This window comes from uncultured Acetobacterium sp., from assembly GCF_927416815.1.
In the GTDB taxonomy this organism is placed as follows: Bacteria; Bacillota; Clostridia; order Eubacteriales; family Eubacteriaceae; genus Acetobacterium.
Map to the genome: position 1 here is coordinate 1 of NZ_CAKMJU010000122.1, position 45,434 is coordinate 45,434.

A 45,434-nucleotide genomic window follows, 5' to 3' on the forward strand; every position below is an offset into this window, starting at 1 on the left:
TTGCTGACATCAACTAAATACTTTTTTCTTTTACCTGTTTTTTTCTTGAAAACACCAGGGTTTATTAAAGTTACCCCTTTCTCAATCTTTTGTTTCTGTCATTAAAAAATAACCGCTTGACATATTACCAGATTGCTTTATAACGATTTGCTTTGAGCTATACTATATCAAGCATTCAATAAAAAATCAAATTCTATGATAGATTTGTTAAAAAATAATATTTTACAAAAATAGTTGACAAATGCGTCAAATAGAATTAACATGTACATGTACAGGGTAGTCGCGATACCAGATTTTATTTTATTAATTGGAGGTACAAAATGAGTGATCAAAATATTTATGAAGATCGCATTAAATTGTTCAAAGACACCATTGAATTAAAGAAAACCGAAAGGGTTCCCAATCTATCAAATTTCTTTACATGGAAAATACTGGATTCACCTTACAAACTGAGTGAAGCGATGAATGATTACAATAAAATGGAAAAAGTTGTCTGTGATTTTCATGAACGGTATCACTTTGATGCTTATATGGATTTGGGCACACGAAATCCCATTCGTGTCACCGATGCACTAGGTGGAGGCGATCACGAGGTCAACGACAAAACGGAGTCAATTAATTATTATGATCACGTATTGATGAAATCGGATGAATATCAGGAATTATTAGATAATGAGGTGAAGTTTTTATGGACAAAAGTATTTGCCAGAAAATTTCCAGATACAACACCTGAAAAACTCATTGATGCTGTTCAGGAATTGATGGCTTATGGCCAATTCAATGATAAGATGACGAATAAGTTTGTTCAGGAATATCATTGTCCATCCGTTTTTAATATGAATGCAGTGTTAATGCATCCCTTTGAGTATTTACATAATAATTATCGCGGGATAAAAGAAGTATCAATTGATTTACGAAAACGACGAACGGAATTGAAAGGCGTCATTGACAAAAAATTCGAAACCCAAATGCTTCCGGCTCTGGATGCAGCTTTGGATCTGGATACAAGCGCCTATGTGTGTGACACTTATTTTCCAATGTTGGCTCATGCCATCCTTAGTCCAAAACAGTTTGAAGATATTTATTGGCCCCAATTAAAACGAATTATCGACAAGGTCGTGGAAAAAAATAAGACAGTGTACATTTTTTGTGAAAGCACAATGCTCCGTTTTAAAGATTTTTTTCAGGATATTCCCAAAGGACATGTTATTCTTCATTTAGAACAAGATGACATCTTTGAAATTCATAAAGAACTGCCTAACATCTGTCTTGCCGGGGGGATGACAACCGATTTACTCGGTAATGGAACACCGCGTCAATGTATCGATTACTCAAAAAAATTAATTGATGAACTGGGAAACGGATTTATTTTTAGTCAGAATAAAATGGTCTCATTCAGAAATGATTGTACCCGGGAAAATCTACTGGCGGTAAATGAATTTATTAGAAATTATTAAGAAGGAGGTCAAAATGATGTTCGAAGAAAAAGATTCAGCAATAGAAAACCCGTTTTTAACTTATCCGGAGGGATGGAATCAGGCGGTTGATAGTTTGGAGTTTCTGCCGGAAGAAATACGGGAAGGCTTCCTGATTCAATTTATAACAACTGTTACCAGTATGTAAACGATATTTAAAAACCTGAAATACGTTATAACTACAAAGCTGTAGAACTCTCTGCAGCTTTTCAAATTCTGATTGAAGAGGGGGTTGCTATTGATAAAAAAAAGTATTAAACCATCAATGAATCGATGGATAATCTGTGGCGGGTGTTTTTTGATTTGTTTTATGGGGTATGGATTAGCCTATTCATCAATCAGTCTATATTCGGTGAGCATTTGCGAGGCTTTTGGATTCAGTCGCGGACAGTTTTCTGTTGTCATGAGTCTGCTAAGCTTATCCATGAGTATTGGCGCATTTTCCTATGGCAAATTATCCCAAAAATTCAGTCTGAAGTTCTTAATGATAAACGGCGTAATGATGATTGCTGCAGGGGTGCTGTTTATGAGTTTTTCAACGACGCTCCCGATGTTTTATTTTGCTGGTATCCTGATCGGATGGGGACTCTCAATAGCTACAGTAATTCCTGCAAGTATCCTTATGCTGAACTGGTTTGGAGATAAAAGAGGTGGGGCTCTCGGAATTATTCTCGCATCAACCGGAATTGGAGCGATGGTTTTTAGCCCATTTGTCATTTATTTTATTGACCTTAAATCATTTGAATACACTCTGGCATTTTCAGGAATAATTCTGGCCGTCTTACTGGTACCCATTGCTGTTTTTGTCATTAGAGAAAAACCAACTATTCAAAATAAAGAAAAAAGCCAAGCCGAAACAACTTATGAAGAACAGAAACAAGGTCAAAAAAGCGGTCTGTCACTTAAAGAAGCCAGAAAAACACTGACATTTTATTTTTGTACGATAACTGTTGCGATGTATTCGATTGTGTTTGTCGGGGTGACCTATTTTATTCCTTCTTATCTATTGGATATTGGTTTGTCGCCAATGGTCGTGGGTGTTATGATTTCACTTTTGAGCGGAGCTAATGCCATTGGAAAAATAATAATGGGGAAAATAAATGATGTTTTTAACGTCAGTATTTGCGTAACTTATGGGACAGTTTTATTTATCATTGCTATGGTTATTGCATTACTGATTCAATCACCAGTCATGGCGGGGGTCTTTGCCATTATTTATGGATTGTCCGTGTCAACAGCTTCATTTCCGCTAACCATTATCGTTTCTGACTTTTTCGGGGAAATGGCTTATGGGGAAATTCTGTCTTTTATTCAAGGTATCGCAGGCCTCGTTGCAGCACTTGCCATTCCTGTTGCAGGATTAATATATGATCAAACTGGCAGTTATAATCTGATTTTTATGGTTTATATTGGTCTCAGCATCATTCCATTTGCCACATATTTTATTGCACTAAAGAAAAAGCCGGTAATTGAAGTTTAAATGAAGAAGGGATACATGAATGTTTTTTATCTTCAAGAATAGAAGATAAGTATGAAAAAATTTAACTTTTTATAATGAGGATCGCGAGTCAAAATACGGATATCCTCTTAAAAAAGACGATAAATGACAAATTAAAAAGGAGAAAAATATGTTAAACTTAAAAATTTTAACGCAAGCATTGGGAGATCTTGAAGAAGATCAGGTTATAGAAATGTTGAAGGAATTTGCAGATACAAGTCCTTCAGAAACGGAAGCGCTGGAAGCAGTAGCTGCTTGTCAGGCAGGGATGGCGATTGTTGGGGAGCTATTTGAACAAGGCGAATATTTTGTCGGTGATCTGATTTATGCCGGGGAGCTGTTAACCGATGCCATCAATGTTTTGAAACCGGCTTTAGGCGGTGGTGCTTCTGTTGCAATCGGAACGATTCTTCTAGGCACCGTCCATGGCGACTTACATGATATCGGTAAAAATATTTTCAAAAGCATGTCAGAGGCAGCGGGATTTGAAGTGGTTGATTTGGGGATTGATGTGGAAGTGGATACCTTTGTTAGAAAAGCTCAGGAGATCAAACCACAGATTATCGGCATGAGCGGTGTTTTAACTCTAGCAATTGATTCTATGAAAGATACCGTAGTAGCTCTTAAAGCAGCTGGCGTGGACGCTAAAGTCATCATTGGCGGAAACCCCGTAACCAAAGAATCCGCTGTATTTGTCGGTGCTGATGCCTTTACCACCAATGCCGCTGAAGGTGTTAAAATCTGTCAGGGACTTGTCTAAAATTCAGGAATCAAAACACTATAAGGAGCGATTATGATTATTATAGGAGAAAAAATTAATGGCACCATCCCAGTGGTCAAGGAAGCCATTGAAAAACGAAACACCAGCTTTATTGCTGATCGGGCGGTCAAACAGACAGAAGCTGGCGCTAGCTTCATCGATGTCTGCGCCAGCACCGCCCCGGAATATGAAATTGAAACCTTGAAATGGCTGATGGAAGTGGTTCAGGACGCAACCGATACCCCACTGTGTATCGACAGTCCCAACCCCAGGGTCATTGAAGCAGTTTTCAAATATGCCAATAAACCGGGGATGATTAATTCTATTTCCGAAGAAGGGGACAAATGTGAAGTTTTGCTGCCACTGATGGAAGGTAATACCTGGGAAGTCGTGGGCTTGACCTGCGATGATCGGGGCATACCTAGCGATGTTCAGACTAAGGTGGATATAACCAAAATTATGGTGGAAAAAGCGGCCAAATATGGTATCACCCCAGACCGGATTCACATCGATCCTTGCGTCATGGCATTATCCACAGAAAATAATACGATGTTAAATTTTACTTCGGAAATTAAAGCTATCAGGGAATTATATCCCACTATCCATGTCACCGGTGCCATCAGTAATATTTCCTTTGGCTTGCCCGTACGCGCTTTGCTGAACAAAACCGCCATGGCCTTTGCCATCCAGGCGGGCATGGACTCGGCAGTTATGGATCCCATGAACCGGGACATGATGGAAACCATTTTTGCCACCTATGCATTAATGGGTAAAGACAGACATTGCCGGAAATACAGCAAGGCATTTCGGGCAGGGCAGATTGGGCTGGTTCTTAAATAGATAATTAAATCAAATGTTTAAAACGTCATTTAAAAATTGAATGACGTTTTATTATTTATTCAACTTTGCCATTTCGTTTGTCACAGGATCAAGCTGGCAATAATAGTTCAGCCCGGTCAAGAAGTCATCTGGTCATAAAAAGCAACAGACCGAGTGTAGATATTGAAGAAATGATTGGACCAAGAAGCATCATCAGGAAAATTTTGAAATTCCGCTTGACTCTCACACTATGTTATACTTCATAATAAAGATGAGCTCAAAAAACACATGTGTGAGGAAATAAAAATGTTAAGAATAGGTGATTTTTCAAAACTATCAAGAATCAGTATCCGAATGTTGCGGCACTATGATGAGATTGGTCTGCTGGTGCCCAGAAGCACGGACAGCCAGACAAATTATCGCTATTACTGTGAGGAGCAGTTGCCGGTGGCTGGGCGGATTACCGCGCTGAAGGATATGGGTTTCGGCCTGGCCGCCATCATCGAAATTCTGAAAAACTATGAAGATCCTCAGGCACTGGCGGAATTTTTGTCAGTGAAACGAGCCGAACTTCAGGTCCAGTCAGAAGAAACCCAGCTTCGTTTGCGACTTCTTGATACAGCCATTAAACGGTTGAGAAAGGATGATACAGCAATGAATTATAATGTAAATATAAAAACGTTGGACGAACGCCATGTGGCTAGCGTCAGACAGGTGATCCCGGCTTATGATCGTGAGGGGATTCTGTGGGGGCTTTTAATGGAAGAAACTGGGGCTAAAAACCTGCAAATGGATGAGCCCTGCTACAGCATGGCGATCTTTCACGATGAGGGCTACAAAGAAAGTGATGTGGATGTAGAGATCCAGATTTCGGTAAAAGGGTCTTATGAAAATACCGAGCATGTTGTGTTTAAAACCGAGCCAGCTATTACCGTTGCTTCGGCAGTGATCAAAGGCAGCTATAACCAGCTAGCCCCGGCTAACAATGCGGTTGCTCAGTGGGTTAAGGACAACGGCTATGAGTTTAACGGCGCCGTATTCTGGATTTATCATGTCAGCCCTGCTCAAACCCAGAACCCTGATGAACTGGTGACTGAAATCTGCTACCCGGTAAAAAAGAAATAAAGAGATAATCGGCAAAGAACCGGTCCAGGAGTTACCTGAATCGGTTCTTTGTCAGTTTAATTATCTGCAATGGGTTTCGTTCCGATCTTCATACCAGAAGCTGACACTTTCTGCTACGGCTGCTTCAATGGCATCATAGTCTTTGTTTTTAAGACAGTTGTACAAATCCAGATGAAAGCGCTCAGCGTTGTTAAAGCGTTCATCGGTATCAATGGTATCCTCAATGGATAGGGCAAAAACTTCATAAATCCCGTTGACGATATTGGAGATATAGGGATTATCACAAATATTGGCAATCGCCACATGATATTGATAGTCCAGATAGGCGGCTCTTTCTTTGTCACCGGATTCATAAGCCACACGGATTTCTTTAATGCGGCTTTTTAAATTTACCAGATCTTTGTCAGTAACCTTGGTCATGGCGGTACGCAGTACCGTTTCGTCCATCATTCGCCGAAATTCCACCATGGCATTATCACTGCGGGACTGGAAAATAATGCTGTAGATAATGGGGTTAAAGATGGTTGGAGCGATGTGGTCGCAGACGTAGGTGCCGTCCCCTCGTTTGATGGTAACAACACCTAAGGTTGCTAATATTTTCATGGCTTCCCGCAGGGAATTGCGGCCTACCTTCAATTCTTCCATCAAAATAAATTCACTGGGCAGTTTTTCACCCACCTTAAATTGTCCGGCGGCAATGGCCTTCACGATCCGGTCAATGATTTTATCAACGATGCTACCGTTGTCAATAGGGGTAAGAGCAGATGCCTGACTGTTATTCTTTAGAAAAGTTTTCATCAAAACCTCTTTGGTAATCATAGGATGTTTAAACGTTCTATGATATTATAACAGCTTGTTTGGAAAATATCAATCTTGCTTTGATAACGTTGAGTATTTCATTCAACTTTGTGTTCGACAGTAGTTCTCAATAAACGTAAGTGCCGTTTCAGTTCCATTTTCCTGATCGATGATGGCTTTCAGTTCATGAGCTTTTGATTTAACGGCTTCTTCATCAAATTGAATGAAGCGTTGGATCAGCGCTTGTGTCGTGACCTGGGTTTCCTTCAGCGGTTTTAGTGCATACCCCTGTTGATAGAGGCGGTTGGCCCAGAAGGGTTGATCCACCGAAAAGGGGATAATCAACTGTGGTTTGCCGCTCTTGATGGCCGCCGCCATGGTTCCTACGCCGCCATGATGGACGATCCCTTTGCCATGGGGAAACAACAATGAATGGGGCGCGCCATTGATGGTCAGCAGATGCTCATTCTCATCAAAGTGAAAACCGCTGTTGCCAGATAAAAGGATGCCCCGCTGATGGGTGGCATGAAGGGCTTCCTGTAGACGGTTCTTAAATTGTTCCGGAGTTTTAAGGGGCGTACTGCTAAATGAGATGATAATCGGTGCTGGTCCCGAGTTTAAAAAGGCAGTTAATGTCGAATCGAGGTGCTCTGTTTGGGAATCAAGATAAAAAAAGCCAGGTGTCAGAACCCGACCCTCCCAGCTTGTGACTTCTGGAAATAAGGCCTTGCTGATCGGATAAATGATCGGGATGACGTGACCATTCAGGGAAAAGGTGTAGAGTCCGCTTTTACGTTTGGGCAGATGCAAGGTTTTTTGTCTGAAATCATTGACCTCTTTGATGCTTGATCGCTCGGCTTGGGCAATCACCGAGTAGGTCCAGAGATTCAATCGCTTTCCGAGATTTTTGGTTGGCGAGATGGCCAGGTTGGGAAATTCATCAATCGGAAAGGTAATCGGCACCGGGGGAATGCTGATACAGGGAATGTCGAGAGCTTCGGCAATATCCGGAGCACCGAAAGCCTTGGGATGATAGAGGATCACATCAGATCCCTGGGCAGCATCATAGAATTGATCGAGGGTTTGTCGAAAGGCCGGATTGACCACTTCATCCAGATATTTTTTGGTGCGAAATGGGTGGTGCAGAGCATGTTTGAAAACCATTTGTCCTTCCTCGGTTTCCAGCATCGCCATCAGATCACTGGCAGCTTCTTTAAATTCGATGCCGGCTTCTTCAATAAATGGCTTGAATGTTTTTCCGGTACAGATCACGGCCTGATGCCCTTTTTCCAACGCTTTTTGGGCCAGGGCGACAAAAGGTTGAACATCGCCACGGGTTCCCAAGGTTAAGATTGAAATTTTCATTAATGACTCATCTCCTCTTTTCAGTTTGCAATTAAATCCATTTAGTTATGATACTTTTTTTACCCTGATTTTTCAAGATTAATAAGGCGATCGGTAATAAATGAATTAAAGAACGAAAAAGAATATCAAATCTTCTTTATTTTATCTACATATGTTATAATAATCAATTGCATAGAAGTTACGTGAAACATCGATTAATAAGAACATGAGGTAAGAATGAATAAAAAACCAGAACTGTTGGCACCGGCCGGAACAATGGAAGCGGTCATTGCGGCCATCAACGGTGGGGCGGATGCAGTCTATTTTGGTGGCAAATCTTTTAATGCTCGTCGTAATGCTGAAAATATGACGGATGAAGAAATAAAAGCGGCGGTCACCCTTTGTCATCAACATGGGGTGAAAGTCTACGTCACCTTAAATATCTTAATAAAAAACTGTGAAATGAGTGAATTAGTCAGCACCCTTAATTTTCTGAAAAACCTTAATCTGGATGGTCTGATTGTTCAGGATATGGGATTAATCTATTTGATCCGCCATTATTTTCCCGAATTCAAACTCCAGACCAGCACCCAGGCTTCTGTTTATGGTGTGGAAGGAGTGTTGTTTTTTCAGGAACTTGGTTTTTCCCGGGTGGTTCTGCCCCGGGAAATGCCATTAACTCAGGTAGCTGAAATCAAGAAAAAAACCAAGGTTGAATTAAAAATATTCACCCACGGAGCCTTGTGCTACGCCTATTCTGGCCAGTGTCTGATGAGCAGTATGATTGGTGGCCGCAGTGGCAACCGGGGTCTTTGTGCTCAACCCTGCCGTAAGAATTACCGGCTGTTTGATGAGAACAATCGGCTGGTTCAGGAAGGCTATCTCCTTAGTCCCAAGGACCTAAATACGTTGGACGACCTGGAGACAATCATCGCTTCTGGTGTGGACTCCCTTAAAATTGAAGGCCGAATGAAAACACCGGAATATGTCTATGGGATCACCCGGGCTTATCGGGAAGGCATCGATGCCGCAGTTGGGGATAAGACAACCAAAACGGTCGATAATCAGGCCGTCATGCAGGTGTTTAACCGGGATTTTACCAGGGGTCACCTTTTTAATGAAGCGGATCTCCTCAATGCCCAGGTGGGCAAGAACCGGGGCGTTTTAATTGGCCAGGTTGTCAGCCTTGTTAAAACCGCTAAAAACCAGAATCATAAAAGTGCCTATCAGCCTCTGGGGATTCGCCTCAATGAGGATGCTCAGCTTCATGTCGGGGATGGCTTATCCTTTGGTGAGGACGGGAAAATGGGGACCAAGGTGGATGCGATTTTCACCCCGGCCGGCCGCCGGCTGGAACAAGGCCTTGGTGGCGATACCGTGGCCATTCCCTGTCGCTATGGGGTTTCGCCAGGAACACCACTTTATAAAAATCTTGATAAGAACTTAATGGATAGCCTTAAACAACTGGGTTCCCAATCCCTTGATCAACCAGGCACCGCAGTGAATTTTAATCTGCTCCTCAAGCTGGGCAAACCGGCCGAAATAACAGCTTTCACCCAGGGGTATGCGGTCACTTATATAGCCGCTTTCGGTCCCGAAGTACCACTGAAAAACCCCATTGATGAAGCGATGGTCCGGGAGCAGCTTTCCCGAATCGGCGGCACCGGTTATGAACTGGGGACTATTTCCATGGCGTTGGATAATCAGGTGTTTCTCTCTCGTAGCCAGTTAAACACGCTACGCAAAGAAGTGTTGCTTAAACTGGCAGAGGCTCTGGCAGACGCTGAAAAAAATGCCAGCAATACCGGTGAGTTAAATCAGGCGATGACGATTGTGCCGCTGGAGAAAGAACTGGCGGGTCAATCAGATCGATTTAAGAAGCTGCAATTAGCAGACGCGAAAAAACGGGTTTCATTGGCATTCGAAAAAATGCCGGATCATCAATTTTTAGTGCTTTTGGATGGAATGGGTCTGGATCAGGTTGTGTTGCCATTGCTTGGGGAGGGTGTCGCGGAAAAGACCGCCCTCTTAAAGGATCTGGGCATCGCAGTTTTACTGAAGACCCCTAAAATAATAAATGACGAATTAACTAAAAAAGTACGTCGCTTAATGACCCAGGAGATGAATCAGGATGGCTTTTTAATTGGCAATTATGAAGCCCTGCATCTGTTAAATAAAAGATCATCTTATTTAGAGGCTGATCAGTCGTTTAACCTGTTTAATACCCTGGCAACTAGGGCATTGAAAGAGTGGGGCGTCAGTGGTGGCGTGTTATCGCCAGAACTTACTGAAACCGAGCTGAAAGAAATAAGCGAGCATTCTGAGATTGCCATGGTTTTACCAGTTTACGGTTCGCAGGAGCTGATGGTCAGTAAAAAATGTCTGTTTGGTTGTAAAAGCTGTCTGGAAAAGAAAAAAGGAACAACCGGTTTGTGCCATCAGGAAATGTCCGGTAAGCTGGTCGATGAGCGCGGATTTGGTTTCCCGGTAGAACGGGATGCCCAGGGACTGATTCATGTCTATAACGGCGATACCTTATTTCTCAGGGAAGAAATCCTGGAATTAAAAGGTGTGGACACCTGGCGAATCCAGCACCGTAACGAAAGTATGGAAAAGTTAAGGATCATCATCGGCTATTACAGTCAGGGAATTTATGACAAACATTGGGGTCTTCCGGAAGGGCTTGGGACCGAGGGAACCACCCGGGGAAGTTTTAAACGAGGAGTGAAATAAATACATGGATCAAAGAAGTTTGAAGGTCTTAGAATATCATAAAATATTAAAAAGTCTGGGTGAGCATTGTGTCACCCAGGGTGGGAAGGATCAGGCCAAAAATCTATTGCCGCTGGAAAGCCTGACGGCAGTCAATCGGGGCCTTGATTTAACCAATGAAAGCCTCGGGATGATCCTCCGCAATGGCCGCCCGCCCCTGGCAGATGTACCGAATACCAGTGATTATGTCAAGTGGGCGGCGATTGGCTCAATGCTGTCGATGAAAGAACTGTTGTCGATTGCCACTCTGTTACGGATCGCCCGGGATATGGATAACTATTACCACAGCGATACGCAGATGGATACCCTGGTATTACTGAGGGATCTGTTTACTTCGCTGGAAACCTGTGAAGAACTGGAAAAAGAAATCAGCCGAAAAATACTGGGACCGGAAGAAATGGCCGACAACGCCTCCCGGGAACTGTCCCGAATTCGGCGGGAGATGCAGTTTAAGTATAAACGGATCAGCGAAAAACTCAATCATATGATCAGTTCCACTGCCTATGATAAAATTCTTCAGGAAAAAATCATCACGATCCGGAACAATCGCTATGTTATTCCAGTCAAGCAGGAATACCGCAGCCAGGTGCCTGGAATTGTTCTCGATAAGTCGGCCAGTGGCGCGACCCTTTTTATTGAACCGATGGCGGTGGTGGAACTGAACAACGATATCAAAATTTTGGTCACCGAAGAAGAACAGGAAATCGTCCGGATTCTCAAAGATCTCACCGAAAAGGTAGCGGATCAGCGGGATGAAATTATCTGCAATTATGATGTGCTGGTGGATCTGGATTTTCAGTTTGGCAAAGGCAAGTACGGTCTGACCATCAATGGCGTCCGCACCAGTGTCACCGAAACCGGCGTGATTGAGCTGTTACGGGCCAAGCATCCGCTGATTCCTGAAGATCAGGTTGTCGCCTCGGATATTTATTTTGAAGAAGGCATTGACACCATGGTCATCACCGGGCCAAATACCGGGGGGAAAACGGTCTCCTTAAAAACTATCGGCCTATTGAACCTGATGGTTCAGTCCGGGCTGTTTGTCCCGGTTCGGGAAGGCAGTAAAACCCGGATTTTTGCCGACATTTTTGCGGATATCGGGGATGAACAAAGCATTGAGCAAAGCCTCAGTACCTTTTCTTCCCATATGACCAATATTGTTGAGATTATGAACAAAGCGGATCATAATTCACTGGTATTATTTGACGAACTGGGCGCCGGTACGGACCCCACCGAAGGGGCCGCTCTGGCCATTTCGATTCTTAATGCCCTGCATTTGCGTAAGGTAACCAGTGTATCCACCACTCATTATAGCGAGCTTAAGGAATACGCCCTGGTTACTCCGGGGGTGGTCAATGCCAGTGTCGAATTTGATGTCAAAACCCTAAGACCAACTTATCGCCTGTTAATTGGGGTGCCGGGAAAATCCAATGCCTTTGAAATCGCGATGCGATTGGGGCTTGGTGAGGATGTCATTGAAAATGCCCGCGACCTGATCAAGAATGAAGCCATCCGCTTTGAAGAAACGCTGATAAAAATTGATGAAAAGCGTCGTCGCACCGAAGCTGAACATGATGCTATTATTCGCCTGAAGCAGGAAACCGAAGCCCTGAAACGGCAAATGGATCAGGAAAAGCAGAAGTTTGCCGATCAACAAAAAGCGCTGCTCCAAAAAGCTCAGGAAGAAGCCATGGAAATTGTTAAGAAAACCCGGGCCGAAACTGAGGAAATTTACCGGGAAATCCGAACTATTCAGGAAACCACGACCAACGCGGTTAAAGATAATAAAGAATTGGAAGCGATTCGCAAGCGGATTAAAGAAAAAGAGAAGAATCTTTATCAGTTTGGCAGCCGACCCAAGGATTATCAGGGGGCGGCTCTGGAAATGGATGACCTCAGTGTTGGCATGAAGGTATATATTAACAGCCTGCGTCGGGAAGGGGAGGTTTTAAACCTGCTGCCCAATGAGAACAAAGCCATGGTTCAGGCGGAAATGATTAAGCTGAAGGTTGACGTCGGTGACCTGAGTGTCTCAACGGCGCTGGCCAGGCCGGAAGAGAAAAAGGTAACCTATAAAAAGGTCGATCGTCACGTGATGGATACCAAACTCGATCTCCGCGGGAAAAATGGCGAAGAGTCGCTATATCTGGTCGATAAGATGATCGGTGACGCGATGCTTTCAGGCAACAAGCAGATTGTGATTGTCCACGGCAAGGGCACCGGCAGGCTCCGGGAGATCATTCATGAATACCTCAAAGGAAACCCCTTGATCGAAGATTTCCGTCTGGGCGCCATGAACGAAGGCGGCTCCGGGGTGACCATCGTGACGTTATAAAAAAGCGTCATCAGCTTTCGAAGGGAGCAGGAATCACCGGATCGATGAGGAGATAGATAAGCGGACACGGAGATTAAAAAATAATCTTGTCATTTTACAGCACCCATAATACAATTAATGGGAAAATTTCACAAGTACCTAGAATTTCGAAACTTTGGAGGAAACATGATTTTATCGGATAAAACCATTTATAAATATCTGGAAAGCGGTGAGCTGATCATCGACCCACTGGAAAAGGGCCAGGTGCAACCAGCCTCGGTGGATATTCGCTTGGGAAGCAGTTTTTTAAAGCTGGATGAAAATAATTTTGAGATGATGACGCTGACGGATGAAATTAAGTATATTTCGATGGAAGCGGATGAGATCATTATTCCATCCAACTCTTTCCTTTTGGCAACCACCATGGAATATATCAAGCTGCCCTGCAATCTGACCGCCTTTGTCGAAGGCCGAAGCTCCATCGGTCGGATGGGGTTATTTATTCAGAATGCCGGCTGGGTGGACCCGGGTTTTGAAGGGGAGATTACCCTGGAGCTTTACAATGCCAACCGCCTGCCAATTAAACTGGAAAAAGGCCGGCGGATCTGCCAGCTGGTCTTTGCCCAAATGGATGATATGGCCTTAAACCCCTATCAGGGAAAATATCAGGGACAGCGTTCAGCCGTCGGGAGTCGCGTTTTTCTGGATGAGGAATGCTGATCCGAAGTGTTAAAGCGGGCCGCTGAGAGAAGGAACAAAATAATGAAAGAAATTTACTTAGATAACGCAGCAACCACCAGGGTTCATCCCCAGGTTGCTGAAAAAATGATGGATGCCCTGGTGAACAACTACGGGAATCCTTCATCCCTCCACCGCCTGGGGATTCGGGGTGAACAAGCGATCAAGGAAGTCCGGGAATTAATCGCCAAAAATTTGAACTGTCAAACCCCGGAAATCTATTTCACCTCCGGCGGAACCGAAGGCAATAATATGATTATCCAGGGGGTGGTGGAGAATAAAAAACGTAACCGGATGCGGATTATCACCTCGGCCATTGAACACCCATCGGTGCTGGATGTGTTTACCTTTTATGAAAACCACCAGATTGAGGTAATTGTTATAGGGGTGGATACCCAGGGGCATATTCATTTGGATGAGCTGGAAGCGGCGATGAACGAGGATACCATTCTGGTCAGCATTATTGGGGTGAACAATGAGCTGGGAACGATTCAGGATCTGAAGGCGATTGGCAAAATCGTCAAGGCAGTTAACCCCAAATGTATTTTCCATGCTGATTTTGTTCAGGGCTTTATGAAAATCCCCATCGATGTGCAGGCCAGCCTGCTCGATGCCGTAACCCTGTCCGGACATAAGATTTTTGGGCCAAAAGGTGTGGGCGCCGTTTATATTAAAAAAGGGATCGACATTAAACCGCTGCTTCGGGGCGGTGGCCAGGAAAACAACATGCGCTCGGGGACGGAAAACGTCCCGGGGATCGTTGGTTTTGGTGAAGCCATTCGTTTACGGAAAGACGCGTTTAGTGACGAGTTTGAAGCGATCCGCAGCTTGCGAACCGCCTTTATCAATGAATTAGAAGCAAAAATCGATGACATCAAAATAAATGGCGATCCCAATGGCAGCCCCTATGTGCTGAATGTTTCCTTTAATCGGGTGCGGGGCGAGGTGCTGCTACATAGTCTCGAAGCCAAGGGGATATTTGTGTCCACTGGTTCAGCCTGTTCGTCCCATAAAAAGGAGAAGCAGTATGTCCTCAAAGCGATCGGCCTGGCCGAAGAATATAAAGAAGGAACCATCCGGATCAGCTTTTCACAAGAGATCACTAAAGACGATGTAAAAACCGCGGTGGAAGCGATTGCCCAGGCAGTTAACAGCTTGCGGCTTTTGATTAAACCGAGAAAAAATAGATGACAGGAGCAAAAAAATAATGGAACATGTTATTCTGGTTCGATACGGGGAAATTGCCCTGAAAGGGTTGAACCGTAATTATTTTATCGAATTACTGGCAAAAAACATCAGAAATACCCTGCGCAGTGTACCGTCGGCAAAGGTTAAAAAAATACAGGGGCGCTTGATTGTCAATGTCAGCGATGAAGATCTAAGCCGGGCCATGGAGCGAGTGCAAAAAGTATTCGGGATTGTCTCGATCAGTCCGGCCATTGTTATTGACAGTGAGATTACGGCGATTGAAGAAAATGCCATCGAGCAGGTGCGATCGGCTGAGGACGTCAAAACCTTTAAGATCACCGCCAAGCGGGGCGATAAAACCTTCCCGATCAAATCCCCCGATCTATGCTGCCGTCTCGGCGAAGTGGTGCTCGATAACGTCCCAGGTATCACCGTCGATATCCACAAGCCGGATCTGAATCTGTGGGTGGAAGTTCGCGAACAAACCTATATGTATCACGAATTTATTGCCTGTAACGGTGGTTTGCCGGTCGGCTGCAGCGGTAAAGGGGCGCTTCTATTATCCGGCGGTATCGATAGTCCGGTGGCTGGTTATCTGATGGCCAAGCGGGGCGTCGAAGTGATTGGGGTCTATTTCCACAGCTTTCCCTTTACCAGTGATCGGACCAAGGAAAAGGTCATTGATCTGGCCAAGATCATGAGTCAGTATTGCGGCAAAATCAAACTGTTTGTGGTTCCCTTTACCGAGATCCAGACCAAGATTGTGGAAATGTGTCCAGACCGGCAGACGACCATTATCATGCGTCGCTACATGATGCGGATTGCCGAGATGATTGCCAACAATGAAGGGGCCAAGGCGATGATTACCGGGGAAAGCCTCGGTCAGGTTGCCAGCCAGACCATGGAAGGGCTGGCGGCTACCAATGCGGTCGCCGGAATGCCAGTCTTTAGGCCGCTGATCGGCTTTGATAAAACCGAAATTGTCAAGATTGCCGAAACCATCGGCACCTTTGAAACCTCGATCCTGCCCTACGAAGATTGCTGCACCATTTTTGTGCCCAAGCATCCGGAAACCAAACCAAAGGTTTCGGAGATGCTGCGTTCCGAAGAAAAAATTGCCGAAATGATGGTGCAAATGATGGCCACCGCCGTGGCAGAATCCGAAGTGGTTACACTCTAGGGGGAAACTAAAACTCCCGTACCGACCAATTGTTAATCTGTTGTTTGCTGCACCATGCGAAATCCGCTACGCTCCTTTCGCATTGGTCGCGGGCAGTCGCCAACTACAAACAAGCTTGTGATTGGCTCGTTGCCTGCGCGCAGAATCGGACAGGCTACGCCGTGTCCGCTCTGATGCAAACAACATGATGTAACAATTGTCGGTACTACGTTAGCCCTTTGTCTATAACATAAAACCAGGCAATCATTTTGCCTGGTTTTTGTGTTATAATAAGGTACTCTATTAATCATTTTATAAAAATAAAAGGAAAAAATAATGGCAGATAATAATAAAAGTGGCATTCGCCAAAGCTATATTAAAGAACTCGATGACCTGATAGGTTATGAAATGGAAAACCAGGCGCTTCTGGATGACTATGTGTTAGAAATCATGAAACGGTTAACCCTGCTGACCAAGCGGGAGGTGCTCATTTGTACCAATGACAAAAACCGCGTTCAGTGGGTCAATATTGGGGACGCAGCCACCGTTAATATTGGTAATGCTGAGATGTTATATCACGTGAAGTCGCTCAATAAATACCGGGTGATTCATACCCATCCCGGCGGCAATCCGCAGTTGTCTGCTGAGGATTTTTCAGCAGCAAAAAAACAGAACCTCCAATGCATCATTGCCATTGGTGTCGATGAAAAAATACCGGTAAGCTTTAGTATCGGCGTGCCAGTGGTCGAAGAAGCGACGATGGAATATGGTCAGGCACGCTTTAAAACCTTGAAGGAACTCAATAAGTTCCCACTTGAGCATTATATTCTTTTGGCGGATCGGTTTATTAAAGATGATCCCAATAATCGCTTTGATGCCGAAGACGAAGAGGAACGGGCACTACTGATCGGTCTGGATCTGCCTGGCAATAAGGGTGTCGAGCTGGTCGACTCGATGGAAGAATTGCAACAACTGGTAAAAACCGCCGGGGGAACTGTCCTAGAACAGGTTTGCCAGGCCAGAAGCCAGATTGATACCACCTTTTATGTCGGTAAGGGAAAGCTCCAGGAGTTAATCAAGGTGATTCAGAACAACGACATCAACCTGATTGTCGCCAATGACGAATTGAATTCCCGGCAGATCGCCAACATCGAAGCGGCCACCGGAACCAAAACGGTTGATCGAACCACGATTATTCTGGATATCTTTGCTCGCCATGCCAAAACCAAAGAAGGCAAGCTGCAGGTGGAACTAGCCCAGCAGAAATACCGGATGAGTCATTTAAAAGGGCTGGGGATTGTGATGTCCCGAACCGGTGGCGGCATCGGTACCCGTGGACCCGGTGAAAAGAAGTTAGAAACTGATCGGCGCCATATCCGCAAACAATTAGAAGAGCTGGAAGCCCGGATCGAACGGATCAATAAGAGCAATCAGCTCAATGCCGTGCAGCGGGAAAAAAATAAGATTAAAACTGTCGGCTTAATTGGCTATACCAACTCCGGCAAAAGTACCCTGTTTAACCAGCTGACCCAAAGCGAGGTGGTGACCAAAGATGGTCTCTTTATCACCTTGGATTCGACCCTGAGAAAGGTCGATCCGGAACAGGGCGACTATCTGGTCTCGGACACGGTTGGTTTTATTGATAAGCTACCCCATGATTTAATTAAGGCCTTCAAAACCACTCTGATGGAAGTCGAAACAGCGGATCTGCTGCTCCATGTGGTCGATGTCTCCAACCATAATTACCAAGCCCAAATTGCGGTGGTCAATCAGGTACTGGCAGATATCGGGGCGGGCAACAAAAAAGTGATCATGATTTATAATAAAATCGATAAGCTGACCCCAGAAGACCGGCAAGACTATGTGCTTAAAAACCAGCAGGCTGTCGAAGCCTTGACCCTGTATCTTTCGGCCAAAGAGGGATTGGGAATTGAGCTTCTCTTTGAAACCATCAGTCGCGTGCTGATTGGCGAAAAACGACAAATTAATCTGCTAATTCCCTACGATGACAATAAGGCACTAGCGCAATTGCATGAAATGAAGGTGGTTGTGGAGATTGATTACCAGGCCGAAGGCAATTTGGTGACGATTGAGATGACCGATGATTTTCCAATCCACCTTTTTGCTAAGTATCAGGTGACCGAGGTATAAGCAGTGGAAGATTATAAAACGGTTCTGTCTCCGGATCAAACTGAAATTGAAATCAAGAAGTCCCGCTTTATCAATATGGTATTTCATATTGAAGCCGAGGAAGAAGCGGAAGCGATTCTCGCCGAAATTCGCAAAAAGCATTATAAAGCCACTCATGTCTGCTGGGCCTATGTGCTCAATAGCAATCCCCGGCGTCAAAAAGCCAGCGATGACGGCGAACCCGCTGGTACCGCTGGCAAACCGATTCTTGAGGTCATCGATCATCGTGACCTCAAGGATGTGCTGGTGGTCGTGATTCGCTATTTTGGCGGCATCAAGCTGGGTACTGGTGGCCTGATAAGAGCCTATGGCGGTGGTGCCACCGATGTTCTTAATCATTGTAGCGTGATTAAGAAACAATTTTCCGACCAATTGCAGGTTGTGGTCAGTTATTCCAGTTATGGCGGCCTGAGTAATGGTTTGTTGGAACGGGAGGTAATTCCGGTAAAGGAAGATTTTGGCGAGAATGTGACCCTTTCCTTTGAGATCCCGGTGGCCGGGACAGCCGCATTTTTAGCCTGGATTGAAGATAAAACCAACGGCACCGCTTCGGTGATTCAGGGCCAACCGGCTTTTGTGGACGTGGTGATTACCTAAAAAAGCCAGTGCGGCTAAGGACATTGTTGTTATAAGGTGGATGCTTTGGAAGTAGAATCATCGTTAGATAAATAACTAACGAACGAAACCCTTTACAAAGTCTATAAAGTTGGTTATAATTACCATAGTAAAAAATTAATACTGCGTTTTAAATTAGTGTGGATACAATAATGTATTTTAATTTAAGACAGAGAATAAAAATATCGGAGGTTTTCTTTCGGTATTTTTTCTTGTGTCTGTGATTGGGTCAAATGGCCTGAGCACTTGATATAGAGAACACTTTTGAGAATTAAATTTTGAAGGAAGCAAGGAGTGGGTTGTTATGGAGAAAGAAAAAAAATATTTGGGGTTTAAGGATTTTCTGCAGAAGAAGGATATTGAGTTCTCGGTTCAGCGCTATTTAATGGAAGCCCTGAAGTATATGGCATTTGGATTATTTGGAACCCTGCTGATGGGCAGTATTCTCAATCAGGTTGGGATTTTATTTCACATTCCTTTTTTAAGTGAAACGCTTTGGCCGGTGGCCATGGCGATGACCGGTCCGGCGATTGCGGTTGCGGTTGCCTATAGCTTAAAGGCGCCACCGTTGGTGCTCTTTTCGATTACGGTAGCGGGTGCCCTGGGAAATACTCTGGGCGGACCGGCCGGTGCTTTTTTAGCGGCTGCAGTGGGAGCAGAATTTGGTAAAGCCGTTTCGGGCGAGACCAAGGTGGATATTCTGGTCACTCCCTTTGTGACGATGATGATGGGATCTCTGACCGCGATGGTTGTTGGCCCACCAATCGGGGCATTAATGGTTGGTTTAGGTGAAGTGATTATGTGGGCAACGGTACAGCAACCGATTATTATGGGTTCGGTTATTGCGGTTGTCGTGGGAATGGTCTTAACGCTGCCGATTTCAAGTGCCGCCCTATGTATTATGCTGGGGCTTTCAGGCCTGGCTGGGGGTGCGGCGACGGTTGGCTGTTGCTGTCAGATGGTTGGCTTTGCGATTCAAAGTTACCGCGATAATGGTGTCGGTGGCCTGGCTGCCCAGGGGATTGGAACCTCGATGATCCAGATGCCCAATATCATCAAGAACTGGAAGATCTGGATTCCGCCGACCCTGGCATCAGCGATCCTGGGACCTTTTGCCACCACCATTTTTCAAATGAAGAATACCCCGATTGCATCTGGTATGGGAACCTGTGGTTTTGTCGGGCAAATTGGGACAGTCATGGCGATGACTGAAGCCGGTGATCCAGTCTTTAATATTGCCGCCGGGATTGTGCTGCTGCAATTTGTTTTCCCGGGTCTATTGACCTACCTGTTTTATCGAATTCTTCATGCCCGAGGTTGGATCAAAGATGGCGATTTAAAACTGGATATCTAGTAAGTGACAAAAAAGTTGAAAACTCTGTGGTTTCTTAAAGGTTTATTCGTTATAATGGCAAAGCTTTATTAAGATTGATCAACTAAGGAAGGACGAATACATGAATAAAAACAATCGGGTTACATTTCTATTTAAGCTGCTATTACTGGCTTATCTGGGATTCTTATTTATCCTGACCCTATTGCCGGATACGACCAATATTACCTATGAAACCACCTTTAATTTAGTGCCGCTGACCACCATTGATAACTTTTTTTATGATATTGTCGTGAATGGTTTTATTAACTGGGAATTCCTGGCGACTAAACCAACAGATCCAACCGAAATTGTGTTATACACCTTTACTGATTCCTTTAAGAACCTGGCCGGAAACATTATTCTATTTATGCCGCTGGGTTTGTTATATCCCTTAGCAAGAAAGAACAAGGTCAAATTTTTTCATGCTTTTGTAGTGATATTAGCTAGTACCTGTACCATCGAACTGATTCAGTACCTTTTTTTAGCCAGTCGTCGGGCAGATATCGATGATATTATCTTAAATTTGATCGGCGGTTTAATTGGTTATGCGATTTACAAATGGATCGAGTAGAATACTAAGGGGGAAACATGGCTAAGAAGAAAAGTATTTTTGTCTGTCAGAACTGCGGTTATGATTCACCCAAATGGATGGGAAAATGTCCGGAGTGTGATCAGTGGAATACCATGGTGGAAGAGCTCGATCATTCCAAAATGGGGAGCAAGGAAAATACCCGGGAACGCGGCGTTTATTCCCGTCCTAAATCGCTGGCCGAGATTACCTATACCGGAGATACCAGGTACCCCACCTGTAACGAAGAGTTTGATCGGGTTCTGGGTGGCGGGATTGTGCCTGGGGGGATGATTCTACTCGGTGGTGACCCGGGGATCGGGAAGTCGACACTGCTACTGCAGACTACCGAGGCGCTGGGCAATCAGGGATATAAAATACTTTATATCTCAGGGGAAGAGTCGGAACAGCAATTAAAAATGCGGGGCGAACGGATGCATGTTAAATCCGAAAACATTTCCTTTTTATCAGAGATCAATATTCCCTATCTGCTGACGATTATTCTGGAAGAACGGCCGGATATTGTGATCATCGATTCGATTCAAACGATGTACAGCCCCGATATCAGCTCAGCCCCGGGAAGTGTTAGTCAGATCCGCGAAAATACCGGTGCGCTGATGCAATTGGCCAAAAAAGACAATATCTCGATGGTGCTGGTCGGCCATGTCACTAAAGATGGGGCCATTGCCGGACCGCGTGTTTTAGAGCATATGGTTGATACGGTGCTCTATTTTGAGGGAGAAAAATACCATGCCTATCGGGTGTTGCGGGGGGTCAAAAATCGTTTTGGCTCGACCAATGAGATCGGCATTTTTGAAATGACCGAAAATGGCCTGCAAGCGGTTGCCAATCCATCCGAAATGATGCTCGACAGCCGCCCCGAGAATACCTGCGGGTCGGTGGTGGTGCCCTGTATTGAGGGCACCCGACCGCTGCTGATTGAGCTGCAGGGTCTGGTTTCAGCCACCGGTTTTGGGAATCCCCGGCGGATGGCCACCGGCATGGATTATAACCGGATGGTGCTATTAATGGCGATCATGGAAAAACGATTGGGGATTCAGCTGCAGTCGGTTGATGCTTACATCAATGTGGTGGGCGGTATCAAGGTCGATGAACCGGCTCTCGATCTGGGCGTGATTGCGGTGCTTTATTCCAGCCTCCGGGATTTTCAGATCCCCGGTGATCTGATGATTCTGGGCGAGGTAGGATTAACTGGTGAGGTGCGTAACATCCAGCACATTGAAAAACGACTGATCGAAGGAAAAAAACTGGGCTTTAAACGCTGTATTATTCCGAAAGGCAACCAGAAGGGTCTGAAAATAGCCGGAATGGAGATTCTCCCGGTGGATAATATTCGCTCTGCACTCGATTATTTGCTATAAATTCAGGTCGGTTGAAGACCGTCGATTTGACTGCAGGTTACCGGCAAAAATTTATCCTTTGATTTCTGGGGAAAACCGTGTATAATTAAATTATCCCAAAGTGTTCGTTTTTACTTTATTTTTGAACCTACATCAATACTCAGGGAGTCTGATTGTTCGCTAGCAGATGTTAGGCCTCATTATTTCAGTGGAAAACAGAAACTAGAGACAAGGCACCCACCTAGCTTTCGCTAGGGCGTCAAAAATGGAGTACGACACATTGGGATAGCACCTAAGGGTGCTTTTTTTGTGGTTGTATTATTTTTATGTTTTGGTACAATAGGTAAAGTATATTTAAATTTTGAAGGAGGGCTTATGTACGAATATATGATCGGGAGCTTGGAAGAACAAGCCATGGATTATGTGGTTATTGATCTAAACCGCATGGGATACAAGGTAAAGGTATCGACAAACACACTAAATGAGCTGCCGAGTCTGCATTCGGAGGTAAAGCTGCATCTTCATCAGGTGATTAAAGAAGACGAGGTTTCGCTTTATGGTTTTGCTACTACCGATGAACGGGAGATTTTCAGGACCATGATTGGAATTTCCGGGATTGGCCCCAAAGCGGCGATGGGACTTTTATCTCAGTTCAGCCGCAACGAACTGATTGGACATATTGTCAATGATGATCCCAAGAGCATTGCCAAGGCCCCGGGAATCGGGATTAAAACGGCCAGCCGGATTATTCTGGAGCTGAAGGACCGTTATAAGGATGTGTCGGTCGGCGACCTGAAGGCAGTAGATTTCCGCGGAAAAGATGATCATGCCAGCCAGGCCGTTAATGGACTGGTGGGCTTGGGCTATAGTCTATCGGAAGCCTCCGAAATGGTATCCCGGGCATATACGCCTGAGAGCAGCATTGAAGAACTGATCACTGGTGCGCTTCGCTCGGCCAATCCGTTGAAGGGACGATAACACATGAAGGAACGAATCATCACCTCCGATTTTACGGAATTGGATGTTGAAATAGAAAAAAATCTAAGACCTCAGGGCCTGGATGAATACATTGGCCAGGAAAAGGTCAAAAAACAAATGGGTATCTTTATCAAAGCCGCCCAGAAACGCAGCGAAAGTCTCGACCATGTACTCTTATATGGACCGCCGGGATTGGGCAAAACAACCCTGGCCAATATCATTGCCCGGGAAATGGGGGTCGGGATCAAAACCACCTCCGGTCCGGCGATTGAAAAGGCCGGCGATCTGGCGGCGATTCTGACCAGCTTAAAAGAAGGGGATATTCTCTTTATTGATGAGATCCACCGGCTGCAACGCTCGGTCGAAGAGGTCTTATATCCGGCCATGGAAGATTATGCCCTGGATATTATCATCGGCAAAGGGCCGGGTGCTCGCTCGATTCGGCTGGAGCTGCCGCCCTTTACCTTAATTGGCGCAACCACCCGGGTGGGATTGTTGACCTCGCCGCTACGGGATCGCTTTGGTATGATTCAGCGGCTGGAGCTCTATAATCCCGAACAATTGGCCACCATTATTCGTCGCTCATCAGGGATTATCGGAATTGAAATGGATGATGAAGGCGCCGTTGAATTGGCTATCCGCTCCCGCGGCACGCCGCGAATTGCCAACCGGTTATTAAAACGGGTTCGGGACTATTGCGAAATCGAAGGCCGCGGCGTCATCGATCTTAAGACTACCAGAGAAGCTCTCGATCTCTTTGAAGTCGATGCGGTCGGTCTCGATGAGATTGATCGGATCATGCTCAGAACCATTGTTGAGAAATTTGATGGTGGTCCGGTAGGGATTGACACCCTGGCGGCTGCCATCGGTGAAGAAAAAAATACCATTGAAGAGGTTTATGAACCCTATCTGATCCAACTGGGGTTCCTTTCGAAAACCCCCCGCGGGCGGGTGATCACCAGCCGTGGCTATGCCCATCTGGGATTGCCGGTATCAATGAATGAGGCACTTAAGCTGCAACAGTTGAAAATAAATTTTTATGACAATGAGGAAGAAATAGATGATTAGAACCGATTTTTACTACGATCTCCCCGATGAATTGATCGCTCAGAGTCCCCTCGAAAAAAGGGATGCGTCGCGGTTGATGGTGATTAACCGGGAAAAGAACACGGTTGAAGATCGTCAATTTTTTGAAGTGACCGGGTATTTGCGACCGGGAGATTTACTGGTGATGAATAACACCAAGGTGCTGCCGGGACGGCTGTTCGGCACGCGTGAAGATACGGGTGGCAAGGTCGAAATCCTGTTGCTGCGACACCTGTCTCAAAAAGACTGGGAAATCATGGTTAAGCCGGGAAAACGGGCCCGGGCTGGCGCCCGGATTGTTTTCAGCCCGGAGCTTAAGGGCCAAATCACGGGAACCACCCAGGGCGGGTTACGGATAATCAGCTTTGAATATTCTGGTATTTTTGAGGAAATCATCGATGAGATCGGACTGATGCCGGTACCGCCCTACATTCACGAAACCCTGAAAGACAATAACCGCTACCAGACCGTTTATGCCAAACATGCAGGCTCGTCAGCGGCGCCCACTGCCGGGCTCCATTTCACCCCAGATTTGCTTCAAAAAATTGAAGAGATGGGAGTCGATATTGCCGAGGTTACCCTCCATGTTGGCATCGGCACCTTTCGCCCAGTAAAATGTGATGTGATCGAAGAACATCATATGCATGAGGAGTATTATGAGGTGTCAGAAGAAACCGCCAGAGCTATTAAACGAACCAAGGAAAGAGGCGGTCGGGTGATCGCCGTGGGTACCACCTCGGTGCGAACCTTAGAAAGTAATGCCAAGCTTCATGATGGGGTGGTGACCGCCTACACTGGAGTGACGGATATTTTTATTTACCCCGGTTATCAGTGGGAGGTGGTCGATGCTCTGATTACGAACTTCCATCTGCCGGAATCGACCCTGCTGATGCTAGTCTCGGCCTTTTATAACCGGGAAGCGATCATGAAAGCCTACCAAACCGCAATTGACTGGAAATATCGTTTTTTCAGCTTTGGGGACGCCTTACTGATTGAATAAAAAGATGATTAGGAGAAAAGAATGAGTGAATTTCGTTATGAATTGATTAAGGAGTGTAAGGATACCGGAGCCCGGTTGGGAAAAGTCCATACCAGGCGTGGGGTTATTAATACGCCGATCTTTATGCCGGTAGGAACCCAGGCGACGGTGAAGTCCCTTTCTTCTGAAGATTTAGTGGAAATGGATGCCAACATTATTCTTGGTAATACCTATCATCTCTATTTGCGACCTGGCCAGGAGATTATCGACAAGGCTGGCGGCATCCATAAGTTTATGAACTGGAACCGGCCAGTGCTGACTGACAGCGGCGGATTTCAGGTATTTTCTTTAAATGATTTAAGAAAGATTACCGAAGAAGGCGTTGAATTTATTTCACATCTGGACGGATCCAGACATTTCATGACCCCCGAGAAAGCCATTGACATGCAGAATTCCATTGGGGCAGATATTATTATGTGTTTTGATGAGTGTGCTCCGGCCGGTGCCGATTATGAATATACTAAAAAATCGATGGAAATGACTAGCCGTTGGGCAAAACGTTGCAAAGAGGCGCACAAGCGACCAGCCGATCAGGCCTTGTTTGGGATTGTCCAGGGTGGAATGTTTGCCGATCTACGAGCCCAAAGTGTTAAAGAACTGACTGACATCGGTTTCCCCGGCTACTCGATTGGCGGTCTCAGTGTCGGGGAACCTAAAGATGTGATGTACCGAATGCTCGATGCGACCACACCGCTACTGCCAAAAGATAAACCCCGATATTTAATGGGGGTTGGTTCTTTGGATGCGCTTTTTGAAGGCACGATTCGGGGCATTGATATGTTTGATTGCGTGCTCCAAAGCCGAATCGCCAGAAACGGCACCGCCTTTACCAGTCATGGCAAGGTGGTCGTTCGTAATGCGACCTATAAGGAAGATTTTACGCCAGTTGACCCGGAATGTGATTGTTTCGTTTGTCGAAACTACACCCGGGCTTACATTCGGCATCTGATCAAAACCAATGAAATTTTAGGGGCCAGGTTATTGACATATCATAATTTATACTTTACACTTGTAACAATGAAGAAAATTCGACAGGCCATAATGGATGATAATTTATTAGCCTATAAAGAAGCTTTCTTTGAAAAATTCGGCATAGCTGAATAAGATGAAGGAGAATGTGAATGTTTGGAATTGATTTTACGTTAATTCTTCCTTTGATATTAGTACTTGTATTTTTCTATTTCTTTATTTTAAGACCACAGCAAAAACAACAAAAAGAGATTAAAGAAATGCGATCAAGTATGAAACCAGGGGATGAAATTGTTACAATTGGCGGATTTTATGCAATCGTCTATGCGATCGGTGAAGAAAATGTGACCATCGAATTATTGCCAGATTACAATAAGGCGCTGATTACCAAATCGGCCATTGCTCGAATTGTCAATGTTGGGGACGCTGTTGCAGAAACAGTAGCAGACGATTTTGAAGAGCTAGAAGACCTGGATAATGAAGAAGTCATTGTCGACGCCGAATTTGAAGAAATCGACGAAGAAAAAAAATTATAAAGAACTGACCAGCGATTGGTTAACTGGTAATTATCAGCTTAGCGCCGACAATCGCGGATAGAACAATTTTTGAAGGGAGTGAACAATTTGAAGCACATTAAAATCATTAAAGAAGGTAAACTCACTGACGTAAAAAACAGAGGGTGCGGGGAATGCCAAACTTCCTGTCAATCAGCCTGTAAAACTTCCTGTACGGTAGGAAACCAAAAATGCAAACAAACTGAAAAATAATAAAGAGCCTGAAAGGGGCTGTCTCGTAAGAGATAGTCCCTTTTTTGATGATAGGAGAAAAATGATACATAAATATAAAAAGAACGGCCTTAATATCGTTTTGGATGTCGATACCAGCACGGTGCTGACCGTTGATGAACTGACCTATGAATTGCTGGATCACTACGAGGATCAAAGCAGAGCCGAAATAATCGCAAACTATCAAGAAAAATATCCGATTGCAGAAATTTCTGAATGCCTTGATGAATTGGACAGTGTCAAAGCGACCGGGTTATTATTCCGGGAAATTGACTATCAACGCGAAAATTATGCCAATGAGGATTTGATTAAAGCGCTTTGTCTCCATGTCGCTCATGACTGTAACCTGAAATGTTCCTACTGTTTTGCCGCCCAGGGAGACTTTGAAGGTGAAAAATTGTTGATGCCGCTGGAAGTGGGTCAAAAAGCGATTGACTTTATCATCGCCCAGTCTAAGAACCGTGAAAATCTGGAGGTTGATTTTTTCGGCGGTGAACCGCTGATGAACCTCGAGGTGGTCAAACAATTGGTCATCTACGGCAATGAAATGGCCGCCAAACACAATAAGAAATTCAAATTTACGATGACCACCAATGGGGTCTTGCTCGATCCAAAAACCCGTGAATATCTCAATGAAACGATGGATAATATCGTTCTTAGCCTGGATGGTCGTAAAGCCGTCAATGATCAGATGCGACAAACCATCAATAATCAGGGTTCCTATGATGTGATTATCGACAATATCAAAGCAATGGCAAAAATGCGGGGTGACAAAGATCATTATGTTCGGGGAACCTATACCCATCATAATCTTGATTTTGCCAAAGATGTAGAATTTTTGGCAAAAGAGGGTTTTAAAAGCATATCGGTGGAACCGGTAGTGGCTGAAGCGACGCACGATTACGCCTTGACCGAAGCGGATCTGCCCACCATTATGAAAGAATATGATGATCTGGCTCTGGCTTACCTGAAACGTCATCAGGAGGGGCTTCACTATAACTTTTTTCATTTTAATGTCGATTTGGATCATGGCTCCTGTGTTTATAAACGGCTGTCTGGGTGTGGGGCTGGTAAAGATTATGTTGCGGTGACGCCGGAAGGCGACGTCTACCCCTGTCATCAATTTGTCGGAAATGAAGCTTTTAAGATGGGCGATGTAAGAAGTGGGATCACCACCGGCGAAATCAAAAAAATCTTTGATGCCGGCAACCTGTTAGAAAAAGAAGCCTGTCAAAGCTGCTGGGCTAAATACTTCTGTGGCGGCGGCTGTCATGCTAACGCCTACAACTTTAACGGTACCATTATGGAACCCCATTTCGTCAGCTGCGAAATTGAGCGCCGGCGAGTCGAAAATGCCATTATGATTTCGATTATCGAAGGCGAACAGGAATAAGCTGTTAGGGTTGGCGTGAACTACCGTACCGACCAATGACCAAGGGATCAGACCCTTGTTTTAATCTACCCCCTGGGTTTTTTGACAAGAATGGATATTTGTGGTAGATTAAGGTATCTACATTAAACAAACCTTCAGATTATTCTGCGACGGGAAGCATCATATCAGTACAGCAAAATTAAAAACAAATCAAAATTTCATTCTAAGATCAATTACTACATCACCTAAAACCCACGGAGGCATTATATTGGAAAAGAAATCATTGGAAGATTTAACGGTTGTTGAACTACGTAAACAGGCGGAGAATCTAGGGATCGAGAAAACAAGTCGGCTTAAAAAAATTGAATTGATTGAGGCCATTGAAGAAAAATTAGAGACTTCGGCAGAGCCAGAGCATCATCATCAGATAAAAGGAAATGAACAATTGACAGACGATAAAGAAGTAGCTGAAAAAAAAGACCAGGAAAAACAGCCAGGTCAAGCTAGTCAGCGGCTCACTAATGGCACAAATGGAAACGGCGCTCGTTCTCCCTATTACAAGATCAAAGATTCCATGGATAATGTCGTGGTGGTGGAAGGGAATCTGGAAATCCTGCCGGAAGGGTTTGGTTTTGTTAAAAATAGCCAGATGAAATCCCAGGAGGAGTTTGTGTATATTTCTGGCTCCCAGATACAGAAATTCAAGTTAGAAACCGGCGATGTCTTAAGCGGCAAGGTACGCCCACCCAAAACTGGGGAAAAATATTCAGCGATGCTGTTTTTGGAAAAGGTCAACGGGACGAAAACAGCGGACATTATCCACAAGATCAATAGTATGCTATATGTTGATGATAAAAAGGATTTGGATCGCTTTAAGACCTCCCAGGAAGGGATTCTGGATGTCAATTCTGATGGCTTTGGATTTTTAAGAACCAACCATTATTTATCCGGAGACCACGATATTTATGTCGCCGCCAACCAGATTCGCCGCTTTAATCTCCGTACCGGGGATAAAATTCTCGGAAAAATTAAGATGTCCGGCGAAAATGAAAAATTTGACGCCCTGCTTTATGTCGAAAAGGTCAACGGCGATATTCCCGAAAAGATTGCCAATCGGCCGCGCTTTGAACGGCTGACACCGATTTTTCCGGAAGAGCGGATCACCCTGGAAACCACTCAGGATGTTGTCTCAACCCGGATGATCGATTTGTTTTCACCGATGGGAAGAGGCCAGCGGGGATTGATCGTGGCGCCGCCGAAAGCTGGAAAGACGATTCTTTTAAAAGAAATTGCCACTGGCATTACCACCAATTATCCTGAGATTGAATTGATCATTCTGCTAGTCGACGAACGCCCCGAAGAAGTCACCGATATGAAGCGATCGATCGATGCCGATATTGTCTATTCAACCTTTGATCAGCCTCCGGAAAACCACATCAAGGTCGCTGAAATTGTGCTGGAACGGGGTAAGCGGCTGGTTGAACAGGGCAAAGACGTGGTGATTCTGGTCGATAGTTTAACCCGCCTGACCCGGGGAAACAATCTGGTGGTTTCACCGTCAGGTCGAACCCTGTCGGGGGGGCTTGACCCGGAAGCGCTATTCTTTCCTAAAAAATTCTTTGGTTCTGCCCGAAATGTTGAAGAGGGCGGCAGTTTGACGATTCTGGCAACAGCCCTGGTCGATACCGGCAGCCGGATGGATGACATTATCTTTGAAGAATTTAAAGGAACCGGTAATATGGAACTGCATCTGGAACGGGAATTGGCTGAACGGCGGATCTACCCGGCCATCAATCTGAACCGTTCGGGAACCCGACGGGAAGAAAAACTCTTAACCGCTGAAGAACTGAAAGTCAGCTTTGATATCCGTAAACTTTACAAGGGAACCACGGTTTATGACCTCACCGATAAGATTATTTCGATTCTGGAACGGACTAAAGATAACGAAGCATTTATGAAAAAATTTATTGATAAATATAAAGCACAAAATATTTGATCTTTTAAGAAATGTTTGATATAATACGACGGTTGATAAAATAACAATTAGCAATTAAATAAATAAGAAACGAGGTGGATTCGATGAAAGAAGGCATTCATCCAAATTACGGCAAATCAATAGTTAAATGTGCATGTGGAAATTCATTTGAAACTGGTTCTATCAAACCAGAATTAAGAGTGGAAATCTGTTCAGTATGTCACCCATTCTTCACAGGGAAACAAAAACTTATTGATGCTGGTGGACGTGTTGATCGATTTAATAAAAAATACGGCATTAAAAACGAGTCAGCAGAATAAAAAAGAAGTCGGTTCTTGTAACCGGCTTTTTTCTTGTTCGGATGTAAAAATGGTTTGTAGTTTTAAGTTGAGGTAGTAAAAATGACAATCAAAGAGATTTTAGATTTTGGGCGGCAGTCTCTTACTCAGGCCGGAATCGAATACCCGGGTTTAGAGGCGGAGATTCTGCTAAGCGCGATTTTGGATCAGGATCGGGTCTATTTTTATACCCATTCACAGGAATTGGTCGACTTAAAACAAGCAGAAACCTATCGCAGTGTAATAAAAAGACGCGGCCAATTAGAACCGGTAGCCTACATTCTGGGAAAAAAAGAATTTATGGGGATGGATTTTTTTGTCAATCGCGATGTTTTAATCCCCAGACCAGATACCGAGCCAATGGTGGAGTACTTGATTCACTATTTGCAAGTTAACTTCCCAGAAGGAGCTAAAATTCTGGATCTGTGCACCGGCAGCGGAGCAATTGGGATAGCGATTAAGAAACACTATCAAAAAGGTGCGGTCAGCCTCAGTGATTTTTCTGGAGCTGCGCTGGCAGTAGCCAAAATCAATGCCAATCAATTGGTCAAGGACGATCTTTCGCTTTATCAGGGAGACTTATTTGCCGCCATTCCCGAAGCCCAAACCTTCCACTTGATTGTCTCAAACCCCCCCTATATCAGTCAGGCAGAGATGAAGAAGCTGTCCCGGGATATTATTGAGTACGAACCCCATATGGCACTTGATGGTGGCGCATCGGGTTTGGACTTTTACCGGCGGATTATTGAAGAGGCGTATTTGTTTTTGGAAAAAGACGGTCTATTAGCACTGGAAATCGGTGATAGTCAAAGCGGAACCGTGATGGAAATGTTAAAAAATAGCGGCTATCAGGAGATCCAGACGATCAGGGATCTGGGTGGACATATTCGGTGTGTGACCGGCAAATTATCCAGATTGAAGCCCGCTGATTATAATAAATTGGGATGACGTCGTCTAAAAATTGTGATAGAATGATAATATTGATTTAAAAAGAAAAAATTAACATAGGCATAGCGGAGGTAAACATGGTATCAGCAGGAGATTTTAAAAAAGGTGTAACGTTTGAAATGGATGGACATACATTTACCATCATCGAATTTCAACACGTAAAACCAGGTAAAGGCGCGGCCTTTGTTCGAACCAAGATTCGAAATGTTATTACCGGAGCAGTGGTAGAAAAATCATTTAGTCCGACAGAACGTTACCCTAAAGCACAGGTAGAAACCCGTGAAATGGAGTACTTATATGAAGATGGTGGTTTATACTATTTCATGGACCAGGAAAGCTATGAACAAATTCCTTTGAACCTGAACCAGGTCGAGGAAGCATTGAAATATCTAAAAGAAAATGATATTGCCACGGTAAAATCTTTAAAGGGTGTGGCATTTTCAGTAGCAGCGCCTAACTTTGTGGAATTAGAAGTTGTTAAAACCGATCCCGGCTTTAAGGGCGACACCGCCACCGGTGCCAATAAACCGGCAACTGTTGAAACCGGTGCAGTTATTACTGTCCCACTTTTTGTGGAGCAAGGTGATAAGATTCGAATCGATACCCGTACGGGTGATTACATGGAAAGGGTATAAAATGAAATATATTAATGAAAAAGTTGCTTACACCAAAGGTTTGGCAGATGGTCTGGAGTTAGATCTGACTTCTAACGAAGGCAAGGTTCTGGTTCAGGTACTGGATATTCTTGAAGACATTGTCGATGCCCTCGATGGTATTACTGAAGCTCAGGAAGAGCTGGAAGAATACGTGGAAATGGTTGATGATGATCTTTCTGAGCTGGAAGAGTTTATTTTGGATGAGGATTATGACGGAGACGAAGATTTTGAGTTTGATGAAGAAGACTACTATGAAATCATTTGTCCGGAGTGCGGAAATGTTTACATCACCGAATTTGAATCCTTTGAAAGCAATACCGTCGCTTGTCCGGATTGCGATGCCCCGTTTATATTAAATGAAGAGATTTCGTGCTGTGGTGAGGATGGTTGCGACTGCCATCAGGAAATCTAAAGAACTCAGGTTATTAAGATGAAAAGTGAAATGAAAAACAATCAGTCCCCGAAGATCAATGACGAAATGATCGTTTCGATTGTCAGCTTGGCGGCTACTGGCGTTAACGGTGTGGCGCGTATTTCATTGAGAATCACCGATGAAATCATGGATAAACTTTATCTTGCTTCTACAATAAAAGGTGTCAAGATCGCCAGAGAACCGGAAGGTCTGATGATCTGGGTTTATCTTATCACCGAACCCGGAGTAGATATTATTAAGGTTTCAAATGCAGTTCAGAAAAAAGTTAAGGTTGCGGTCGAAGCCATGGCTGGTTTCCAGGTGGCGGCGGTTAATGTCCGAATTGAAGGTTCGGGGATATAGGGGCGGATCGCCCCTTTTATATAATAATGGAATCTGAAGGAGCAATGCATGAGTCGAAAGAAGGAACGGGAATATGCGCTAAAAGGTGTATTTCAATTGGATTTTCATCCGGAACCAGGAGATTTTACCGATAGTATTGCATATTTTTTAGAGGATAATGAGCTGGATCTGGTTTATGGAAAGACCTTAATTGATACCACCGAAGCCCATCTTTCTGAAATAGATAATATTCTCGATGATTATCTTAAAAGCACCTGGAAGATTGATCGAATTCCAAAGGTAGAAAAGTCAATTCTGCGTTTGGCTATTTGTGAGTTGAAATATATGGATGAAAAGGTGCCATTTGAAGTGGTTATCAACGAGGCGATCGAGCTAAGTAAAAAATTCGGAGACGAGGATGGAAAAAATTACGTTAACGGTATCTTAAATAAAATTGTTAAGGATGAACTCAATGAGTGCCCTTAGTCTTGGCATTGATACCAGTAACTATACAACTTCGGTTGCCTTAGTAGACGAAAATGAAAAGATGATTTATAACAAGGGCATCCTATTGGAAGTGAAGTCAGGAGAAAGAGGACTTCGTCAATCGGATGCCCTTTTTCAGCATGTTCAACATTTGCCACGATTGCTTGCGGATCTGCCCCGCGGTCGGGAAATCGAGGTCATCTGCTATTCACAGCGGCCGCGGCCGCTACTTGACTCCTATATGCCGGTCTTTCGTGCGGGCGAGTCTTTAGCGCGGTCGCTTGCTGGTGTATTGGATGTCAAATTACGGCCAGTGAGTCACCAGGAGAACCATCTCCGGGCGGCAATCTATGGTAGTGGTTCGCCGGAATTGGAAACAACCTTCGCAGCGGTTCATTTTTCTGGAGGTACGTCAGAAATTCTGTTGGTTCAAAAAAAAGATATTGGCTACGACTGTGAAATCATCGCCCAGACGCGCGATCTCAATGCCGGACAACTGGTTGACCGGATTGGAGTCCTGATGGGCTGCGACTTTCCCGCAGGAGAAGCTTTAGAAGCTTTGGCAAAGCAGGTTGTCCCGGAATCGATTAGCAGCCAATTTGTTATTTCGGCAACTATGGATGGGAGTGATTTTCATTTTTCGGGTCAGGAAAACCAGGCTCAGAGACTTTTACAAGCGGGCGCTGATCAGGAGATCGTGGCCTACCTGGTGCTCAAAGCGATTGCTAAAACGCTGTCCAAATCGATTGGGGGATTGCGAAAAAATCACCCCTTTCAGTCGGTGCTTTTTTCCGGTGGGGTAATGTCAAATCAGATTATCAAAAAAATCGTGGTGCAGGAACTGCAAGCATCGGGACTCAATCTTTATTTTTCACCCGGGGAATATTCTCGGGACAATGCGGTAGGAAATGCATTGATGGGGATCGACTATTATAAGAGCAATGAGGTGAGAACGTGACAAATGCAAGAATACTCAGCGTCTCTGAGCTTAACCAGTATGTTAAAACCTTGTTGGAATCAAACAGTCTTCTTAAGAATCTGGCGATCCAGGGGGAACTTTCCAACGTGAAACGGGCGGCATCAGGACATTTGTATTTTTCTCTGAAAGATGCCGCCAGTAAAATTGATTGCGTGATGTTTAAGAATGCGGCCATCGGTCTTAAGTTTTTGCCCAAAGAAGGCCAGAAGGTGACATTGCGGGGGAGTTTAGGCGTTTATCAGCCCAGCGGACAATATCAGATTACAGTGAGATCGATGGAGCCACAGGGGTTGGGGGATCTTTTCCAGGCCTATCTGGCGCTAAAAGATGCTCTCGAAGGCAAGGGATATTTTGATCGCGATCATAAAAAAAAGCTGCCAGAAATCATCAGCCGGGTTGGTCTTATCACGTCTCCGACCGGAGCAGCGGTAAAAGATATGATTTCGATTATCAAACGTCGGAATCCGCTGATCGATATTGTCATTTATCCCAGTCTGGTGCAGGGTGATGAAGCGGCTGGGAATATCATCAAGGGCATTCGAGCCTTTAATGCTGTTCAGTCGGTCGATGTGATCATCATCGGCCGGGGGGGCGGTTCGATTGAAGATTTATGGGCCTTTAATGATGAGTATCTGGCTAAAGCCATTTATGAATCGGACTTACCGATCGTTTCGGCGGTCGGACATGAAATTGACTATACGATAGCTGATTTTGTGGCTGACTTACGGGCACCCACACCTTCTGGTGCGGCAGAACTGGTGGCCGAAGAAACCATGACGATGATTCTGGCTCTGGTTAACCAGAAAAGCCGCCTGATTCAGATTATCGAAGCTAAAATCGGTAAAAACCGTGAGACGGTCTTGCGGTTAAAAAAAGATTTACTGCGGTTTCGTCCCCAGGAACGGATCGAAGAAATGCGTCTTTATCTGGATCTCATTAATGACCGGATGATCCGTGCATTAAAAGGTCGGATTAAAAATGAGCGACAGCAACTGATAAATGTAAAAACCCGGATCGAAGCCATGAATCCTGTGAATGTGCTAAAAAAAGGTTATGTTCGGGTGACCGATAACAATGGCTTCCCCATTGCTTCGATAACTGCTTTAACGAACGATCAGCTCGTGATCCTTCATTTTGCGGATGGTGAGGCGAAGGCAAGCATTCAATCCACTAAGGAGAATAAATAATGGCAGTTAAAAAACTAAAAACTAAAATGAGTCGACTGGAGACCATTGCAGAACTACTAGAAGATGACAATCAGGAAATTGAGGCATCGATGAAATTGTTTGAAGAAGGCATAAAACTGATCAATGAGTGCAGCGCCGATTTGGACACGCTTGAAGGAAAAATAACGATTATGGTCGATGGCGAAGAGCAGGAATTCGAGGGGAGTGTGGAGGCGTGAGCAATTTTAAAAATCAGCTTAATGAGCGGGTAGCTGAAATTAATGGGGAGCTAGAGAAAGCTTTTCAACAAAATCTCGACACCCCGGAAGTGATTCTCGAAGCCATGAAATACAGCATTTTTGCCGGCGGAAAACGACTGCGCCCGATTTTGATGATGGAAACCTGCCGCGCCCTGGAAGGCGATCTGGAAAGGGTCAAACCGCTGGCGATGGGAATGGAGATGATCCACACATACTCGCTGATCCATGATGATTTGCCGGCTATGGATAATGATGATCTGAGGCGGGGGAAACCCACTAATCATAAGGTTTATGGAGATGCAATGGCGATTCTGGCCGGTGATGGACTCCTCAATTATGCGGTTGAAACGATGCTCCAGGGAACCCATGGCCTGACTGGCCTTGCTTTGACAAACTATCTTTCTGCGATGAAATCGATTATGGGAGCTGCTGGCGTGCGCGGCATGATCGGTGGTCAGGTAGCTGACATGCTAAGCGAGGATAAGGTCATTGGTCTTGACGAAATGGACTATATTCATCTGCACAAAACCGCTGCCCTGCTTGAAGCCTGTGTTCAGAGCGGTTGCTTGATGGCTGGAGCTGAACCGGCGACCCAGGGCCGGCTGATCAGTTATAGTCACCGGATCGGCCTGGCTTTTCAGATTGTCGATGATATTCTTGATATTGAAGGCAACGAGGCGGATCTGGGCAAGCCGATTGGCAGTGACGAAAAAAATCATAAATCCACCTTCGTATCACTCTATGGCCTGGAGGCGTCAAAATTGCGGGTAGCTGAGTTGGAAACCGAAGCCATTGAAATGCTTAAGCCAATTGGTGACCGCACCACCTTTCTTCAGGAGTTGGCCAAGTATATTTGCCGCCGCCGAAAATAAGGAATCAGGCTTTCAGATCAAACAGCAAGCGATTCATAGTTAACAAGAAAATTAGCATATAGCTGAAAACAGACCCATGAAAAGAGGAAAAATTGAAAGAACGTTTAGATAAATTGTTAGTAAACCGGAACTATTTTGATACCCGGGAGCGCGCCAAAAAAGCCATTATGGCCGGACTGGTTCAGGTTAATGATCAGATCAAGGACAAGGCCGGAGATCTGGTCGATACCGAAGCGATCATTAAGGTTAAGGGGAGTGATATGCCCTATGTCAGTCGTGGCGGTTTAAAATTGGAAAAGGGACTGGCCGTCTTTGAGATGGTGGTTGCAGGAAAAACCTTTATCGACATAGGCTCATCGACTGGCGGCTTTACCGATTGTTTATTGCAAAATGGCGCCGAAAAGGTATATGCAGTCGATGTGGGTTATGGGCAACTGGACTGGAAATTACGAAATGATCCCCGGGTTGTTTCGATGGAACGAACCAATTTTCGTTATCTGACGGCAGAAAATATTTCAGAAACGGTCGACGGAACCGTCATGGATGTCTCATTTATTTCGATAACCAAGCTGATTCCGGCGATTAAATTGTTTATGAAAGCTGGAGCCAGGGGAATCTGGCTGATTAAGCCGCAGTTTGAAGCCGGACGGGAACGAATTGGCAAAAATGGTGTCATTCGGGATAAAAAGGTACATGAATCGATTTTGTTTGAAGTGATTACTGCCATCGAAAGTCAGGGATTTTTGATAAAGGGTCTTGATTTCTCGCCGATACAGGGACCCAAGGGAAACATCGAATTTTTAGTTTTTGTTGAAAATACCGAGCCGGAGATTGAGGAAAACTGGTCAGCTTTGATTCATTCAGTGGTGACCATCGCTCATGAAAGCTGTAAAAAAAAGAAAGAAACCCAGGACGAATAGGAAGTGAGTAAGCTTGCAAGCGGAATTAAAAAAAATTAAGGAAATCGGCATTTATTTGAACATGGATAAGCCGGATAGCCCTGCGCTGGCAGAAAAATGCATCGCCTATTTGCTCCGAAACGGTTTTAAAACAGCGCTTCTGGAAGGGCAGATGAACTACCCCGATGAAGGTGTTATTTATTATCCTAAAAGCCTTTTCTACCGGAAACCCGATTGTATTCTGGTTCTGGGTGGCGATGGTACCCTGTTATTTGTTGCCCGCAAGGTTTGTTTTTATTCGATTCCAATTTTCGGCATCAATCTCGGTAAGCTGGGGTTTTTAACCGAAGGTGAGGCCGGCAATTATGAAGAAGCGCTGAAAAATTTAAGCTCGGGGCAGTATTATATTGAAGAACGGATGATGCTTAGCTGCAGTATAAAAAAGGAAAATGAAAGCGCCTGTTTTTATGTCGCTTTAAATGATGTTCTGGTTAAAAGCCGGGGATTTCGGATGATGGATATCGAAGCCAAGGCCAATGGCTCAACGATTGACAAATTTCGGGCTGACGGGTTGATCATCGCCACCCCCACCGGCTCGACCGGTTATTCGCTTGCTGCTGGTGGGCCGGTAGTTTCGCCCCAGGCTAGTGTGATGATTCTCAACCCCATCTGTCCCCATCGATTGCATGACCGATCCTATATTTTGCCAGAAGATGAGGTGATCCGTCTCCAATTTGGCGAACGTGAAAAGGACATTATGGTCACCTTTGATGGCCAGACCACGGTTTCGATTACCCCTAAGGATTCGATAAAAATTAAAAAAGCGACTTATTGTACCCGTTTGATCCGTCTAAATCAGATGAGTAGCTATGATCGGCTGAGGATTAAGTTGACCAGTGAGTATTAGAAACAGAAGGAAAAATGAATAAGAATCGCGATAGCATAAAAGCCAGTACGGAGGCGATAGAAATTGTACTTTTAAGGAAGGAAAAGACATGAAAGTATCCAGACAATTAAAAATTATTGAGATAATAGAGAATAATCTCATCGAAACCCAGGAAGAGCTGGCTCAGGCATTGAAAGATTCCGGTTTTGCAGTGACCCAGGCAACCATCTCCCGGGATATTAAAGAGTTAAAACTGATCAAGGTCAGTAGTCATGAAGGGATACAACACTACGCGCCCCTTAAAGATATTAGTACCATTTATATTGAACGGGTTACTGCTGTTTTTAAAGAATCGGTGTTAACCATCGATTGTGTTGAAAATACGATTGTATTGAGAACCCTGCCGGCGATGGCTCAGGCGGCAGCCCTGGCCATCGATTCGATGGACTGGTGCGAAATTGTGGGCACCATCGCAGGAGACGATACCATCTTTGTGCTTGTCCGTAACCGTGACATGGTGGGTGAAATTGTGGGTAAATTTAAAAAGCTGATGAAATAGGGAGGGCTCTATGCTGAGAAATCTCGTTGTGAACGATTATACGCTGATTGATCACCTATCGGTGGATTTTGATCCGGGACTCAATGTGATCACCGGGGAAACCGGAGCAGGAAAGTCGATTGTAATTGATGCCTTAACTCTGGTTTTGGGGAATCGGGGTAATAAAACAAACATCCGGCAAGGAAAAAATAAGATGACGGTACAGGGACTTTTTGACATAAGCGAACAGCCAGGTCTGATTGAGATATGTCAGGAATATGGCATTCCGATGGAAGAAGGGCAGTTGATATTAACCCGTGAAATGGATGATCGGGGTCGCAATATTTGTCGCGCCAATGGTTTAATTATTACCGTCGCCCAGCTTAAAACAATGGGTGATCAACTGATTGATATTCATGGCCAACATGAGCATCAATCGCTGTTTAAACGTGAGAACCATCGCCAGTTACTGGATGCTTTTGGTGGTGATAAAAACCGCCAATATCAGGCACAGACGGCTGCCTACGCGAACGAAATCAAACGAATTCTGGATCAGATCGCAGAACTAGAAACCAATGAACGGGAATTGGAACGCGAAAAGGAAACCCTGCAGTTTGAAATTAATGAAATCGAAGCGGCGGCCCTGATCATTGGAGAAGATGAAGAACTAGAAGGGCAGAAACGGATTCTCGAAAACAGAGAACGTCTGTTTACCCACACCAGCCGTTCCTACGAACTGCTCAGGGGTGAAAACAGTGATCAGCCCGCGATTCTTGACGGGTTGAGTTTGCTGACTGAAAATCTTGCCGAAATTGCCAAAATTGATAGCAGCTTTGCGGATAAATTAGAAACGGTCAATGGCATTTTAAGTGAAGCAGAAAATCTTTCTTTTGAGATGCGTTCTTATCTGGAAGATATCGAGTACAGTTTAGGAGATTTAGACGAAATTGAAACCCGACTCAGCATTATTGCCCGACTTAAACGCAAATATGGTCAAGACATAGCTGAGATCCTGGCCTATGCTGAAGAAATTGGCAATCGCTTGAAAAGTCTGCTAAATCGTGATGAAAGCCTGCAGAATTATTATCAGGAATTAAGCGGTATTCAAGAGAAGTATTATACGATAAGCAATAATCTTTATCAGTTACGCTTAAAAACCGCGAAAGCTTTAAAAATCGCCCTGGAAAAAGAACTGCGTGATTTGGCGATGGAAAAGGTTCAGGTGGAAATTTCCGTGGAACATGAAATCAGTCGGGTGGCAGCCCATGGACAGGATATTGTTGAATTTCTAATTTCGGTCAATCCAGGGCAGGCTCCGAAACCGCTTGGCAAGGTGGCGTCGGGAGGAGAAATATCGCGAATTATGCTGAGCATCAAAAGCATATTTGGCGGGCTGGACGCCATTGAAACGATGGTGTTTGATGAGATCGATACAGGGATCAGTGGCAGAACCGCCCAGGTGGTTGCCGAAAAGATTCAGGCTCTCAGTGTTACCCCGCCCCGAGGTCGGCAGATTATCTGTATTACCCATTTACCCCAGATTGCGGCAATGGCAGACCAGCATTTTATGGTCGAAAAAACAGCCGCAGAAGATTCAGTAGAGGTCAGTTTTTTGCCTCTCGACGAAAAGGGTAAAAAAGAGGAACTTTCGCGGATGTTAGGCGGTGCCGAAGTGACCCGAAAAACCTGGGAACATGCCCAGGAAATGCTGGAATTAAGCCAAAAAGTAAAAAAAACGAAAAAAAGCAAAGAAGACAAAATATTGTCTTAACATTTCGTTGGTTATTGGATAGAATAAAGATTATTACAAATATTTTTAGACAAGGAGATATAAATTGGAAAGAAAAGTACCCATTGGGTTATCAAACAAACACATTCATGTATCCCAGGCAGATTTAGAGGCGTTATTTGGTAAAGGCTACCAATTAACACCGATGAAAGATTTATCGCAACCAGGGCAATACGCTGCAGAAGAAAAAATTGACGTGGTTGGACCTAAAGGAACACTGAAAGGAATTAGAATTTTGGGACCAGTTCGACCAGAAACCCAGTTGGAAGTTTCGGTTGGTGACGGTTTTTGTTTAGGGGTTCAGGCACCACTTCGTAATTCAGGCGACATCGCTGATACCCCAGGCGTTAAATTAGTTGGTCCAGCTGGCGAAGTAGAGATTGGTAAGGGCGCTATTGTAGCGGCTCGACATATCCATATGAGCCCAGAAGAAGGTGCGGCATTTGGATTAAAAGATAGAGACATCGTATCTGTTAAATTAGATGGACCACGAGGTTTAATTTTTGACAATGTGCTGGTTCGAGTTCATCCAGAATTTAAATTGGATATGCACCTTGATGTCGAAGAAGGAAACGCTGCCGGAGCTAAAAACGGTCAATTGGCAACGATTCTTTAATTATGATAGCGCCAGACCCGATCGCCTTTACCGTATTTGGCTTTGATGTCAGGTGGTATGGGGTTTTAATCGCCTCCGCATTGCTGATTGGTCTGTTCATCGCGATCAAGCGGGCTCCCAAATACGGGATTGATCCGGAGATCATAATGGATTTCTTTTTGTATATGACTCCTGCGGTGATTATCGGAGCCCGGCTTTATTATGTCATTTTCAGTTATGACTATTATCTGGCTCATCCAGAAGAAATCATTGCGACCTGGCATGGCGGATTAGCCATTCACGGTGGCATTATTGCCGGTGTGATCGTTGCCATTATTTTATGTCGGGTCAAGAAGATCAGTTTTTTCGCTTTGACAGATGTGCTAATTCCGGCCCTTCCCTTAGGCCAAGCCATTGGCCGCTGGGGGAATTTCTTCAACCAGGAAGCCTACGGCTCGCAGACAGATTTGCCCTGGGCCATTACGGTCAATGATGCCGCCCTGGGCCTGATCCGGGTGCACCCGACTTTTCTTTATGAATCCCTTTGGAATGTGCTGATTTTTGGTTTTCTCTTTTTCTATGAAGATAAAATTAAAAAAGTTGATGGTGAGTTATTTTTCGTTTATCTGGGACTGTATTCGGTCGGGCGCTTTTTTATTGAAGGCCTGAGAACGGATAGTCTGATGTTTATGGGATTGCGAACCGCGCAGTTAATCAGTTTAGCTTTGGTGGCGGTTGGCATCGGGGGACTGTGGTATCTGCGCAAACATGAGGATCGCTTTAGGCATTCAAGGATAAAAGTTAAATAAAACAGCTTGAAAATAGGTATGATAAAAGAGCTTTTGCAACATTGTGGGAAAACGATGTTGTGGAAGCTCTTTTGTGATCCCACCCATGATATAGTAGAGATTCTTGTTGTCGTCGATGGTGATCTCCAAAAAGCAGGTGCGATTGGAATGCGCCTTTACCGCTGGGCTGATTATTTTGCGAGGCAATATCACCGCCAGGGAAAGTTAATGAGACGGCCTAGACAGAATAACAATGGGGGAAATCATGAAGTTTACGAATGAACAAATTGAATTTTTAAAATACTACGTTTATATGTATATGGATCCGGATACTAAAGAGATGTTCTATGTGGGAAAAAGGCAATCGCGTATTTTCGCATACACAAGGCAAAGAACATCGAATGTGACGTGTAACACTTGTATGTGGGACTCTTGAATGTCATTTAATTTAAAGTATTTATAGAATAAAAGGAGTTATCAAATTTTCACGAACCTGGCATGGAATTGTGCCGCTTAAAATGCGGGCGACGTTTGAACAATATGCTGTTCTATGCCTGATGAAAATCATTCCCCAGGGAGAAATTTTGTTTTAAAGCAGCCAAAAAGGAATGATAAATCGGGATTTTTAATGAGGATTCGGCTGAAGCGATATATAAATTGAACTTAGCGAATCTCCACCAGAATCTCAGTAATATAATTCGTTTCATCTGTCTGCATATAAAAAGCAATCTCCGATTCATAGGCATTACCGCAAATTTCGTAACCATTGTTTTGGGCAAAGTTGAGGATGTCATCAAAGGTAAGATCGGTATCCGGATTCCAGTGCTTAATCATCCGGATGTAGCGGCCCCGGGGTTTAACAAAAAGCCGCTCATTGGGGATCGGTTTAGCAATACGGCTTAGGATAAAACTGTTGGCGTAATAATTACGGGTCACCAGGCTTTCGTGAAGGGTAAGGTAGGAAAGCTGATATTCTTCGCCAAATCCGTGGGTTCGACAATAACGAATGTGTTCTTTCTGGGCCTTTAGAAAAGCAGCCGGGGAGTTTGTCTCCGACTCAATCGGCGTTCCAATATAGTATTCAGCTTGATTAATTGTCACAATCTGGCAGTCGTTAAACTGTTTTTCATGCTTGAGCAGTTCAAATTTTTCGATGCTCTGGCGCAGCTGCCTTTCTTTTTGCAGGAGCTTCTGTTTTTCCTGCAGCAGTGCTGTGAGCTGGTTTTTTAGGAGTTCTTCAAAGCCTTCCCGGGACTGCAGGGATAGGTATTCACCGATCGTTTCCAGTGAACAGCCGGAGCTTTTTAGAATATCGATCAAATAGAAGGTATTCACCTGGGCATCAGAATAATAATGATAGCCATTCATTTTCGTTTTCACCGGGATCAACAGGCCAATGCGATGATAGTGGCGCAGCGTTTCTTTGGTGGTATTGCAAAGACCGGCAAATTCACCGCTAGTAAAGTATAGTCTTTTCATAAAAACTCCTTGACTATGGGGTTACGACATAGTTTATGATGACAGCTGTGGAAGCCTTTGTCAAGGATTCTATAAAAAATGACGAAAAGAATGGGAGAAACGATTATGGATTACAAACTATTGTTTGAAAATGTAAAATTGCACCGGCTATTTCTGATCGTGGCGATTCCCAGCATCATCAGCATGGTGGTGTCAGGCCTCTATCAGGTGATTGACGGGATTTTTGTGGGACGATTTTTAGGGGCCCAGGCCTTTGCGGCGATTAATCTGGTGATGCCGCTGGTGATTATCAATTTTTCGGTGGCAGAGCTGATCGGGGTTGGTTCATCGGTACCGATTGCCATCAAGCTGGGCGAAAAGGATTATAAAACGGCCAATACGATTTTTACCAGTGCCTGCATTTTGATTGTGCTCTCGGGCTTTGTGCTTGGCGGCACGTTTTTTATTTTTGCCGAATCCATTTTAAGGTTGATGGGCGCCGATGAGACGATGATCAGCTTGGGAGCCCAATACTTCAAAGTCTATGCCTTGGCGGCACCATTTAATCTGATTATGTTTGCGGTCGATAATTATCTGCGGATCTGTGGAAAAATTAAGTACAGTATGTTTACAAACATTGCCGTATCAGTGATGATTATGATTGTTGAATTCTTAATGCTGGGCGTTTTGGGCTGGGGCATCTGGGCCGCGGCGCTGGCCTCCTGTCTGGGGATGGGGATCGGGACTCTGATCTGCTTTATTCCCTTTCTGACCGGAAAGACGCAATTGCATTTTGTCAAACCGCAGCTTACCAGAAAGATTGTGGGAACCATTTTCACCAATGGCTTTCCCAGTTTTTTCAGCAACGTTTCCGGCCGGGTTGCATCGATCCTGATCAATGTCTATCTCATCCGCCTTGGTGGGGCCGCAGCGGTGGCCACGTATGGGGTGTTGATGTATGTCGACGGCATTGTTAACCAGGTGCTTTATGGCCTTTGTGATTCGCTGCAGCCGGCGGTTGGTTACAATTATGGAGCTGGAAACCATGAACGGGTCAAAAAAATTGTCAGCATGTGCTTTGGAGTGTGTGCCCTGATCTCCTTTGTCCTGATGGGGCTCTTTGTTTTTGGCCGGGAAGCATTGGCTACTCTGTTTATCCGTGCCGAGGATCAGGCGATCATCGAGCTGACCGTCCATGCGATGATGCTTTTCACGGCGAGCTTTGCTTTTCGCTGGTTATCGCTGGCCGCTCAATGCTATTTTACGGCAGTCAGCCAATACACCTATGCAACTGTCATTGCCACCGCAACAGCCTTTGCCTTTCCGATTCTGTTTTTATTAACCCTGGTTGGTCCCCTGGGTCTGAATGCCATCTGGCTCAACATGCCCTTATCCGCTTTGGCCGCAGCGGCTTTGTCAGTAGTTCTTCTGCTCGTATCAGGAAAAAAACAAGAGGCGACAAGGTGAGCGGATTGTCAGGACGCTTAGTGCCTTAGTTGGAATGGTAGTTTCCGGAGTGGCAGCTAAGCTAAATACATCGGCCTCGGCATCAAAAAAGACCGGTGCGTGATGGCCGGTCTTAACCCGGATTTCGAGTAACAGGGTCTGCAGGCCGCAAAAATACAGCATTCCCCGTTTTTTTTCTGTCACTACCTTCTTTCATTCACTGAGGTTTTCCGGCGTTTAACCAGATCGACAATCCCGAAGATCTGATAAATTTCG

The 45,434-nt window shown here is 44.7% G+C and carries 45 protein-coding genes and 1 other RNA gene; 42 read left to right on the forward strand and 4 right to left on the reverse strand.

Annotated features, from left to right (window positions below):
- The first annotated feature begins 320 nt into the window (after nucleotides 1-320).
- The 6 genes from QZ998_RS14915 (at nucleotide 321) to QZ998_RS14940 (ending at nucleotide 5,677) form a co-directional block, all read left to right on the forward strand.
- Nucleotides 321-1,457, forward strand: coding sequence for a uroporphyrinogen decarboxylase family protein (locus QZ998_RS14915; RefSeq protein ID WP_296561633.1), 1,137 nt, complete (start codon nucleotides 321-323; stop codon nucleotides 1,455-1,457).
- A gap of 13 nt (nucleotides 1,458-1,470) precedes the next feature.
- A complete protein-coding gene (locus QZ998_RS14920) occupies nucleotides 1,471-1,623 on the forward strand; it encodes a hypothetical protein (RefSeq protein WP_296561634.1) in 153 nt (50 codons plus the stop codon).
- Between the two features lie 162 nt (nucleotides 1,624-1,785).
- Nucleotides 1,786-2,955 carry an MFS transporter gene (locus QZ998_RS14925; protein ID WP_296561676.1) on the forward strand — a complete coding sequence of 390 codons (1,170 nt, stop codon included), beginning with the start codon at nucleotides 1,786-1,788 and terminating at the stop codon, nucleotides 2,953-2,955.
- Nucleotides 2,956-3,103: 148 nt separating this feature from the next.
- Nucleotides 3,104-3,733, forward strand: a complete 630-nt coding sequence (locus tag QZ998_RS14930) for a cobalamin-dependent protein (protein ID WP_296561635.1) — start codon at nucleotides 3,104-3,106, stop codon at nucleotides 3,731-3,733.
- A gap of 33 nt (nucleotides 3,734-3,766) precedes the next feature.
- Nucleotides 3,767-4,573 carry a methyltetrahydrofolate cobalamin methyltransferase gene (locus QZ998_RS14935; protein WP_296561636.1) on the forward strand — a complete coding sequence of 269 codons (807 nt, stop codon included), beginning with the start codon at nucleotides 3,767-3,769 and terminating at the stop codon, nucleotides 4,571-4,573.
- A gap of 285 nt (nucleotides 4,574-4,858) precedes the next feature.
- Entirely contained in the window at nucleotides 4,859-5,677 is an 819-nt protein-coding gene (locus QZ998_RS14940; RefSeq protein ID WP_296561637.1) for a MerR family transcriptional regulator, read from the forward strand.
- 60 nt (nucleotides 5,678-5,737) lie between these two features.
- Here QZ998_RS14940 and QZ998_RS14945 read toward each other — a convergent pair whose 3' ends face one another.
- Nucleotides 5,738-6,475: a FadR/GntR family transcriptional regulator gene (locus QZ998_RS14945; protein WP_296561638.1), complete on the reverse strand. Its 738-nt coding sequence runs from the start codon at nucleotides 6,473-6,475 to the stop codon at nucleotides 5,738-5,740.
- Between the two features lie 102 nt (nucleotides 6,476-6,577).
- Complete coding sequence (locus QZ998_RS14950; RefSeq protein ID WP_296561639.1) at nucleotides 6,578-7,840, reverse strand: glycosyltransferase; 1,263 nt, start codon at nucleotides 7,838-7,840, stop codon at nucleotides 6,578-6,580.
- A 216-nt stretch (nucleotides 7,841-8,056) separates the two neighbouring features.
- On the opposite strand from QZ998_RS14950, the gene QZ998_RS14955 reads away from it, so the two are divergent.
- The 35 genes from QZ998_RS14955 to lgt all read left to right on the forward strand — a co-directional run bounded on the left by QZ998_RS14955 (nucleotide 8,057) and on the right by lgt (nucleotide 42,275).
- Nucleotides 8,057-10,552 carry a U32 family peptidase gene (locus QZ998_RS14955; protein ID WP_296561640.1) on the forward strand — a complete coding sequence of 832 codons (2,496 nt, stop codon included), beginning with the start codon at nucleotides 8,057-8,059 and terminating at the stop codon, nucleotides 10,550-10,552.
- A 4-nt stretch (nucleotides 10,553-10,556) separates the two neighbouring features.
- Complete coding sequence (locus tag QZ998_RS14960) at nucleotides 10,557-12,926, forward strand: endonuclease MutS2 (RefSeq protein WP_296561641.1); 2,370 nt, start codon at nucleotides 10,557-10,559, stop codon at nucleotides 12,924-12,926.
- Between the two features lie 165 nt (nucleotides 12,927-13,091).
- A complete protein-coding gene (gene dcd, locus QZ998_RS14965; protein ID WP_296561642.1) occupies nucleotides 13,092-13,625 on the forward strand; it encodes a dCTP deaminase in 534 nt (177 codons plus the stop codon).
- A gap of 42 nt (nucleotides 13,626-13,667) precedes the next feature.
- Nucleotides 13,668-14,834 carry a cysteine desulfurase family protein gene (locus QZ998_RS14970; protein ID WP_296561643.1) on the forward strand — a complete coding sequence of 389 codons (1,167 nt, stop codon included), beginning with the start codon at nucleotides 13,668-13,670 and terminating at the stop codon, nucleotides 14,832-14,834.
- Nucleotides 14,835-14,850: 16 nt separating this feature from the next.
- A complete protein-coding gene (gene thiI / locus QZ998_RS14975) occupies nucleotides 14,851-16,011 on the forward strand; it encodes a tRNA uracil 4-sulfurtransferase ThiI (RefSeq protein WP_296561644.1) in 1,161 nt (386 codons plus the stop codon).
- A gap of 315 nt (nucleotides 16,012-16,326) precedes the next feature.
- Entirely contained in the window at nucleotides 16,327-18,141 is a 1,815-nt protein-coding gene (gene hflX / locus QZ998_RS14980) for a GTPase HflX (RefSeq protein WP_296561645.1), read from the forward strand.
- A gap of 3 nt (nucleotides 18,142-18,144) precedes the next feature.
- Complete coding sequence (locus tag QZ998_RS14985; RefSeq protein ID WP_296561646.1) at nucleotides 18,145-18,777, forward strand: YigZ family protein; 633 nt, start codon at nucleotides 18,145-18,147, stop codon at nucleotides 18,775-18,777.
- Nucleotides 18,778-19,099: 322 nt separating this feature from the next.
- Nucleotides 19,100-20,149, forward strand: a complete 1,050-nt coding sequence (locus QZ998_RS14990; protein ID WP_296561647.1) for a PTS transporter subunit IIC — start codon at nucleotides 19,100-19,102, stop codon at nucleotides 20,147-20,149.
- A gap of 100 nt (nucleotides 20,150-20,249) precedes the next feature.
- On the forward strand, nucleotides 20,250-20,738 hold the full coding sequence (locus QZ998_RS14995; RefSeq protein ID WP_296561648.1) for a VanZ family protein: 489 nt from the start codon (nucleotides 20,250-20,252) through the stop codon (nucleotides 20,736-20,738).
- A gap of 17 nt (nucleotides 20,739-20,755) precedes the next feature.
- The gene (radA, locus tag QZ998_RS15000; RefSeq protein WP_296561649.1) at nucleotides 20,756-22,117 is read left to right on the forward strand and encodes a DNA repair protein RadA; all 1,362 of its coding nucleotides are present in this window, start codon (nucleotides 20,756-20,758) and stop codon (nucleotides 22,115-22,117) included.
- An 89-nt stretch (nucleotides 22,118-22,206) separates the two neighbouring features.
- Nucleotides 22,207-22,387, forward strand: a non-coding RNA gene (gene ssrS, locus QZ998_RS15005) — 6S RNA.
- An 84-nt stretch (nucleotides 22,388-22,471) separates the two neighbouring features.
- Nucleotides 22,472-23,074 (forward strand): Holliday junction branch migration protein RuvA, encoded by a 603-nt coding sequence (gene ruvA, locus QZ998_RS15010; RefSeq protein ID WP_296561650.1) that lies wholly within the window; start codon nucleotides 22,472-22,474, stop codon nucleotides 23,072-23,074.
- 3 nt (nucleotides 23,075-23,077) lie between these two features.
- The gene (gene ruvB / locus QZ998_RS15015; protein ID WP_296561651.1) at nucleotides 23,078-24,142 is read left to right on the forward strand and encodes a Holliday junction branch migration DNA helicase RuvB; all 1,065 of its coding nucleotides are present in this window, start codon (nucleotides 23,078-23,080) and stop codon (nucleotides 24,140-24,142) included.
- Nucleotides 24,135-25,160, forward strand: a complete 1,026-nt coding sequence (queA, locus tag QZ998_RS15020) for a tRNA preQ1(34) S-adenosylmethionine ribosyltransferase-isomerase QueA (RefSeq protein ID WP_296561652.1) — start codon at nucleotides 24,135-24,137, stop codon at nucleotides 25,158-25,160. The genes ruvB and queA overlap by 8 nt, the downstream gene beginning before the upstream one ends.
- A 21-nt stretch (nucleotides 25,161-25,181) precedes the next feature.
- Nucleotides 25,182-26,303 carry a tRNA guanosine(34) transglycosylase Tgt gene (gene tgt / locus QZ998_RS15025; protein WP_296561653.1) on the forward strand — a complete coding sequence of 374 codons (1,122 nt, stop codon included), beginning with the start codon at nucleotides 25,182-25,184 and terminating at the stop codon, nucleotides 26,301-26,303.
- Nucleotides 26,304-26,320: 17 nt separating this feature from the next.
- Complete coding sequence (gene yajC, locus QZ998_RS15030; RefSeq protein ID WP_296561654.1) at nucleotides 26,321-26,704, forward strand: preprotein translocase subunit YajC; 384 nt, start codon at nucleotides 26,321-26,323, stop codon at nucleotides 26,702-26,704.
- 87 nt (nucleotides 26,705-26,791) lie between these two features.
- Nucleotides 26,792-26,935 carry a six-cysteine ranthipeptide SCIFF gene (gene scfA / locus QZ998_RS15035; RefSeq protein ID WP_111889407.1) on the forward strand — a complete coding sequence of 48 codons (144 nt, stop codon included), beginning with the start codon at nucleotides 26,792-26,794 and terminating at the stop codon, nucleotides 26,933-26,935.
- A gap of 61 nt (nucleotides 26,936-26,996) precedes the next feature.
- Entirely contained in the window at nucleotides 26,997-28,346 is a 1,350-nt protein-coding gene (gene scfB / locus QZ998_RS15040) for a thioether cross-link-forming SCIFF peptide maturase (RefSeq protein ID WP_296561655.1), read from the forward strand.
- A gap of 247 nt (nucleotides 28,347-28,593) precedes the next feature.
- Nucleotides 28,594-30,321, forward strand: a complete 1,728-nt coding sequence (gene rho / locus QZ998_RS15045) for a transcription termination factor Rho (protein ID WP_296561656.1) — start codon at nucleotides 28,594-28,596, stop codon at nucleotides 30,319-30,321.
- 83 nt (nucleotides 30,322-30,404) lie between these two features.
- Nucleotides 30,405-30,620 carry a 50S ribosomal protein L31 gene (rpmE, locus tag QZ998_RS15050; protein WP_296561657.1) on the forward strand — a complete coding sequence of 72 codons (216 nt, stop codon included), beginning with the start codon at nucleotides 30,405-30,407 and terminating at the stop codon, nucleotides 30,618-30,620.
- An 81-nt stretch (nucleotides 30,621-30,701) separates the two neighbouring features.
- Nucleotides 30,702-31,586 (forward strand): peptide chain release factor N(5)-glutamine methyltransferase, encoded by an 885-nt coding sequence (gene prmC / locus QZ998_RS15055; protein WP_296561658.1) that lies wholly within the window; start codon nucleotides 30,702-30,704, stop codon nucleotides 31,584-31,586.
- 77 nt (nucleotides 31,587-31,663) lie between these two features.
- On the forward strand, nucleotides 31,664-32,221 hold the full coding sequence (gene efp, locus QZ998_RS15060) for an elongation factor P (RefSeq protein WP_296561659.1): 558 nt from the start codon (nucleotides 31,664-31,666) through the stop codon (nucleotides 32,219-32,221).
- A gap of 1 nt (nucleotide 32,222) precedes the next feature.
- Nucleotides 32,223-32,654 (forward strand): CD1247 N-terminal domain-containing protein, encoded by a 432-nt coding sequence (locus tag QZ998_RS15065; RefSeq protein WP_296561660.1) that lies wholly within the window; start codon nucleotides 32,223-32,225, stop codon nucleotides 32,652-32,654.
- Between the two features lie 18 nt (nucleotides 32,655-32,672).
- Complete coding sequence (locus QZ998_RS15070) at nucleotides 32,673-33,017, forward strand: Asp23/Gls24 family envelope stress response protein (RefSeq protein WP_296561661.1); 345 nt, start codon at nucleotides 32,673-32,675, stop codon at nucleotides 33,015-33,017.
- 48 nt (nucleotides 33,018-33,065) lie between these two features.
- Complete coding sequence (nusB, locus tag QZ998_RS15075; protein WP_296561662.1) at nucleotides 33,066-33,482, forward strand: transcription antitermination factor NusB; 417 nt, start codon at nucleotides 33,066-33,068, stop codon at nucleotides 33,480-33,482.
- A complete protein-coding gene (locus tag QZ998_RS15080) occupies nucleotides 33,469-34,440 on the forward strand; it encodes a peptidase M22 (protein WP_296561663.1) in 972 nt (323 codons plus the stop codon). Before nusB ends, QZ998_RS15080 begins: the two co-directional genes overlap by 14 nt.
- A complete protein-coding gene (xseA, locus tag QZ998_RS15085) occupies nucleotides 34,437-35,648 on the forward strand; it encodes an exodeoxyribonuclease VII large subunit (RefSeq protein ID WP_296561664.1) in 1,212 nt (403 codons plus the stop codon). The genes QZ998_RS15080 and xseA overlap by 4 nt, the downstream gene beginning before the upstream one ends.
- A complete protein-coding gene (gene xseB, locus QZ998_RS15090; protein WP_296561665.1) occupies nucleotides 35,648-35,866 on the forward strand; it encodes an exodeoxyribonuclease VII small subunit in 219 nt (72 codons plus the stop codon). Before xseA ends, xseB begins: the two co-directional genes overlap by 1 nt.
- Entirely contained in the window at nucleotides 35,863-36,759 is an 897-nt protein-coding gene (locus QZ998_RS15095) for a polyprenyl synthetase family protein (protein WP_296561666.1), read from the forward strand. The genes xseB and QZ998_RS15095 overlap by 4 nt, the downstream gene beginning before the upstream one ends.
- A gap of 92 nt (nucleotides 36,760-36,851) precedes the next feature.
- The gene (locus QZ998_RS15100; RefSeq protein WP_296561667.1) at nucleotides 36,852-37,679 is read left to right on the forward strand and encodes a TlyA family RNA methyltransferase; all 828 of its coding nucleotides are present in this window, start codon (nucleotides 36,852-36,854) and stop codon (nucleotides 37,677-37,679) included.
- Between the two features lie 13 nt (nucleotides 37,680-37,692).
- Entirely contained in the window at nucleotides 37,693-38,565 is an 873-nt protein-coding gene (locus QZ998_RS15105; protein ID WP_296561668.1) for an NAD(+)/NADH kinase, read from the forward strand.
- 88 nt (nucleotides 38,566-38,653) lie between these two features.
- The gene (locus QZ998_RS15110) at nucleotides 38,654-39,103 is read left to right on the forward strand and encodes an arginine repressor (protein ID WP_296561669.1); all 450 of its coding nucleotides are present in this window, start codon (nucleotides 38,654-38,656) and stop codon (nucleotides 39,101-39,103) included.
- A gap of 10 nt (nucleotides 39,104-39,113) precedes the next feature.
- On the forward strand, nucleotides 39,114-40,853 hold the full coding sequence (gene recN, locus QZ998_RS15115) for a DNA repair protein RecN (RefSeq protein WP_296561670.1): 1,740 nt from the start codon (nucleotides 39,114-39,116) through the stop codon (nucleotides 40,851-40,853).
- Between the two features lie 64 nt (nucleotides 40,854-40,917).
- On the forward strand, nucleotides 40,918-41,487 hold the full coding sequence (locus QZ998_RS15120; protein ID WP_296561671.1) for a phosphate propanoyltransferase: 570 nt from the start codon (nucleotides 40,918-40,920) through the stop codon (nucleotides 41,485-41,487).
- Nucleotides 41,488-41,489: 2 nt separating this feature from the next.
- Nucleotides 41,490-42,275, forward strand: coding sequence for a prolipoprotein diacylglyceryl transferase (lgt, locus tag QZ998_RS15125; RefSeq protein ID WP_296561672.1), 786 nt, complete (start codon nucleotides 41,490-41,492; stop codon nucleotides 42,273-42,275).
- 642 nt (nucleotides 42,276-42,917) lie between these two features.
- Here lgt and QZ998_RS15130 read toward each other — a convergent pair.
- Complete coding sequence (locus tag QZ998_RS15130; RefSeq protein ID WP_296561673.1) at nucleotides 42,918-43,733, reverse strand: MerR family transcriptional regulator; 816 nt, start codon at nucleotides 43,731-43,733, stop codon at nucleotides 42,918-42,920.
- A 78-nt stretch (nucleotides 43,734-43,811) separates the two neighbouring features.
- On the opposite strand from QZ998_RS15130, the gene QZ998_RS15135 reads away from it, so the two are divergent.
- Nucleotides 43,812-45,179, forward strand: a complete 1,368-nt coding sequence (locus tag QZ998_RS15135) for an MATE family efflux transporter (RefSeq protein WP_296561674.1) — start codon at nucleotides 43,812-43,814, stop codon at nucleotides 45,177-45,179.
- On the opposite strand, the gene QZ998_RS15140 is transcribed toward QZ998_RS15135, so the two are convergent.
- Complete coding sequence (locus tag QZ998_RS15140; RefSeq protein WP_296561675.1) at nucleotides 45,150-45,362, reverse strand: hypothetical protein; 213 nt, start codon at nucleotides 45,360-45,362, stop codon at nucleotides 45,150-45,152. The two genes, QZ998_RS15135 and QZ998_RS15140, sit on opposite strands and share 30 nt — an antisense overlap.
- Nucleotides 45,363-45,434: the final 72 nt, after the last annotated feature.

Bases quoted from the DNA above. Each gene is read 5' to 3' on its own strand.
- dcd (WP_296561642.1), top strand. From the start codon at position 13,092: ATGATTTTATCGGATAAAACCATTTATAAATATCTGGAAAGCGGTGAG.
- ruvA (WP_296561650.1), top strand. From the start codon at position 22,472: ATGTACGAATATATGATCGGGAGCTTGGAAGAACAAGCCATGGATTAT.
- QZ998_RS14940 (WP_296561637.1), top strand. From the start codon at position 4,859: ATGTTAAGAATAGGTGATTTTTCAAAACTATCAAGAATCAGTATCCGA.
- QZ998_RS14990 (WP_296561647.1), top strand. From the start codon at position 19,100: ATGGAGAAAGAAAAAAAATATTTGGGGTTTAAGGATTTTCTGCAGAAG.
- yajC (WP_296561654.1), top strand. From the start codon at position 26,321: ATGTTTGGAATTGATTTTACGTTAATTCTTCCTTTGATATTAGTACTT.
- efp (WP_296561659.1), top strand. From the start codon at position 31,664: ATGGTATCAGCAGGAGATTTTAAAAAAGGTGTAACGTTTGAAATGGAT.
- prmC (WP_296561658.1), top strand. From the start codon at position 30,702: ATGACAATCAAAGAGATTTTAGATTTTGGGCGGCAGTCTCTTACTCAG.
- QZ998_RS15080 (WP_296561663.1), top strand. From the start codon at position 33,469: ATGAGTGCCCTTAGTCTTGGCATTGATACCAGTAACTATACAACTTCG.
- QZ998_RS15070 (WP_296561661.1), top strand. From the start codon at position 32,673: ATGAAAAGTGAAATGAAAAACAATCAGTCCCCGAAGATCAATGACGAA.
- QZ998_RS14950 (WP_296561639.1), bottom strand. From the start codon at position 7,840: ATGAAAATTTCAATCTTAACCTTGGGAACCCGTGGCGATGTTCAACCT.
- QZ998_RS15065 (WP_296561660.1), top strand. From the start codon at position 32,223: ATGAAATATATTAATGAAAAAGTTGCTTACACCAAAGGTTTGGCAGAT.
- rpmE (WP_296561657.1), top strand. From the start codon at position 30,405: ATGAAAGAAGGCATTCATCCAAATTACGGCAAATCAATAGTTAAATGT.
- QZ998_RS15135 (WP_296561674.1), top strand. From the start codon at position 43,812: ATGACGAAAAGAATGGGAGAAACGATTATGGATTACAAACTATTGTTT.
- queA (WP_296561652.1), top strand. From the start codon at position 24,135: ATGATTAGAACCGATTTTTACTACGATCTCCCCGATGAATTGATCGCT.
- radA (WP_296561649.1), top strand. From the start codon at position 20,756: ATGGCTAAGAAGAAAAGTATTTTTGTCTGTCAGAACTGCGGTTATGAT.
- QZ998_RS14995 (WP_296561648.1), top strand. From the start codon at position 20,250: ATGAATAAAAACAATCGGGTTACATTTCTATTTAAGCTGCTATTACTG.
- QZ998_RS14955 (WP_296561640.1), top strand. From the start codon at position 8,057: ATGAATAAAAAACCAGAACTGTTGGCACCGGCCGGAACAATGGAAGCG.
- QZ998_RS14960 (WP_296561641.1), top strand. From the start codon at position 10,557: ATGGATCAAAGAAGTTTGAAGGTCTTAGAATATCATAAAATATTAAAA.
- QZ998_RS14930 (WP_296561635.1), top strand. From the start codon at position 3,104: ATGTTAAACTTAAAAATTTTAACGCAAGCATTGGGAGATCTTGAAGAA.
- QZ998_RS14945 (WP_296561638.1), bottom strand. From the start codon at position 6,475: ATGAAAACTTTTCTAAAGAATAACAGTCAGGCATCTGCTCTTACCCCT.
- thiI (WP_296561644.1), top strand. From the start codon at position 14,851: ATGGAACATGTTATTCTGGTTCGATACGGGGAAATTGCCCTGAAAGGG.
- nusB (WP_296561662.1), top strand. From the start codon at position 33,066: ATGAGTCGAAAGAAGGAACGGGAATATGCGCTAAAAGGTGTATTTCAA.
- hflX (WP_296561645.1), top strand. From the start codon at position 16,327: ATGGCAGATAATAATAAAAGTGGCATTCGCCAAAGCTATATTAAAGAA.
- recN (WP_296561670.1), top strand. From the start codon at position 39,114: ATGCTGAGAAATCTCGTTGTGAACGATTATACGCTGATTGATCACCTA.
- tgt (WP_296561653.1), top strand. From the start codon at position 25,182: ATGAGTGAATTTCGTTATGAATTGATTAAGGAGTGTAAGGATACCGGA.
- lgt (WP_296561672.1), top strand. From the start codon at position 41,490: ATGATAGCGCCAGACCCGATCGCCTTTACCGTATTTGGCTTTGATGTC.
- QZ998_RS14935 (WP_296561636.1), top strand. From the start codon at position 3,767: ATGATTATTATAGGAGAAAAAATTAATGGCACCATCCCAGTGGTCAAG.
- QZ998_RS14915 (WP_296561633.1), top strand. From the start codon at position 321: ATGAGTGATCAAAATATTTATGAAGATCGCATTAAATTGTTCAAAGAC.
- QZ998_RS14925 (WP_296561676.1), top strand. From the start codon at position 1,786: ATGGGGTATGGATTAGCCTATTCATCAATCAGTCTATATTCGGTGAGC.
- xseB (WP_296561665.1), top strand. From the start codon at position 35,648: ATGGCAGTTAAAAAACTAAAAACTAAAATGAGTCGACTGGAGACCATT.
- ruvB (WP_296561651.1), top strand. From the start codon at position 23,078: ATGAAGGAACGAATCATCACCTCCGATTTTACGGAATTGGATGTTGAA.
- QZ998_RS15130 (WP_296561673.1), bottom strand. From the start codon at position 43,733: ATGAAAAGACTATACTTTACTAGCGGTGAATTTGCCGGTCTTTGCAAT.
- QZ998_RS14920 (WP_296561634.1), top strand. From the start codon at position 1,471: ATGATGTTCGAAGAAAAAGATTCAGCAATAGAAAACCCGTTTTTAACT.
- QZ998_RS15110 (WP_296561669.1), top strand. From the start codon at position 38,654: ATGAAAGTATCCAGACAATTAAAAATTATTGAGATAATAGAGAATAAT.
- scfB (WP_296561655.1), top strand. From the start codon at position 26,997: ATGATACATAAATATAAAAAGAACGGCCTTAATATCGTTTTGGATGTC.
- QZ998_RS14970 (WP_296561643.1), top strand. From the start codon at position 13,668: ATGAAAGAAATTTACTTAGATAACGCAGCAACCACCAGGGTTCATCCC.